The organism is Sphingobacterium sp. IITKGP-BTPF85 (assembly GCF_001006065.1).
GTDB lineage: Bacteria > Bacteroidota > Bacteroidia > Sphingobacteriales > Sphingobacteriaceae > Sphingobacterium > Sphingobacterium anhuiense.
On record NZ_ASZT02000002.1, the window covers coordinates 1 to 57,671 of the forward strand.

Below are 57,671 nucleotides of genomic sequence, written 5' to 3' on the forward strand. Positions count from 1 at the left end.
AAGTTCTGCAAGTTGTGCAAATTGTGTTTTCTGAACTTCTGTTAAGTTTGGAAAATACTGATATATGATGTCTACTGTAGGATTCAAAGTGAAAGTTTTAAAATATGAATATTATTTCCAGCTAAGTGATTTCTTTTTACGGTTGAATAGTCCGTTGATGCAAATATAGAAATAGTAGATGATGTCTAATAATGGTAACCACCAAATGAGGTCAGAAACTGCTAATTTCTTATATATTGCCCTAAAAACAATGAGCTGTGCAAGTAGGCGAATTAGATATGCAGCTACAGGTACGTACCAGTAATTAGGGAAAATAATCGCAGTCAGGATAATCGTAAAATAGAATAAAAATGAAGTGATCAATTGCAGACCCAACATACGCTGATGTCTTTTTTTGTAGATAACCGAAGCGCCCGAATGCCGTGCTTTTTGTTTGTAATAGCTTTTCCAGGTTGTTTTAGGTTCTGAGTAAACGATAGCATCCTCATGAATGGATATGGCTACATTTTTCTTCGTAGCGTTTCATTTACAAAAAGATCGTCATCACCAGATTTAATGTGCATGTGTGATGCAAATCCCTTTTTACTGAAAAATAACGTTTTTGTGTAGGCCATGTTTCTGCCTACAGCCATGTAAGCATCTTTTTTATCGCATACGATAAATAACTCATTGCTGTATGCGTTGTCTCGAACCGGATAAGTTTATTGAGAAAACCTTTATATTTAAAATAAGGGGAGTACCCGATGACAATCTCTGTATCCGGTTGGTTAAGTGCTCCAGCTATTTCTTTTAACCAATTGCTTGAATTTGGATTGCAATCAGCATCTGTGAAAACCAGTTTTTCGTAAATAGCAGATTTAATTCCTAGGGTAACGGCGAATTTTTTTCCATGCTTAAGCCGTATATGTTCCTTAATATCGACAATTCTTAAGTTATCATATTGAGATTGATATTCTTTTAAAATCCATTTTGTCTCGTCAGTAGAGTAATCATTAACAACAATCACTTCAAATTGGGGATAATCCTGCTCTAAAATTGATGCTAAAAACTGCTTTAGATTTTTTTGTTCGTTATGTGCACAGATGATGACAGAAATAGGATCAAATTGATCTTGTTCCTGATAAGAATGCACTTTATGACGACTCAGTTTTCCGTATACAATTATAATATAGTACAACTGGATGAGCAGTAATAAACCGATGATGCCAAAGGCGATATAAGGGTAATAGAAGGCGTATTGCTGTACGATGTTCATAGGTTGCAAAGATAGTATGTTCCAAGGATATTTGCTTTAATAATGTTTTTTGTGCTGTAAATGTTAAAATCTTGTAAAAGGTCAATCTTTGCATTGCTTTTTATAGTATTTTTGCAAAGATTTTAAAAAAAGCATGTTGGGGAATTTGCTTCTGAAACAGTAAAAATCATCAAATTAGAATCCCCAAAAAATAAAAGATTAATGAAATTCACTCTTCAAGTACAAGATAAATTTTCTAAAGCGCGTGCAGGTGTTGTTGAGACAGCTCACGGAAAAATTCAAACTCCTATTTTTATGCCGGTTGGAACAGCTGGTACGGTCAAAGGTGTGCATCAGCACGAATTGAGAAATGATATCAAAGCTCAAATTATTTTGGGAAATACTTATCATTTATATCTAAGACCGGGACTGGATGTTTTGAATAAGGCAGGTGGTCTTCACAAATTTAACGGTTGGGACCGTCCAATTTTAACAGATTCTGGAGGTTACCAAGTTTATTCATTGTCAGACAATCGTAAGATACGAGAAGAAGGTGTGACGTTCCGGTCACATATTGATGGTTCAAAGCATCTATTTACTCCTGAAAATGTGATGGATACACAACGAGTAATCGGTGCGGATATTATCATGGCTTTTGATGAGTGTACTCCTTATCCATGTGACTATGGGTATGCCCGTCGTTCGATTGAAATGACTCACCGTTGGCTGAAAAGATGTTGTGATCGTTTTGACAGTACAGAACCATTATATGGATATGACCAGACATTGTTCCCCATTGTTCAAGGATCAGTATATAAAGACTTACGTGAAAGATCTGCTGAGAAAATTGCGTCTTTCAATCGTGAAGGAAATGCAATCGGTGGTTTATCCGTAGGAGAGCCTGCTGAGGAAATGTATGCGATGACGGAAGTTGTCTGTAATATTCTTCCAGAAGATAAACCACGTTACCTAATGGGGGTAGGTACACCAATCAATCTACTTGAAAACATCGCTTTGGGTATAGATATGTTTGATTGTGTAATGCCAACGCGTAATGCACGTAACGGTATGATTTTTACACGTCACGGAACGATCAATATCAAGAATGAAAAATGGAAAGACGATTTTTCTCCAATTGATCCAGATAGTGATCTTTACTCAGATCAAGTATATACAAAAGCATATTTACGCCATTTAATCCGTTCGCAAGACTTTTAGGTGCACAGATTGCTTCTTTACATAACTTACACTTCTATTTATGGCTGGTAAATGAGGCACGTGAGAAAATTGTAGATGGTACATTCTACGATTGGAAAAATAAAATGGTCAAAGTATTAGGTCAACGTTTGTAATTTTTTTGCATCTTAGTAGTATTATGTTTTCTATTATCGATCGTTACATTATTAAAAAGTACTTGAGCACATTTGTGTTCACGATGGCTATTTTTACAGTCGTCATGGTCATTTTTGATATTTCTGAGCGATTGGATGATTTCTTGAAATATAATGCTCCTATGGACAAAATTATATTTGAATATTACGCAGGATTTATCCCGTTTTATTTAAATTTCCTTTGTCCTCTGATCAATTTTATCGCTGTTATCTTCTTTACTTCGAAGATGGCCGATCAAACGGAGATCGTACCCATATTAAGTGCCGGCTATAGTTTTAACCGGCTTTTAAGACCCTATATTTTTTCTGCAACGCTTATATTTGCAGTTTCTTTTGTCTTTAACCTTTATATTATTCCGAAAACGAATAAAATGAAGATCGGTTTTGAAAATGTGTATGTAAAACCTTTGAAAGATAATACGAAAGTGTCCACGCATATGCAGATTGATAAAAACAGTTATGTATACATAGACAACTTTGATAACAACTCCAAGATTGGATATAAGTTTGTACTGGAAAAATTTAAGGGTGATACCTTATTGGAAAAAATGATCGCTGAGCGTATCACATGGGATTCTGTAACGACTAAGTGGAAAATACATGATTATACAAACCGGATTATTAATGGTCTTCATGAACGAATGGACAAGGGTACCGTAAAAGATACCACTTTGGATATGAAGCCGAGTGATTTTGAACTGTATGATAATATTTTTACAGCCATGGATACGAAAGAGCTGGATGAGCGTATTCATAAAGAGGAAATTAGGGGTACAGGGATGATGACAGATCTTAAATTGGAGAAATATAAACGTTATGTCTATCCTTTTTCGGCATTTGTGCTTACTTTGATGGGCGTTGCCTTATCCTCTAAGAAGGTCAGAGGAGGTATTGGTCTTAGTTTGGGTATAGGAATTGGGTTGAGTTTTACCTATATCGTATTCATTCAATTTGCCACCATGTTCTCATTAAAAGGAGGGCTTCCTCCTTTGGTTGCAGTGTTAATTCCCAATATTACATTTTTAATTATTGCAATCTATTTGGCTATTAAAGCGCCAAAATAAACAAGTCGACAATGTCAAAAATTAAAATTAATCAGAATGTCCTAATTCTGCATTTAACAATCCTGATATGGGGTTTTACCGGAATTTTAGGTAATCTGATTTCGATATCTGCCATTCATCTTGTTTGGTACAGGGTTATAATTGCGGCAATTTCTCTCTGGATTTATCTTGTCGTTAGCAAACAGCAGATTCTGGTAACAAGAAAGAATTTCATTTCTTTCATAATGGTCGGAGGGGTCGTAGGGCTTCACTGGGTACTCTTTTTTTATGCAATTAAGGTATCTACAGTATCAGTAGCTTTGGTAACATTATCTTCTTTGACATTGTATACTTCTATTTTGGAACCCCTGATCAATAAGAAAAAGATCGCTCTAATGGATATGTTAGTTGGTGTAGTGATAATAATGGGTATCTATATGATATTTCAATTCGAATCCAATTATATCGAAGGTATTCTTGCGGGATTAGCCTGTGCATTCTGTGCAAGTATTTTCTCTATTGCAAATGCCAGAATGGTTAAAAAATCGAGTGCTACCTTGATCACATTTTATGAAATGCTGGGCGCTTTTTTCTGGGTGTCAGTTTTTATGTTATTCAGTGGAGATTTCAATGAAAAATGGCTCTGAATCAATCGGATTTAATCTATTTATTGATTTTAGGTGTACTGTGTACTGCCGTTGCATATGTGTTGGGTGTTGCTGTGATGAAAGAATTGAGTGCTTTTACAGTTGCTTTGACTACGAATCTGGAACCTGTTTATGGCATTTTATTGGCCATGCTAATCTTCGGTCAAAAAGAGACGATGAGTTTAGGTTTTTATGGTGGTGCTGCCATTGTTTTAGGTGCAGTCTTCTTTTATCCTTACTTAAAAACAAAAATCGAGAAACGGAAACAGGACTTGGTTATTAGAAAAATCTATTAATTATCTATTTTAGCTTTATATGATAAAAAAGCGTGCTTAAATCTGATTTTTAAGCACGCTTTTTTTTTAGACCTTAGCTCGTGCTAGAAATCAAATGTTCCGATGGTCACATTTTGCTCTTTAGGTTTATCTAAGTATAACGTGATGATCTTGCGTTCCTGCTTTCCTGAGCTATAGTAGGTAAAGATTTCTGCCATAACCGCTGTTGGGCCTGCTAAGGTTAAGGAGTTATCATTATAAAAATCTACTTCGACTTTATATTTTCCTTTGACTGCTCTTTTTAATAGAAATTGTTCAGGGCCATATCCTCCGGTAAAATCATTACTTAAACGTCCTCCCATTGCAGTGCTATTATTGCTGTAAAAGCATTTTTCTCCATGTGGATCTGTGACCCAAAGATCTATATCTGTATTGTTTGAATTCCAATTGATCACCATACGAATATCAACAGGAAGATCTGCAATTAGTTTTTTGCTGATGTTATTGCTATTGACATGAGTCTGGTTTAATTTTAATAAATTATTTAACTCCATCACAATAATTTCTTCTATACCATCGTCGCGATCGGCTGCTTCAGGGGAATAACTTTGCGTTAGGATACTATATAATTGATCAAAAGCTTTTTGATATTGTTTATTATCTAATAATGCTAAAGCATAATCGCGGTGGCTTTGCGGATCCATAGGACGCCAGTCTAAGATTTTCTTATTGATGTAAAGTTCATATTGATATTGTTCCCATTGTTTAAGTGTGTAAGCTATTGTCTTAAATAAATCTGCATTTTCAATTTGAAGATCTGCAAGTGAGCTCAACACTAATAATGCTTTTTCTTTTGTGCCTTTTCGATAGAAAAAATTAGCAACGTCAAAATAGAAGCTCGGAGTACCCAAATATGCTTGGCGAAGTTCGAGATATGTTTGATAGGGATTCGCTGATTCTTCTAAGACCTGCAGATACATATTGTCATTTTTAATGTCAGGAATGGTGATTTTTGCACCAGCAGTTGTTCTGTCACTCACATCAGTGCCGGAATAATGCTGTTGATCAGAAACTGGGTCTTCTAAATCGCTTAATGCTATTTCCTCCAGATTTGAATATTGATCATCTGCTATAAACATCTGTCTGCTTTCTGATGATACCATTTTTGATGTTGCAGCTTGTGCATTATTGATTGGATGAACTTCGGGCTCTACAAATGACTCTTCTACGATCCTGTTAGGCTGTGGATAGGTTTTCTTTGCTTTGAAGTCGGTCTGCCACCATTTTTTTAATTCTTGGACAGCGGTTTCAGCCTGTGCCAATAAATCATGCATACGTTCCTCCCGAAGAACGCTTTGTTCTTTAATCAATTTATGATAAGCTGGAAGCAATTCTGTTGGAGGCAGGATGGCATATCGTACATAATCTTCCACGGTTTCCAATACAATTAAACTTGTGTTACGGGTAACAATACCAAATTGCTTACCAAGTTCTTCAATACGTTCTTTATTTTCCGTGTAATCAACATCTAATGTTGCAATCTTTTTCTGAGCCCAGATTTTATGAATATCCAACTCATTTTCTTGATAATTGATGTCAATTTTGACTTCTTGAGTTGCACGATTCCCGTAGCCAAAGAGTAAGGTAATCTGTTTTAAATCGTTGTTTTTTCCGAGACCTGAAATCGCGATATGATCCTGTACTTCTGTATGGATCGCTGGATATATTTCTGAGAAATCAGCATGTTCTTTGATCCCTAAAAATTTTAAATTTTCTGAACTTAATTTCTTGATACCGTCAATAGGTGATGTGTTCAATAGATTGAGCGTTTTTGCACCAGTTTTTTTGCTAATGGCCTGGAGTGTGCTGTAATCTGCAATAGCAGAAGAAGAGATACAATATGTTGGTTTGTTGATGGTTACTTGATTTGACCCAAATGTGGATAACCCTTCGGTAAAGAAAAGATATTCCTCCGCTTGCAGCACTTGATCATTTAATTTTGAATAGTCTGTTCCGCCATCATAAGTTAAATGCAAGAGATAATTTTTTAGAGCAGTCCAATTTCCCTGTTCTATGTGAAATGTTCCCGCTTTTACATAGCTGATATTCAGTAAGCCCAGTTCTACAGTTAAATTCTTTTTTTGTTGTATGATGAGATCCAGAAGTGCTAATTCTTTTTGAATGTCTTTATCTTTAGCGCTTAAAGAATTGTCCCAAATGATCCCAATTTTGTTAGTCCAGGTTTTTGCTTTGGAAGGAGCATCGATAAATATATTGCTAAGGAAATAGAAAGATTGATCTTGATTAACCTGTGTCAAAATTTTGTTCTCATTTGGTCGCTTAGGTAGTCCAATTACTAATGATTTCTCAGGTATAAAATTGTTTTTAGCTATAGTCGCTTGATAAATGTGATTTTTTTCTGAAAATATGAGTGATCCATCTGGTTTGCTGATCAATGTCGGTACTTGGTCTGTTTGGTAGATATTTATCTGAAGTTTAAACCGCTCGATCGCTTGTTTATAGGCTAAAGGTAAATGGTATTGAAAACCAGTCGAAGCATGGAATTGTAAATTCTCTTCATAAGTTATGCTAATGGTTCGTTGACCTTGTGCAGGTATAGGATATATTCTGGTCTTAAAATTATTGCCTTCTACACGCTCTAATAATCCAGGATCTACACGACGAGATTCAATACTTTCGAAGACTTCAGTCCCTTTGCTCTTATCAACTGCAACAGCTTGACGTAGTTTTCCATTAATATCAAGGGCGTATCCTGTTACCGAAACACCTTCAGGCATGGGGAATGTCAGTATGCCCTCCAAGTCTCTGTTTTCATTATTACGGAAGATCATTGTCATCGTTGTTTTCGCGATGTTACCGAAAATATTAACTTGAATATCGAGCTCCTGTAGATTAACTTTTGCCTGATCTTTTGGATCATTCGATATTTTTAAGCTGGGAATAGGTCTATTTGGATTATTCTGTGATTTAATATTCTCTCCCTGAAGTAGGAGACATAAAATCAATGCTATTATGAGGATCTTATTCATATTTTTTGAATTAGCTTGCTGTGTTCATTTAAGATGATGCATCTTAGTAACGAATTCCATAATTAACCGCAGGATTAAAAAACTTCATGTAGGTTGAAAATCTTAGTCCCGGTTAAAATGAATAAAAGCTTTTTGAGATCAGCGAGGGGCCATATGCTACTCATTTTTGAGATGAAATAACCGGATGAGTCAGTGACAGGAAGTGCTATAAAAGAATAAACCCCGTAAATATATTTACGGGGCTCATTCTTTTCTATTTAGGATTGGTATTAAGCATATTGATGAATAGCTTCTTTGCTTTCAAGCTCCGAATGCCCCATTAGGAATTCGTCTACTTTTCTAGCACACTCACGGCCTTCTGATATCGCCCATACAACTAATGATTGTCCTTTCCTACAATCTCCAGCTGTAAAGATCTTATCTACCGAAGTCTGGTAAGCTTTATCTGTCGCTACTATATTTCCTCGGCTATCGACTTGAACACCCAGTTTTTCTGGCAATTGTTGCTCTGTATGTTGATAACCGACAGCTAAAAGAACAAGATCTGCGGGAATTTCTTTAGGCTCTGATTGACCTAATTTTGTTCTTCTACCGAAATCATCTACTTCGTATTCGACCTCTATGATCTGAACAGCTTTGACATTTCCATGGTCATCACTGATGAAGCTTTTGTTTCGGTCGCCCAAAGTCGGTCACAACCTTCTTCTTGTGATGATGAAGTGTTGAAGGTGATTTTATCTGATGGCCACGGATTATTCTTTAATCGTTCCTTTGCAGGGATTGGTTTACGTGCGATCTGGGTAATGCTCTGTGCCAGTTGTCGATTGGAAGTACCGATACAATCCGATCCAGTATCACCGTCACCGACTACGACTACATGTTTTCCTTGGGCGATGATGTGCTCTTCCGTGTATTCAATACCACTCACTTTTTTATTCTGTTGTTTCAGAAAGTCCATCGCGAAATGAACACCCTTTAATTCTTTTCCAGGAATATCCAAATGCCAAGGAACAGTTGAGCCTGTTGCTAAAATAACAGCATCAAAAGAAAGTAACTCATGGTGGGAGATGTTTTTGCCAACCTCAGCGTTTACGTTAAATTTAATACCTGATTCCTGCATCACCGAAATCCGGCGGTCAATAATTTTCTTGTCTAATTTAAAATCTGGAATACCATAACGGAGTAAGCCTCCCAGTTGATCATCACGTTCAAAAACGACAACGTCATGACCAGCTTTATTTAATTGTGCGGCTGCAGCTAAACCCGCAGGTCCTGATCCAACAATAGCAACTCTTTTATCTGTTTTAATATAGCTTTTGTTAGGTTTTACATAACCTTTATTGAAAGCAATTTCAATAATATGTTTTTCAATTTCTTCAATGGTAATAGGAGAACTGTGTATACCCAATACACAGGCCGATTCACATGGAGCCGGACAAATTCTTCCTGTAAATTCGGGAAAGTTATTTGTTGAGGTCAATATGTTGTATGCATCTTCCCATTTTCCATCGTAAACGGCATCATTAAACTCAGGTATTACATTGCCCAAAGGACATCCTGAGTGACAAAATGGAATACCGCAGTCCATACAACGTGCGGCCTGTGTATTCAGTTGACTATCTGTGTAACCCTTGTTGAATTCCTGAAAATTCTGTATTCTGTAAGCTACCGGTTCTTTTTGCGGAAGCTCACGATCGTATTCTTTAAATCCTGTTATTTTTCCCATGATTTTTCCTCCTGATTATGCTTCAACTAATTTTGTACGTAATACCTGTTTGTATTCTTTTGGAAATACTTTGATAAAGCTGTTTTTCTCAGCAGTCCAGTTTTCGAGGATATGTTGTGCAATTTTGCTGTTTGTGAGTAAAATATGTCTTTTTAGCAATGCAATAATTGCGGTTTCATCTTCTTGTTCCAATGGATCAAGATCAACCATTTCAGTATTACAATTGTCTCTAAATGTTCCTTGCTTATCATAGATCCAGGCGATACCACCGCTCATACCAGCGCCGAAATTTCTTCCAGTAGCTCCTAAGATAAGTGCACGTCCCCCGGTCATGTATTCACAACCATGGTCGCCAAGACCTTCTACTACTGCCGTAGCACCTGAATTACGAACAGCAAATCGTTCGCCGGCTTGTCCATTAATAAAGAGATGTCCCGATGTAGCACCAAATAGAGCAACATTACCGATGATGATATTTTCATGCGGTATCAATTTACTTTCTGCTTTCGGATAGATCGCTAATTGTGCACCAGATAATCCTTTACCAACATAATCATTTGCTTCACCTTCTAATTCAAATGATAGTCCTTTTGTTGAGAATGTACCAAAACTCTGTCCCGCAGAACCTTCAAATTTGTAATTGATGGTATTATCAGGTAAGCCTTCGGATCCGTATAGTTTAGAAATCTCATTCGACAATAGCGTACCGATGGTACGATCCGTATTTTTAACCGTGAAAGTTCCAAAAACTGGAGTTTTGCTTTCTAAGGCATGTTTCGCTTGTTTCAATAATCCCCAGTCTAAGATCATGCCCATGCCGTGATCTTGTTCTTCAGTATTGTAAAGAGACTGATTAGGATCGTTGGGCTCAACATATAATATGCCTGAGAAATCAATTTTGGAAGCTTTCCAATGATCTATGTTCTCACGTTTTTTAAGGAACTGTGCTTTTCCTACCATTTCATTGATGGTACGGAAACCCAATTCTGCCATGGTCTCTCTGATTTCTTCGGCCATGAAGCGGAATAGGTTAACAATGTCCTCAGGTTTACCGGTGAATAATTTTCTTAATTCTGGATCTTGTGTGGCTACACCTACTGGACAAGTATTCAAGTGACACTTACGCATCATGATACAGCCACCAGCAATAAGTGCAGCAGTTGATACGCCCCATTCTTCAGCACCTAATAAGGTTGCTACAACGATGTCCCGTCCAGTTTTTACCTGTCCATCTGCTTGTAGTACGATACGGCTTCTAAGTTTGTTTTTCACCAAAGTTTGGTGTGCTTCTGCTAATCCCAATTCCCAAGGTAAACCTGCGTGCTTTGTCGAACTGATCGGAGAAGCTCCTGTTCCTCCGTCAAATCCTGCTATCAGAATAACGTCGGCATGTGCTTTTGCAACACCCGCCGCAATAGTTCCAACACCCGCTTTTGAAACGAGTTTGACATTGATACGTGCAGCACGGTTTGCATTTTTTAGATCAAAGATCAATTGTGCTAAATCTTCAATCGAATAGATGTCATGATGTGGCGGCGGGGAAATTAACCCTACACCTGGCGTTGAATGTCTTGTTTTAGCAATCCATTCATTAACCTTAGGTCCAGGAAGCTGACCGCCCTCTCCAGGTTTTGCACCTTGTGCCATCTTGATCTGTATTTCGTCTGCCTGTGTCAGATAGTTAGATGTTACACCAAATCGTGCTGATGCCACTTGTTTGATTGCAGAACGCATGGAATCGCCATTCGGTAGGGGCTGATAACGGAGCTCATCTTCACCACCTTCTCCAGTATTTGATTTTGCACCGATGCGGTTCATCGCAATTGCCAGTGTGCTGTGTGCTTCATGTGAAATAGAACCAAATGACATCGCACCTGTGGCAAAGCGTTTTAAAATATCACTAGCTGGTTCTACTTCTTCTAAAGGAATTGCTGTTCTATGTTTAGCAAAATCTAATAAACCACGCAGGGTGAACATCTGTTCTTTTTGGTTGTTTATTTTTTCCGCATATCTTTTATAAGTAGCATAGTCGTCATTGCGACAAGCCTGTTGCAGAAGATGTACAGTATCAGGGTTCCAAAGGTGTCCTTCACCTCTTCGTTTCCATTGGTAGAGACCACCTTCAGGAAGTAACGTCTGTGGAGTACGGCTTTCTTTGAAATTCACCCAATGTTTTGTCAGTACTTCCTGTGCAATATCATCAAGGTTTAAGCCGCCGATACGGGATACAGCACCGCAAAAATATTTGTCTACAACAGTTTTATCTAAACCTAATACTTCAAAGATTTGTGCACCATGATACGACTGCAGGGTCGATATTCCCATTTTTGAAAATATCTTTAATAATCCTGCATTTACTGCCTTTACGTAGTTTTTGGAAAGTTCAGGCCATGTTAATTCGGTTTCGATTTTACTTTGTTCTTTCATCGTACGAATACTCGCAAGCGCCATGTAAGGATTGATTGCGGTGGCTCCGAATGCTAGTAAACATGCAAAATGATGAACTTCCCAAGCATCTCCAGCTTCTACAACAAGACCAACAGCACCGCGGTTTCCTGTTTTAATTAAATGGTGATGTACTGCAGATACAGCTAATATAGATGGAATAGGTGCATGTTGCGAATCTATCGCACGATCTGAAAGTATTAATACTTCGAATCCATCACGTACAGCATCATCTGCATAACGACAAAGACGTTCTAATCCAGCTTCCAGGGAACCATTTTGACCATCTGCTCGGAAGTAAGATTGTAAAGTTTTTGCCTGAAATACACCCGTGTCTATTGACCGTAGCTTTTCTAATTCTTTCGAGGTCAATATCGGATGTTCAAGCGTAACGCAGTGACAGAATTTTTTATCTTCAATGAGTATGTTGCCTGCATTTCCAATGAATGTTGCTAGACTCATAACCAAACGCTCTCTTATTGGATCAATAGGAGGGTTTGTCACTTGAGCAAAAAACTGCTTGAAGTAACTGGATAAGTGTTGCGGTTGATCGGAAAGTATAGCTAATGGTACATCAGATCCCATGGAACCTGTTGGCTCATACCCGGTCAATGCCATTGGTGTTAGAATTGTTTCTAAGTCTTCTCTCGAATATCCGAAAGTCTGCTGATACTTAAATACCGATTCTTTAGACAGGTAGGTATAGGTAACTCGAGGCTCAGCCAATTCTGTTAATTTTATTTTATAACTGTCTAACCAATCGCCATAAGGCTGTTGACGTATTAAGTCACCTTTTACCTCTTCGTCAGATAAAATTTTACCTTGTTCCATATCGACCAAGAAAATTTTACCAGCTTGTTGTCTTCCCTTTTTGATGATTGTTGATTCATCAATTGGAAGTGCTCCTGCCTCTGAAGCAACGATAACACGATGATCTGAAGTGATGGCATAGCGTAACGGACGCAGTCCGTTTCGATCTAAGGTTGCACCAATGGACTTGCCATCAGTAAAACAAAGAGCAGCTGGACCATCCCAAGGCTCCATTAATGTGGCGTGGTATTCGTAAAATGCCCGTTTTAATGGATCCATTTGTGTATTGCCATCCAAGCTTCAGGTACCAGCATCAGCATCACATGGGAAAGACTACGGCCACTGTGTAATAAAAGTTCTGCAACATTGTCTAGACATGCAGAATCAGATTGACCACGGTCTACAACAGGTAGTAAGATCTCCATCTCTTCTTCTGTAAAATAAGGAGACGAAAGCGCACGCATGCCTGCGTAAAACCAGTTCAGATTTCCTGTTAATGTGTTGATCTCACCATTATGCGCTAACATACGGAAAGGCTGTGCTAAAGACCAGGAAGGGAAAGTATTGGTTGAAAAGCGAGAGTGTACTAATCCAAATGCAGAAACAACTCTTGGATCGCGAAGGTCTTTAAAATAAGTGCCAACTTGGTAAGTTGTCAACTGACCTTTATAAATAATTGTTTTGCAAGATAAGGAAGCGAAGTAAAGCGGTAGTGGGTATTCTTGATATTGTTTGATTTTTTGGATAATCAAACGTCTGAGGACAAATAATTTGCGTTCAAATTCTTCAGTGTTATGTACGGTCTCGGGTCTGTCGATAAAGAATTGAACTATTTCGGGTTCAGCGCTTAATGCTGTCGGGCCTATACCTGCTCTACTTACTGGTACATCCCGAAATCCAAGGAATTTCATATCCCTTTCAGTAGCCGCTTCTTGTATAACTGTTCTGCAAATTTTGTTCATTTCAGGTTCTTTGGGTAGGAAAACCATTCCTGCTCCATAATATCCTGGTTCTTTAAGTTGTATACCCAGGTTAATACATTCTTCCCAAAGAAACTCATGTGGTAATTGGATCATAATACCTGCGCCATCTCCACTCTCTGGATCACAGCCACAAGCACCACGATGCTCCATATTTTCTAACATGGTCAAGGCATCTTTTACCTGTGCATGTGATTTTATTCCTTTAATATGCGCTACAAAACCAACCCCACAGGCGTCATGCTCAAAACTCGGGTCGTATAGCCCTTGCTGATTTGTGTTACTTTCAATCATCTTCCTATTCAATTATTACTTTGCTAATATATGAATAAAAACATTAAAATATTATAGATTTTATAAATTATTTTAAATAAGCTTATGTTATTTGTAAATAAAAAGTCTTTTATTGCTGATATTGTATTTTGGAAGAGCTTTGTGATTTGTTTTTTGAATGAGCATGTTACGTGTTGTAATAAATGATTTGTATTATCTTAATGATTGGTGACGCAGTTTTAAAGCGGGTTCATCAAGATTATCTGCCTTTTACTTGATTAAAGTATGCTTCACTCTTTATTCGCACTTTGTTCGGGAAGCCTTCGGTAAAGCTCTACCTTTTGTCTTCTGTTTGTCTACTGTTTGTCTTCCGTTTGTCTACTGTTTGTCTTCCGTTTGTCTACTGTTTCAGTATAGGCGAGGTATAGGATGGGTATAGGATCGGTATAAGCAAGCCGAATCCTTTTCGAACCTTTTGCGAACGAAGGGCGAAATGAACTCTTACTTTATTCAATTGTGAATGACTGCCGTTTGACTTAAGTTCGAGTTTGCTAGGGGAGAGATAGGAGGCAGGTCCCACAGTTGTTCGTGTTTTATTCGGTAGGTGTTCGCCACCCTGCCGAATACCTGTCGAATAATAGTCGAAGGGTACTCGAACCAGACTCGAAGAGTTGTCCTGCCAGTGCCCTAGCAATGTCGGAGTAAGGCGAAAGAACGTATGCACTTGTATGGACTTTTACGGACTTCCATGGACTTTCACGGACTTTCCTTTGCGCATTGTATTCCGATCTCAATAAGAAGTCGATCGGAGACAGGTCCTTAAAAAATAATAGATTTCAGTATATAACTAATTCTGGAACGGATAAGCTTTGCGCTATATTTTAGATATTCTTTATCTATCTTAGCTTTTGTTATTTTCGCTGTGAGGTAGGAAATACATAATAGTTTAAACCATGAAAATCACTGAAATAGAAATTTATAGATTAAGCATTCCTATGGAGCCTTTTGTCATTGCAACAGGCACTATGGATTTTGCACAGAACACCTTTATTCGGATTCTTACGGATACCGAAATCGTTGGGGTTGGTGAATGTTCTGCCTTTCCTATGATTGTAGGGGAAACCCAGGACACCTGTTTAGTGATAGCGCGTGACTTTGCGAAGTTATGGAAAGGTAAAGATCCTTTAAATATAGAGGAGCGTCTCGCAGAGCTAAATATGTATATAGCCGGCAATACAACAATAAAATCTGCATTTGACATGGCTTTATATGATATTGCATCAAAAAATGCAGGAGTTCCGTTATATCAATTTTTAAAAGGTATTCCACGAGAGATCGTAACCGATATCACTTTAGGTATCGCCAGTCCGGAAGAAATGGCAGCTAAGGTAAAAGAGTTGTACCGTGCAGGGGCTGTGATGTTGAAAGTGAAATTGGGCAAGGATCCTAAAACGGATATCGCAAGGATTCGGGAAATCCGTAAAGCGGTCGGCTTTGATATGCCGATTCGTATTGATGCAAATCAAGGATGGACATACGAAGGTGCTGTAGAAGCTTTGCAGGGACTGGAACCTTTTAAGATTCAGTTTTGTGAACAGCCTATGCGTACTTATTTAGATCATTTGCTTCCTGAACTTCGTACCGAAACAACGGTTCTGATCATGGCAGATGAATCTGTTTATAGCCATCATGATGCGGAGCGCTTGTGTCGTGCAGATGCCTGTGACTATATTAATATTAAATTTTCAAAATCAGGAGGCATTCATGAGGCATTAAAAATTGCCGCAATAGCTGCTGAATTTAATATTCCCTGTATGATAGGGGGGATGCTTGAAAGTCGATTGCTTTAGCCGCGAAAGTTCATTTTGCTTATGCTGCGCCGAATGTGAAGTTTTATGATTTGGATACTTGTATGGTCGGCCATCTAGAGGATCCTGTTGTCGGTGGTATTCAATATAAAGGATATCATATTCATCTTTCGGATCTTCCGGGTATTGGTGCTGATATTAACCAGGAATTTTTGGATTCCTGTGAGCGATGGGTAATTTAAGATTGCAAATATTTAACATTTGTTAAAAAATGCTTGAATAGCATGCTGTTTGGCAGACCTCCAAGCTTAAAATAAATAATATTCAGTACCTTTGCTACACTTATTATTTTATTAAAAGTAACAAAATATTATGAGTACACAAAAAGGTCCTATTTCTCAGTTTATTGAGGAAAATTACCTTCACTTCAATGCTGCGGCATTGGTGGATGCAGCTAAAGGTTATGAGGCTCATCTATTAGAAGGTGGTAAAATGTTAATTTCTTTAGGTGGTGCAATGAGTACTGCTGAATTGGGAATTTCTTTGGCTGAAATGATTCGTCAAGATAAAGTACATATCATCTCATGTACAGGTGCTAACCTGGAGGAGGATGTTATGAATTTAGTAGCACACTCACATTACAAGCGTGTTCCTAACTATCGTGACTTGACTCCAGAGCAAGAAAGAGAATTATTAGATCAACATTATAATCGTGTTACAGATACTTGTATTCCTGAAGAGGAAGCATTCCGTCGTTTACAGAAACATCTGGAAGATGTATGGCATGCAGCTGAAGCAAAAGGTGAGCGTTATTTACCACACGAATTTTTATACCAGGTGGTTAATTCTGGAGTGTTGGAACAATATTACGAAATTGATCCTAAAAACTCTTGGATTGTTGCTGCTGCAGAGAAAAACTTGCCTATTGTTTGTCCAGGATGGGAAGATTCAACGACAGGTAACATCTTTACTTCTAATGTAATCAAAGGTAAATTAAATGTTCATACAGTGAAATCTGGTATCGAATATATGATTTACTTAACAGAGTGGTACCGTGCTAACTCTTCTGGTAAGGGTGTTGGTTTCTTCCAAATCGGTGGTGGTATCTCTGGTGATTTCCCTATTTGTGTTGTTCCGATGATGTACCAAGATTTAGAGTGGGAAGATGTTCCTTTCTGGTCTTACTTCTGTCAGATCTCTGATTCAACAACATCTTACGGTTCTTACTCTGGTGCTGTTCCAAATGAAAAAATCACTTGGGGTAAATTAGATATCGATACACCTAAATTCGTAGTTGAGTCTGATGCAACTATTGTTGCTCCTTTGATTTTCTCTTATATTTTGGGTAAATAATAAGAATATGTCGAATTTACTGACTACAGACCCCATTGCTTTACAGGCATTCATGTCCGAGACTATATTCGCGACGGCCGATGCTGTAGAAGCTTTTTCGGGTCAGTCTGAATCGGTATCTTCACCTTTAAATCCTCAACAGGTTACTGCTCATCAGGAATCTGTTGAGGAATTTATATATCAAGGCTCTAAAGCAAAAGGAATTCTGTTTATCTTAAGATATCCCGCTTATCCTTACTTTTCTCCGGAAGCAGAGGAGGCATTTGTAAAGACAATTGGGGCGCTTAAGCTAACAGTTGCTGATGTTGCGGTTGTTAATTTGGCCAATGCACACAATCCAAATGACTTTAAGCGAATCATGTCATTTTTCACTCCTAAAAAGATTGTTCTTCTAGGCGTTGAACCTTTATCATTAAAGTTGCCTGAGATTGCGCATAACTCCTATATGCACGGTCGTATTGCGACAGTCTTCAATACATACAGTTTTGAAGAGATGTTTGCAGACATGGTTAAGAAAAAAGCTTTTTGGACTGAGTTTAAGTCATTAATTCAACATCAGAGCTAGTCTTTAGCTCGGATAATTAGCTGTTTTTTCTATTATATTTAATACATTTGAATAAAATCTTATTCGGATGATTGAACTTATTTTTGCGACTAATAATGCACATAAATTGGAAGAGGTGCAGGCTATTGTAGGAAAGAAATTCCTACTTAAATCTTTGGCTGATATTGATTGCATGAAGATATTCCTGAAACAGGTGTTACTTTTCATGAGAATGCAAAACAGAAGACAGATTATTTAGTCAATAAATATGGATTAAATTGTTTCGGAGATGATTCTGGGTTGGAAATTGATGCATTAAATGGTGAACCAGGTGTGTATTCGGCCCGTTATTCTGGTAGCGTGATATGGAAAAAAATATTAATTTGGTTCTAGAGAAGTTAGCAGGTATCGCTAATCGTACCGCTCGATTTAAAACAGTGATTTCACTTAACCTAAACGGTCAGCAACATTTTTTTGAAGGTAGTATTGAAGGCCACATTATTGATGAATGTAAAGGTGCGGATGGATTTGGTTATGACCCTATTTTTATACCAAATGGCTATAGTAAAACATTTGCGGAAATGACTGCAGACGAGAAAAATAGTATCAGCCACCGGGCAGTCGCTGTTCATAAATTAGCCGCGTTTTTGAGTAATTAGAAATGAATATAAAACGAATATTTTTTAAGAATAAGAATTTTAAGTTTGGATATTATGTGAAAGCGAGTTTCCGGGAATATTCATTTTTGCCTTTGTTTCGATCCAAAAGAGTAGCAATGATCAACAATCTTTCTTCTTATGACCAGGCTATTGTTGATCGTCTGGCTTATTACAATAAGCTAGATGAAATTCAAACAGTGGGAGAGGGTGCTTGCTACTTAAAGGATATGAAGAGACCTAAAAAAGGTTCGGTTTATTATTTTGATCTGAAAGAATATTTACGATATTTTGACGGTGATCTCCGAATAGATATGATTCCAGGTGATGTTGTTGATATTCCCCAAACACCTGCAATTGTGAAAAGCAGACCTATTGGAGGAAATAACTGCAATTCAGTATTGCTAAATATGGATAAAGTCAGGCATTTTAATTTTATCAAAGATGAGATTGCTTTTCGAGATAAAAAAAATATGTTGCTGGGACGCGCTACAGTTCAACAGGAGCACAGAAGCCGTTTTTTTCAGATCTATTTTGATCATCCTCTGTGCGATTTAGGAGATGTCTCTAAAAAGAATCAACATAAAGGCTGGTATAAACCTGCGATTTCAATTACAGAACATCTACATTATAAATTTATACTGGCCTTAGAAGGAAATGATGTGGCGACCAATTTGAAATGGGTGATGTCATCAAATTCTATTGCCGTAATGCCAATTCCAAAGTTTGAAACATGGTTTATGGAAGGGTTATTGATCCCTGATTATCATTATATACATATCCAAGATGATTATTCGGATTTAGAAGTGAAATTAAATTATTATATCGAAAATCCGGAAAAGGCAGAAGAAATCATTAAAAATGCACATCAGTTTGTTAAGCGGTTTGAAAATCAGATGGTAGAAGATCTGGTTTCTGTCCTGGTATTAGAAAAGTTTTTTATAAAAACTGGTCAAAGAGCAGTATTATAGCAGTGAGTGTTGCTTTTCAATTTAGCCAGCTGTAAATCGATGTTACTTTAATCAAGCGAACCCTAGAATAGTCTATTTTATTTTTTTTCAAAGTAGATTATAATAGAGCTAAAAATTTAGGAGAAAAACTATGTTAATCGATATTCAGCATCTTCATACATCTTCGCTCGGAGATGATTTTCAATCAGCTTTATATCAGATTTTTATGCTCGAAAATCCGGCGAAATTTTCGGTTGATTTTTCAAATTATTCCAGCGCGGCTTATAGTTTGGTTTTTTTATCTCCTTATCAACATTTCCAGTGGCAGGGGCTAACACCGACTTCCATTATTAAATTGGAGTTCCATGGTGATTTTTACTGCATTGAATATCATAAAAAGGAAGTTGCTTGCAATGGTTTATTATTTAACAATATCTACTTAACACCATTTGTGACCATTTCTCCGATTTTATTTACTGAAATAAAAACAATTTTTAATAAAATTGAAGTGGAGAAGGGTGGAGGAAGTCCATTTTCTGAATCTGTATTAAAATCTTATCTACAACTTGTTTTGGCCCTTTGTAGTAAGGAAAAATCTCTTCAGCTTGTTCATACCGATGTTTATCAGAACGAATTGACAGTTAGTCTAAAATTTCAAGAACTATTGGAGTCTGCTTTTCTTTTCGAGAGATCGGTGCAATTTTATGCACATGAACTTGCTCTTGGAGTAGATTCATTCAGCAAAAAGGTTAAAAAAGAATTGGGAAAATCTCCTTCCCAATTGATCCAGGATCGTGTTGTTCTTGAAGCAAAAAAATGTTGCATCTGACATATTTATCTGTCAAAGAAATAGCGGCAAAGCTTCAATTTGAAGATGAGTTTTACTTTAGCCGGTATTTTAAGAAGAATGTTGGTATTTCTCCTTCAGGTTTTCGAGAGCGTGTAGGGATCTCCATTGTGGCTAAATAATCTATTGAATTTACCGATTTGTCCATGTCATAGCTGATTTATTAAATGGAAATTTGTAGCTATATCAAATATAGACAACTATGTACAGATTTATTTCTTTTCTAGCGGGACTACAAAATCAATTTATTAATTTTTTACGTTTTGCAGTCTTTCTTGTGATGGCATGGATAGGTGGTTTAAAGGCATTTCAGTACGAAGCTGATGGTATTGTTCCTTTTGTAGCCAATAGTCCTGTTATGTCTTTTTTTACAGCAAGAAGGCACCAGAGTATCAGCAGTATAAAAATCCTGAAGGTAAAACTGTTCAAAAAAATGTGGATTGGCATAATGAAAATAGGACATATCTATTTTCTTATGGCTTGGGAGCAGTTATTGTCGGAATTGGATTTTTTGTTTTATTGGGTATATGGTTTCCGAAAATAGGATTGCTTAGTGGTGTTTTGACATTTGGGATGTCCCTCGTGACTTTATCATTCTTGATTACCACGCCAGAAACATTTGTGCCAAATTTAGGTGGTGATTTTCCGACACCTCACTATGGATTTCCCTACCTTTCCGCAGCAGGGCGTTTGGTTATAAAAGATATTATTATGTTGGCAGCAGGTCTTGTGATCGCTGCAGATAGTGCTAAGCGCTTGTTGGTTTCCGAAAGACATTAACTTATTTGAAGATCATCAACAATGCGGTATTATTGACAGGCCGCATTGTTGATGATCTTTTAATTAAATCTTACTTTTTGATCGATTCTCTATTTGGAGAAACTGCTTTAATAAGAGTGCTATCTTGTACGGCCTGCAATTTTTCTCCTGGAGCCTTACTTTCCATTTTCTGAATTTCCCGCTTAGGCGCAGTTTGCTTTTTAACTTCTTCCTGAGGCTTTTCCTCCGGTTCGCTTTCTATATTCTTAATTGTTTTCTCTTTAGGTTTTCCCTCTTTGTTTTCAGCCTCGGGAACTTTAATCTCGTCTTTTGCAACAGATCGTTTTCTATTGAGTAAATCTTCTTTTGACTTCGGTCTATCTTCCGGCCTCCAGATAAACCCCGGTAGAAATTCTTTTTCTTGCGTTAACTGGGCAATTGGGTAGACTTTACCATCAACTTTTCTAATGGAAACATACTCTTTCAATTTATTGTTTTCCATATAAATTTTAATGCGGCTGCTGCGATCATGGAATAATTCTGTTGCTACATTGGTTTCTTCATTGACGACATAAATGATGTTTTCGGCATTACCATCAACAAACATCCGCTCTAAACTGTTTTTATCAAAGAATCCTGTTATTTTACGGCCTTTTAACTGATTGTATTTAGCGGAGTCCAAAGTTGCATTTACCATAAAAGCATTACCTACAATTAACGTATTGTCCAGTTTCTGATTAACAAATTGCAGAAAAATCGTATCACCGGATATTTGAGATTTCTCTGCCCAGATCATTGGTTTTCCCATTAGCCTGAACATAGAATCTGCCATACCATAGTAAACAGAATCTGCTACAGCTTGAAAATCGGATTTAAACATGCGCACATTATGGTATGCTTTGACAATACGGGTTTTTGCTGTGTCGGGTGGAGCTGCAGGTTTTTCATGATTGTTTTTCGCAGCTTTAAGAGCTTTATTAAAGATCTGATCACTATAATCTGCTTTTGGGACGACTGCATTTTTTCGCAAAATACTGTCAGCCTTACTATTTTTCTCTAATTCAAAACGATTTAAATCTTTTACAACAGGTTTTGCTGTTGTTTTTTCAGTATTTGGACTTGCTTTTTTAGGCTCCTGTTTGGTTTTTTCTTTTAAGACAGCTTGCTTGTCTTTAATTTTCTTTTGAGGTGCATCGTTATTGATTTCCTTTTTTCCTAAGGTATCACCTTTCAGCTGCAAAGAATCTAAACCTGCTGTAAAATCGGTATCCGTACTATCATTATCGTCTCCATAATCTTCATCTACCTCTACATCGAGCTCACCACCGTCACGGCTTAGTTTGAAATTTTTGGGTATGTAGGTGCTTCGGAGAATCATTTTTGAGAACAGGGTATCTGCAGTCATAAATATAGAATCCATCTGTACAGAGTCCTTAGATACTACTACAGGATCTAATTTGACTAGTTTATTCTCTCCCTTGTTATCATCTTTTGAGACAACTTCTTCTTTAACCTTTTTATCTTCTTTTTCTTTCTTCTTTACCTCTTTTTTGTTGGACGGATTGGTTTTTGTATTTCCAGTATTTGTTGAATCACTTTGCGTACTATCTTTTTTGACAACAGAGATGATCAAAGGCTTGTCGGTCATTGTGATGGATTCATCAGACTGTCGATATAATCCTTTGTCCCCATAGGCATAAAACTTATCAGTCGTGTCGACAAATACAACATTCCGGATCGCTTCTCCTTCTCCGGTTCGTCGGTCATAATGCAACGTATCTCCTTTTAGCATTTTACTGCCTTCGGTATATAGATTTTTCTTTGTGAAGTTTGCTACGCCGGTATTGGTATTATAATCTCCTTTTTCTGTATATAGATTTTCCCCTTTATTCCCTTTGATATTGGTAGGGGTATAGAAGTAAGTCATACTGCTAGGCGAATTATACTTCATTGAATCCGTGTATATTTTGACATTTGGTGTACGTACCACGACTTTTTTATTGAAAAAGGCATCTTGTGTATTTTCGAAATAAGTCGCATTGGTACTCGTAATGGTATCTGTACCACTAGTGATACGGCCGCCACCATAATAGTTTCCAACACTGCTTCTCATGTTATACTGCAAATGATTGGTCGTAAGTATGGAAGACCGACTGACCATACGGACGTTTTGCGTTAGCGTTGCATTTTGTGAAGCCGCATCGTAGTGAAGTTTATCCGCGAATATTTGAGTCCCGGTAGGCTGTGTAATGATCACATTGCTGTAGCTTCAAAAAACTGGCGCCCTATGTCGTCTTTATGTAAATAACCGCTATCTGCAGAGAGGGTAGATCCTTTATGTTCATAAACCGGTCTGTAAAACATTGCATTGCCTGTTTTTGAATTGAGAACACTGTAAGAAGACGACAATAAACGGAGTTCATCTTGCTGTTGTGCAGATGCTAGCATGAGGCCCAGGGCCATAAATATAAAGGACAAAAAGTATTGTTTCACAGAGACAAAAATATGTATTTTAATTGAACTTGTTGATTAATGGTAATTTTTCATTTAAACAAATATATGCTCAAAAAATATACATTATCTTTGATATATGAATTTGCTGGAAAGATTAACATTTTTTATCAAAGATAACAGCCTTTTTGAGGCTGATGATAAGATCTTGTTGACAGTGAGCGGTGGACGCGATTCGATGCTTTTGACTTTTTTATTGGCAAAGGCCGGTTATCAGATAGCTATTGCTCATTGTAATTTTAAATTACGTGGTGCAGAATCTGATCTGGATGAGTGCTTGGTTCGGGATTTCGCTGAAGCGCATGGTATCCCTTTTTATGTAAGGCATTTCGACACAGAGCAGATAGCTTCCGAAAGAGGAATTTCTATACAGATGGCTGCGCGCGAACTGCGGTATTCCTGGTTTGAAGAATTAAGAGAAGCGTTAAGTTTTGACAAAATAGCTGTTGCACAGCATTTGAATGATCATATTGAAACGGTGTTGTTAAATCTATCCCGTGGAACAGGCCTTCAAGGCCTACAGGGCATTCAGGCAAAACGCGACCGCCTGATTCGTCCATTACTGTTTCTTAAAGCAGAGGAAGTATTGCATTATGTCCAGGAATATCAGATTCCATACCGTGATGATCAATCCAACTTTTCGACGAAATATGCGCGTAATAAAGTACGTATAGACATCATTCCGCAATTTAAAAAAATGCAACCTGATTTTGAACGTATTTTTGAACAGAACATTGCTCACTTCAAGGAAAGCTATGCTTTGTTGCAACAATTCATAACACCCCTTCGTAATGACCTTTTTATAAAGGAACAAGAAGCTTGGATTATTGAAAAGGAAAAGCTTCGGAAGCATATAACGGATCTTCCCCTGTTGTATGAATTATTTTCTCCATTTTGTTTTAGTAAAAGTGTGCTGACCGATCTCCAATCATGTTTTGATAAGGAATCCGGTCGATTGTTTCAATCTGAGGGATACGATCTGTTACTTGATCGCGATTTTTTGATTATTCGTGAAAAAGAGTATAAGCAGGAAGATGAAACCATTATTACTTCAGAAACTAAATCTGTATCTTGGAGAAATTATAGCTTTTGTTGTGATTATAGTCATGATGTTTCTATCGTTCGGGATAAGCAGATTGCAAAAATAGATGCTAATCTTCTGATTTTTCCTTTGACGCTAAGAGCTTGGAAAACGGGTGATTATTTCTATCCTTTGGGAATGACAGGGCGTAAAAAATTGAGTGATCTTTTTAATAATTATAAGGTGAATGTTTTTGAAAAGGGAAATGTTCCCATTTTAATAAACGGTAACGGCGATATCATCTGGGTAGCAAATTATCAACTTGATAATCGATATAAAATAAGTGGAAATACAAATAAAGTGTTTATTTTAAGCTGTAAATAACATGATAAAAGAAGGACTTCTATATACTGAAAATCAATATTTGGGACGGGACCGTGTTTGGATAAGTGTACGTCTGGTTCTGGCCTTGTTTTGTTTTACAGCTGTTTATCTCAACATAGATCAATTACTTTCCAGTCAATTGTTTTTTTAGTCGGAATAGCGATCATTATTACCTCTGTAGTCATGATGTATCTATTGCTGTATCGTATCGAAGTTTTTGAAGGAAAGGTGATGTTGAGTGGCTTATGGACTACGCGCTTAGTTAAAATTGAATTGAGTTCAATTGTTAAGGTGGAAAAAAACCATTTAGTAAGTTTTTCTTCAATAATCCTATTTATAATCTACATATTAATGGTAAGATTAAGTTTTATGCAGGTGGGAAAGATGCGGTATGGTTAACAGATAAAGATGGTCTGGTATACGTAATTGGTACGCAACGTCAAGAGGAATTATTTCGTGCAATTGAGACAGCAAAGTCCAAAACGAACCCTTAAAAATTGTTAAATCGAATATACTGACATTTTTAAGACAACTGTTTTGAACGAGATTCTTTATTTTTGATTAAAATGACAACGAATATAAAGTTATGGCAGGATTATTAAAATTTTTATTGATTGCATTCGCTGTATGGTATTTAGTTAAATTCTTAATTCGATTAATATTACCATTTGCAATGCGTAAGGCTGCAGAAAAGCTTATGAAAAAAGCGCAGCAACAAGGTGGCTCTACCTATACCAATGGTGGTGGCTCGTTCCATTATGAAACATTTGGTCAAAATAATAACAGTTCGCAATCAGCTCCAAAAACAGATGGTCGTATATCGGTAGATTATGTTCCACCTAAACAAGAGTCAAAAAGAAAAGTGGCTGACAATGCTGGTGAATTTGTGGATTTTGAAGAAATAAAATAGATGAGTTGCTACGCTAAATAGCGTATCTTTGTGCTATGTGGTTGCGTCAGCTTTCAGTTTTAAATTTTAAAAATTATTCAGAGTCTTCTTTAGAATTCCTACCGGAGGTAAATGCTTTTGCGGGGGATAATGGTGTTGGTAAAACCAATCTTTTGGATGCTATACATTATCTTTCCCTATGTAAAAGTTATTTTAATCCCATCGACTCCCAACATATTAAACAGGGCCAAGACTGGTTTATGTTGCAGGGTTCATTCGAAAAAAACGAATTTCAAGATGTTATTTCCTGTAGCATCAAACGTAATCAAAAGAAACAATTTAAGAAAAATAAAAAGGATTATCCTAGATTGGCTGATCATATCGGTCAGTTTCCTTTGGTAATGATTTCTCCTAATGATACCCTGATTATTACTGATGGCAGTGAAGAGCGCCGTAAGTTTATCGATAATGTCATCTCGCAGACAGATAATAAATATCTGGATACGCTTATTATTTACAATAAAATCATTGCCCAGCGTAATATGCTACTAAAGCTGGCCAAACAAAGTGGGGTATTGGATCTTGGTCTTGTTGAAGTGCTAAACATGCAACTCGATGAAGTTGGTACTGTCATTTATAATAAACGTATTGCTTTTATGGCTGAATTTCAGCCGGAATTTGATCGGCATTACTTATACCTGACTGAAAATGCAGAGACTGTCCAGCTTGTCTATGAATCTCCTTTGATGGAAGATTCATTTTTGAACATTTTGGAAAAGAACCTGGAACGCGACAGGGCACTGGAGAGAACCACAGTGGGTATACATAAAGATGATCTAATTTTCACCATCCACGGCGGTATGCCCTTGAAAAAATTTGGTTCTCAGGGTCAGCAAAAATCATTTTTAATTGCACTAAAATTAGCACAGTATTCCTTTTTTCAACAAAAGAAAGGCTTTAAACCACTATTGCTTTTGGATGATATTTTTGACAAATTGGATGATAAACGTACGCACAAACTGATGCAGATGGTATCTGATGATGAATTTGGTCAAATTTTTCTAACAGATACAGATGCAAAAAGAATTAAGCGAATTTTTGATGCGATTGCCAGTCCAGTGCGTATCTTTGACATAGCAGGAGGTGAAGTTTATGTATAATAAGAAGTATAAGGGCGGATTGGAATATATTCGTTCAAGTGATGATATCACAATAAAAGAGGCGATCGACCGTCTTTTGGATGCTTACAAATTGAAACGTAAATTTGAAGAAACTTCTATTTTGGCAGTATGGCCAACGTTGATCGGTAAAGCTATTGCCAATCGGACAAAACAGATCTATATTAAAGACAAAAAGCTCTTTGTAAAGGTCGAGTCTGCTGTAATTAAAAATGAACTTGTTTTAATGCGCAGGCAGATATTGGGACGAGTCAATGAGCATGTTGGTCACGTCATAGTTGAAGAACTTGTCGTTTTATAATTTAATTCTCAAATCTTCAGTATTAGGAGATGAATACATTTTTTCAAGATCAAATTGCGAAGCTTTTTGATGTTTCCCCCAATAATCTGACCGCCATATTATCTTCTTTTGTCGAAGAGGATCTTTTAAAAGGAACATATTTTTTAGAGCACGGTAAACGCTGTGATCGATTAAGTTTTATTCAGTCGGGGATTGTCCGCGTGTTTAAAGAAAATGCTTCAGGCGAGGTTACGCAATGGATAGGGCAGGAGGGGTACTTCGTTACTGACTTATCTTCGTTTCTTTTTGATGAGCCTGCCAGATGGAGTATTCAGGTCTTAGAGGATACGAAGTTACTTTCCATTTCTAAACAGGATTATCTTTTATTTGAACAGCAGATCCCTGATTGGAACCGGTTGGAAAAAAGATTTATAGCCAAATGTTTTTTACAATTGGAAGAGCGCATATATAACTTTATAGCGCATACGGCAGAAGAACGCTATCATTTATATTTTGAACAGCATAAAGCGCTGTTTAACCGAGTGCCGCTTCAATACATTGCGTCTGTACTGGGTATGTCTCCAGAAACATTGAGCCGAATAAGAGCAAAAATTAATTCTTGATAAAAGTCAAGTGTATGGTTATTTGAATATACTAGTTTTGGTATATGAAAGCACATATCGAACAGACAATTACTATTAATACATCAATCGAATCAGTTTGGAATGTATTAGCTGATTTTAATAGTTACTCTATCTGGAGCCCTACAATTAAGCATTTTTTTTCTATTCCAAGCGTTGGAGAAAGATCGAAGGTTAGATTGGAACAGCCTGATGGACCAAGTATGACCATGAATCCGATGTTTTTAGTTATCAATCCTCAGAAGGAGCTTCGTTGGAAAGGCAGTCTTTTTATTCCAGGTTTGTTCGATGGCGAACATTATTTTATACTCGAAAAAAAATCCGATCATGAAACAGTTGTGACTCAAGGTGAATACTTTTCAGGAGTGTTGGTTTATTTTTTTCGAAAAATGATTTATGGTGTAACCTCCAATGGTTTTAAGTCTTTTAATGAAGCTTTAAAGAAACAGGTGGAGAATAGGAATATCTTATAGATATTCCTCTAAGTTTCCTTTGCCAGCTCTGATAACTTCAAATTCGCCCTCTGTAAGGTCAACTACTGTAGAAGCAACATTATCACCATAACCACCATCAATTACTAAATCGACTAGATTTTCATATTTTTCATGGATCAATTCTGGATCTGTTGAATACTCTAGAATGTCATCTTCATCTCGAATGGAGGCTGTAACAATGGGATTACCAAGCACACGTACGATTTCGCGTACGATATTATTATCAGGAACACGGATACCCACTGTTTTCTTTTTGGAACTTAATAATTTTGGAACTTGACTGCTGGCATTAAAGATAAATGTAAATGGACCTGGAAGGGCTTTTTTTAATACTCTAAAAACGGTTGTATCAAATGGTTTGGTATACAAAGATATATCTGTCAAGTCATAGCAAATAAAGGATAGATTGGCTTTATCTGCCTTTAATCCTCTAATTTCACAAACTTTTTCTATTGCTTTCTGATTTGTAATGTCGCATCCTATACCATAAACCGTATCGGTGGGGTAGATGATGACTCCACCTTTTTTTAGAACGTCAACAACTTGCTGTATTGACTTTTCATTGGGGTTATTATCGTAAATTCGGACTAACATAACGTTGAGATATAGTGCTAAATTACAAATTATTTATAGATAAAAGAAAAACGGTCAAAACTGGATATGTTTTGACCGCTTGCTATCGTATTGCTATCGATTAAAATTCTGCGTTGTTCGGTGTACGAGGGAACGGAATAACATCTCTAATATTGGTCATTCCTGTTACAAATAATACCAAACGCTCGAATCCTAGTCCAAAACCGGAATGCGGAGCTGAGCCATAACGACGTGTATCTAAGAACCATTCCATTTCTTCCGCAGGGATGTTGACTTCAGCCATACGTGATAATAACTTATCTAAATTTTCTTCACGTTGTGATCCGCCCACCATTTCACCGATTCCCGGGAAAAGAATATCCATCGCGCGTACTGTTTTGTGTCCATTAGCATCTACATCATTTTGCTTCATATAAAATGATTTGATCTCCGCTGGATAATCAATCAGGATCACCGGTTTTTTATAATGTTTCTCTACTAAATAACGTTCGTGCTCGGACTGTAAATCAGCTCCCCATTCATCAATTAAGTATTTAAATTGTTTCTTTTGATTTGGTTTACTGCGCTTCAATATGTCGATCGCTTCTGTATAGGTTACGCGTTCGAAATCATTATTCAGTACAAACGTTAATTTATCTATTAGATTTAATTCTGCTCTTTCTGCCGCAGGTTTATTTTTCTCCTCTTCTAATAAACGTGTTTTTAAAAATTCAATTTCTTCAGGACAGGTATCCAGCGCATACTTGATGACATACTTCAACAAATCTTCCGCTAAATCCATGTTATCTTCCAACTCATAAAATGCCATTTCTGGTTCAATCATCCAGAATTCTGCTAAGTGACGAGTTGTATTAGAATTTTCAGCTCGGAAAGTTGGACCAAAGGTATAGATATTCCCAAGGGCCATAGCTGCTAATTCACCTTCTAATTGTCCTGATACGGTTAGATTAGTAGATTTACCAAAAAAGTCTTCTTTAAAATCAATATCACCATTTTCTGTACGTGGAATATTGTTAAGATCTAATGAAGTTACACGGAACATTTCACCAGCACCCTCTGCATCAGAACCAGTAATAATTGGCGTATGCATGTACACAAAATCTTTGTCATTGAAGAATTTGTGAACAGCAAATGCTAAGGCATTACGTACTTTAAAGACAGCATTGAATGTCGTTGTACGGAAACGTAAGTGAGCGATTTCACGTAAAAATTCTAAGCTGTGTTTTTTAGGTTGCAAAGGATATTTTTCAGCATCTGAATCACCTAAGATCGTCAACTCATTTACTTTGATCTCAACTTTTTGACCTTTACCTTGTGATTCAATTAAATTTCCTTTTATGCGTAATGCAGCACCTGTTGTGATCCTTTTTAATAAAGCATCGGGTGTGTTTTCAAAATCAACTACTGCTTGGATGTTGTGAATGGAAGATCCATCATTGATTGCTATAAATTGATTGTTTCGGAAAGTTTTAACCCATCCTTTAACAATAACTTCATGCCCAAATTCAGTGGCATTTAATAATTCTTTTATACGTGTATGTTCCATTTTTATTGTGGCATTTCAAATCAGGTCTAAATAATAGATCAGGATCTTATTTTTTTGTATGAAACTCAAAAATAGGGTATAATTTATAAAAATCCTTTATTTATTTAGAAATATTCGGTATTTGTTTTAATTAAAAAAGCCTCTGAGATTTTCAGAGGCTTTTGATATTGTTTTAAAGGGAAGATTATCCTTTTAATACTTTAGTTACTAATTCAGCAGCTTCTTGTAATTGAATTGCAGAATAAACTTGTAAGCCTGAATCATCAATTAATTTTTTCGCTTCAGCAGCATTTGTACCTTGAAGACGTACGATAATTGGCACAGGAATATTTCCGATTTCATTATAAGCATCGATTACACCTTGCGCAACACGGTCACAACGAACGATACCACCGAAGATGTTAATTAAGATTGCTTTTACATTTGGATCTGATAAAATGATATTGAAACCAGCTTTTACCGTTTCAGCATTTGCAGTACCACCTACATCTAGGAAGTTAGCAGGCTCACCACCAGCAATTTTGATGATATCCATAGTTGCCATTGCAAGACCAGCACCATTTACCATACAACCTACGTTACCGTCAAGTTTTACATAGTTTAAGTTAGATTTACCAGCTTCAACTTCTGTAGGATCTTCTTCCGTTACATCACGTAATGCTGCATAATCCGGGTGACGGTATAATGCGTTCTCATCTAAGTCTACTTCGCATCTACAGCTAAGATTTTATCATCAGATGTTTTTAATACAGGATTGATTTCGAACATAGAAGAATCTGTTGAATCGTATGCTTTATATAAAGCAGCAACGAATTTCACCATTTCTTTATGTGCACCACCAGTTAAGCCTAAGTTGAAAGCAATTTTACGTGCTTGGAAACCTTGTAAACCAACTTAGGGTCGATTTCTTCTTTGAAGATTAAGTTTGGAGTTTTCTCTGCTACTTCTTCAATATCCATTCCACCTTCTGTAGAATACATAATGATATTACGACCTTTAGCACGGTCTAATAACACAGATACATAAAATTCTTTAGTTTCACTTTCACCAGGATAGTAAACATCTTGAGCAACTAATACTTTATTTACTTTTTTACCTTCAGCGCCAGTTTGAGGAGTTACTAATTGCATACCGATGATATCTGTAGCACGTTGTGATACTTCTTCTAGGTTTTTAGCTAATTTAACGCCACCACCTTTACCGCGACCACCAGCATGAATTTGAGCCTTGATTACAACCCAGTCAGAATTGTATTCTTCTTTCAATTTTTTAGCAGCTTCTACAGCTTGCTCTGGAGTTTCAGCAACAATACCTTCTTGTACTCTTACGCCAAAACTTTTAAGTATTTCTTTTCCTTGATATTCGTGAATGTTCATTGCAAAAATGTTTGTGTTGTAAAAGTATTATTTTTTAAGTGAATGGTCAAGTTCTGAAGCATAAATTTAGCTTAAATTGACTTTTATTATATACTACTTGGCGGATATGGAGTTAAAAGGTCTTGATTTATTCAAAGGTTTTGTTCATAAAAAATATTTAACTTTGTCATATGATGTTACAAGCCAAAAGTATTTTCAAATCATACGGTCCTTTACCTATATTAAAAGGGGTGGATATAGAAGTTGCAAAGGGTGAAATTGTGAGTATTGTTGGAGCTTCTGGAGCTGGAAAAAGTACGCTTCTTCACATTTTAGGGACCTTGGATTTAGCAGATAAGGGAGAACTGTATATCAATGGAACCAACATCAGTGCACTGAATGCAAAAAACTGAGTGCCTTTCGCAATGAACATATCGGGTTTGTTTTTCAGTTCCATCACCTACTCCCAGAATTTACGGCTTTGGAAAATGTGTGTATCCCAGCATTTATTAAAGGTGTGGGGCGCAAAGATGCAGAAGTTCGTGCGATGGAGATATTGGATTTATTAGGTGTAGCACATCGGGCTAGCCATAAGCCGACTCAAATGTCTGGTGGAGAACAACAACGTGTATCTGTTGCTCGTGCCTTAATTAATAACCCTTTTATTATTTTGGCAGATGAACCTTCAGGAAATCTAGATTCTGAAAATGCTACAGCATTACATCAGTTGTTTTTTGACCTAAGGGATAAATTTGAACAAACTTTTGTAATCGTTACTCATAATGAAGAGCTGGCACGTATTTCGGACCGTACTATTCATATGCGTGATGGAATTGTGATCGTATAGTATGTATACAGTCATTATAAGTCACTTAGAATACATAAACCGCGATAAATGTATTGCTCATAATAACTTTATCGCTTAAAAAAACACTTTATTCTGATGAAAAAAAGAATACTAATAACCTTTGGAACTAGAGGGCTTGGGCAACGTATTGCAAAGCTATTAGGGGATGAATTTGAAATCTTTTTTGCGAGTTCTGAGGAGATTCCATCACTGTTATTAAATTCAGGCAAGTATTTTAAATTGCCTGCGGGGTTAATGCCAACCTATGCTCACGAAGTATTAAAAATAAGTTTAGATCATCAGATTGACTATGTCCTGCCATTGGGAGGTTATGAATTTGAACCTCTAGCCGTGGCCAAAATTTTATTTGAAGAATATGATATTAAGGTAATTGTTCCAGCTCAGGACGTTTTGCTAGATTACTATGTGATTGAAAATCCACCAAAAGAATTATCACTTGCTTTATTAGTTGATGGTAAGTCATTGATTGATGATTTTACAACTGAACATCCTGGATTGGATGGTTTGTTTGTGGTATCGGATTCAGGTGATGATTTTGCCTTATGTGCTGTTTCAAAAGATTAATTGTTTTATGTTAAGATATCAAGATTTCCCAAAGGATAAAAAGGTATTTATTTTTGAACTGGATGACGTTATTTATCCAAAACGGGACTATTTATTACAGGTCTATTATCTTTTCGCTAATTTTCTTGAATTTACAGAGACCTTTCCTCCTCAGGCTGATTTGGTTACATTTTTTAAGAATCATCTAGATAATCAAGGAGAAGATATGATCTTTGAACATGCTGCCGAAGTTTTTCATTTTGATTTAAAGTATAAAGAGCATTTCGAAAGATTATTTGTTAATGCTGTTTTACCCGTTAAATTATTGATGAAAGATGGTATTCCAGAATTATTAACAGCTATTGTTAATGCAGATAAACAGATCTGTATTTTGACGAAAGGGAATCCGCTTATGCAGTTGAATAAAATAAAACATATGGAGTGGGGGCCTTTGGCATCTAAATTAAAGGTTTATTTTGTTGATGAGTTAAAATTCCGCAATTTAGATCCTCTCGATTATATAGCTAATGAGCTACAAATAGCTAAAAATGATTTTATATATCAAGATTGTTAGTTTTTCGATTTAGCCATTGATTATCAGTTGTTTAAATTTGTTTAATTAATTGCTTTTTTCTAAAATTAAACTCTAATTCTAAAAAATATGCTAAAAAATGTTATATTTATCAGAATGTAAATTTAGTGAGATTCGACTATGAGTATACAAGGAGATAAACCAACAACAATTAAGGAAATAGCGAAGAAGCTGAAAATTTCACCCTCTACTGTATCTCGAGCGTTGAATGACCATCCAAGTATTGGATTAGTGACGACCATGCGTGTGAAAAAAGTTGCTGAGGAATTGAATTATGAGCCTAACCAAACGGCGATATTTTTTAAGCAACGCAAAACTTTTACAATCGGTGTTTTATTACCAAGTCTATCTGAACCATTTTTCTCTTCTGCAATTAGTGAAATTGAAAATGTTTCCAACGACCGTAAGTATACCGTGATCATGGGGCAATCTTTGGACGATGCCGAAAGAGAAGAGAGAATTTTGAAAACCTTTAAAAGCCATCGTGTTGATGGTGTTTTAATGTCAGTAGGTAAAAATACCACAAATCTTGAGTTTCTTGAAAAGCTAGAAAATTCTGGAACACCAATTGTATTCTTTGACTGTGTACCCGATATTCCTAAAATTAATAAAGTTGAAAGTGATCTAGCAACAGGTATGAACGAAGCTATTGATGCTTTCGTTGCTCGGGGTCATGCTAAAATAGCACTTATTAATGGTCCACAATTGCTTCCTGCAAGTGAAGAACGCAAAAATTCCTTTCTATCCGCTTTGAAACGTAATGGCTTGGACTATGATGAAAAGTATATTGTGAATACGGATTTAACGACTGAGGGAAATGAGGCTGCTATGGAGAAACTATATGCCTTACCTGAAAGGCCTACAGCAGTTGTGTCTTTTAATGACTTTGTGACTTTAGATGTTATGAAGGCTGCCCGAAACAGAGGTCTGGTTCTTAATCATGATATTCACTTTATTAGTTATGCGAATTATCCTCTCTGGAAATATATGGAAAACCCTCCAATGGGATGTATCGAACAATTTCCAGGTAACCAAGCTAAGAAAGCAGCTGAGATTTTATTTGAAAAAATAAATAATCCTGATCTTGCTCCACAACAGATTGTATTTAAGTCGAGATTGATTATGTAATCATTCTTTTAACATAAAATAGAAAGGGCTTATCATTATGATAAGCCCTTTCTATTTTATGTTGTCCGTTTTACCGTTATAAGTGTATCACTTCATCGTAAGCATCGGCACAAGCTTCCATAATAGCTTCACTCATAGTTGGGTGAGGATGGATCGCTTTAATCATTTCATGACCAGTTGTTTCTAATTTTCTTGCTACAACAATTTCAGCAATCAATTCCGTAACATTTGCACCGATCATATGAGCTCCTAAGAATTCACCGTATTTTGCATCAAAGATAACTTTTACAAAACCATCTTTTGCTCCAGAAGCAGATGCTTTACCTGAAGCAGAAAAAGGAAATTTACCTACTTTAACTTCGTAACCAGCTTCTTTTGCCGCTTTCTCAGTATAACCTACTGAAGCAATTTCAGGAGAACAATAGGTACATCCAGGGATGTTGTTATAGTCAATTGGTTCTACATGAAGACCTTTAATCGCTTCTATACATAAAATTCCTTCTGCTGAAGCAACGTGTGCAAGAGCTTGTCCTTTTACGATATCACCGATAGCATAAACGCCGTCGATATTTGTTTTATAATAATCGTCAACCACAACACGGCCACGGTCTGTTTTTACACCAACTTCTTCAAGACCTAGGTTTTCGATATTTGGCATGATACCTACTGCTGATAATACAACTTCAGCCTCGATAACTTCCATGCCTTTAGCAGACTTGATATTTACTTTACTTAAAGTACCTGAAGTATCAACAGATTGTACTTCAGATGAAGTTAAAATGTTAATGCCTTGTTTCTTTAAGCTTTTTTCTAATTGTTTTGATATTTCTTCATCTTCAACAGGAACGATTCTGTCCATGAATTCTACTACTGTTACTTTCGTACCAATTGCATTGTAGAAATATGCAAATTCGATTCCAATAGCTCCAGATCCAACAATCACAAGTGATTTTGGTTGTTTTGGTAATACTAATGCTTGTCTGTAACCGATGATCTTTTACCGTCTTGTGGTAAATTTGGTAATTCACGTGATCTTGCACCAGTAGCTAAAATAGTATGTTTCGCGGTGTATTCTTTTGATGAACCATCTGCAGCTTTAACATCGATCTTACCACCGGTTTTAATTTTTGCAGTACCATTAATGACGTCAATCTTATTCTTTTTCATTAAGAATTGAATACCCTTGCTCATTCCATCTGCTACGCCACGACTTCTTTTTACAATAGCATCAAAGTCAGGCTCACCACCTTGTACATTAATACCATATTCAGCAGCATGATTTAAATATTCAAAAACTTGTGCACTTTTTAATAGAGCTTTCGTCGGGATACAGCCCCAATTTAGACAAATACCTCCTAAAGATTCGCGCTCGATGATAGCAGTTTTGAAACCTAATTGTGAGGCTCTAATGGCAGCAACATATCCACCAGGACCACTACCAATTACAATGATGTCGTAATTCATAAAATAATTATTGTGTAGTTGAATGCTCAATCTATTTCTGAATTTCTTGAGATTCAGAATAGCAAAGCTTATTCAAAAGTACGCATTCTGAATGTTATAAAATTGAGCGACATTATATTGGCAGATTTTAATAAGCGCACGTCATTTTAAAGATTAATATGTCAAAGGAAGGTCAAAGCATTCAGAAAAAATATCCATCTCACTAAATAATTCTATTTTTGGGATTACTTATTTTTAAATCAAGTTTTTATGCTCCGTATTTTTAGACAAATAGCACTTTGGGAAGCTGTTTCAACCATTTGTTTGTTTTTCTTTGCTATGCCGATGAAATATTTTTTTGAAACGCCCGAAGCGGTGAGAATTGCAGGTCGATTCATGGCTTTTTTGTCGTCATATTTGTCATTATGTTGATCATGTGCACAGTAGAATATAAATGGAACTGGAAACGACCATTGACTTATTTTGTCTTATCTCTAATTCCTATTATAGGTTTCTGGGTAGAATTGGATGTGAAGAAGATTATTAATGGTCAAAAGAAATAGAAAATAAAAAAGGATGATTTATTCATCCTTTTTTATTTTATCAATACCGACATAGGCATAAGTAATTTCGGTGCGTCCGTGCGGTGTTGGTGTGCCTTCTTTATTAAGGTTGACAAAAACTAATTTGTCGATGGATAGAATTGTTTTTCTCGTAATTTTGTTGCGAACCTCACATCGCATCGTGATAGAGGTTGTACCAAAATTAGTTGCTTCTATCCCTAATTCTATAATATCACCTTGTTGAGCCGAACTGACGAAATTGATTTCAGAAATATACTTCGTTACTACATGTGAATTGGCCAATTGCACAATTGCATAGATAACTGCTTCTTCATCAATCCATCTCAATAGGGTCCCCCCAAATAGTGAACCGTTAGGGTTTAAGTCTTCTGGTTTTACCCATTTTCTTGTATAGAAATTCATGTTTTATTTTGGGCTTGGTTTGTTGAAAAAGAAAGGGGAAAATTTTATTTTCCCCTTTTTAGTATTTTAAGCGTGAATTGCTCTATTCGAAGTTGCGGCTAACGCAGCTTCTTTTATTGCTTCCGTATATGTCGGGTGTGCATGGCAAATGCGACCGATATCTTCTGCTGATGCGCGATATTCCATCGCTACGACTGCTTCTGCAATCATATCAGCAGCTCTTGGTCCGATCATATGTACACCAATAACTTCATCAGTTTCAGCATCAGCTAATATTTTTACAAAACCATCCGTATCCATCGAAGCTTTGGCACGACCAGAAGCTTTGAATGAGAATGACCCCGTTTTGTATTTAACACCAGCTTCTTTTAATTGCTCTTCTGTTTTACCTACAGAGGCAACCTCAGGCCAAGTGTAAACAACACCAGGAATTAAATTATAATCGATATGTGGTTTTTGACCAACAATGCTTTCTGCTACGAAGATACCTTCATCTTCTGCTTTGTGCGCTAGCATAGCACCTTTGACAACGTCTCCAATTGCGTATACACCTGGAACGATTGTTTCTAAATGATCGTTTACTGTGATTTTTTTACCTCTTTCTTCAACAGTGATACCGATATTTTCTAAACCTAAATTATCCGTATAAGCAGTACGTCCTACAGCTACGATACAGTAATCACCTTCTAATGAGATGATTTCACCTTTAGGGTTTTCAGCTGTCACAGTTACAGTTTTACCTTTTGAAGTTGCTCCTGTAACTTTGTGGCCAGTATAGAACTCCATACCAACTGATTTTTTCAAAACGCGTTGTAATTCTTTACCTAAACCACCATCCATAGTTCCGATGATTGATTTTGCAAATTCTACAACAGATACTTTAGAACCAAGACGAGCGTAAACAGAACCCAACTCAAGACCAATAACACCACCACCGATTACGATTAAGTGTTTAGGAATTTCTGTTAAATTTAAAGCTTCTGTCGAAGTAATAATTCTTTTTTTATCTACTGGTAAGAATGGTAAATAAGTAGGTTTCGAACCTGTAGCAATAATTACATTTTTACCTGTAATTTGCTCAGAAGTACCATCATCTTTTGTGATTTTAATGGTGTTCTTATCTACAAATGAACCAATTCCTTGGAAACTTTCAACTTTGTTCTTTTTGAACAGGTATGTGATACCTGCAGTATTTTGATTGATAACATCGTCTTTACGAGCAATCATCTTTTTAATATCAACTTTTAAATTGCTTAAGCTAATACCATGTGCTTCGAAAGAATGTGCAGCATTGTGGTAATGCTCAGATGAATCTAATAAAGCCTTTGAAGGAATACAACCTACATTTAAACAAGTTCCTCCAAAAGTGTTATACTTCTCAATTACAGCAGTTTTTAACCCTAATTGTGCACAACGGATTGCTGCTACATATCCGCCTGGTCCACTTCCAATTACTATTACGTCGTATTGCATCTATTACGTTTTAAATGTTTGAGCAAATTTAGTCATAATTAACATTATAGGAAATCTATTTTGTTAAAAACGTGTATAAATTTGAAATAGAAGTCTCGTTATAATGTCATAAAAAAAGGCATCCCTATTTAAGGAATGCCTCATTGAAATATTTCTGAATGATTATTCTGCAACAATCTTTCCTTGCATTACACCGTAATGTCCTGGAAAGCTACAGATGAAATCATAAGTTCCTTTTTCTAAAGTGAAGGTGATTTTATCTGTTTCACCTGGACCTAATAATTTTGTATGTGCAATTACAGAAGAAAGTGCTGATTTAGGTACATATTCATCTGCTTGAGCACCAGCTGCTTCAGCGCCAAATGTCGCTAGGTCAGTTCCTGGTTTTAAAATGACAACATTATGCCCCATAGATTCTTTAGGCATAGTACCAGCATTCTTAAAATTTAACTCAACGCTCTCTCCAGCTTTTACGCGGAATAGGTTTTTATCATATTTCATTGCATCATTACCTTCTAAAGCTAATGTATTAGAAAGCTCTACATTCTCAATTCCAGGGATTTTTTCTGTTTCTGTTTCAGCAACCTCTGGAGTTGTTTGTTCAGTTGTTGAACTGGTTTCTTTTTTCGTTGAATCGCCACCGCAAGAAGCAAAGGCTACTGCTAAGGCAATAACTGGTAAAACAAATAATTTTTTCATTATGTTAATTATATTTTTACTAAAAATAAGGAAAATATTGCTTTTAATTGTATTTTTTGCGTAACATTTTTTCTATCATTTCATGTAGGTGGTTTGGATCGAAAGGTTTTCCAATCACATTGTTCGCTCCAGCATCAAGAGCTTCCTGTTGTTCTGCCTCAAGCACAGATGCGGATATCGATATGATAAGAATATTCGAAATTGCTGGATTATCATGCTGTCTGATTCTACGGATAGTCTCAAAACCGCTCATAATAGGCATATGTGAATCCATGAAAATAATGTCAAAATCTTCACTTTCTACCTTTTCAAGCGCGGCTTTACCATTATTAGCAGTTTTAATTTCACAGTTCCAAGTTCTGAGGATATTAGCAAGCATGAAACTATTCAATTCATTGTCTTCTGCCACTAGAATTTTTAAATTATCGAAACTTTTGAGTTCTGAGTATAGTATTTTTTCAGGTTTAGACTTTGTGACTGCATTTGTTCTGTCAAACCAACAGTCAAATGTAAATTCACTCCCTTTTCCATAAGTACTAACAGCAGTAACTTTTCCTCCTAACAATATGGAGAGTTTTTTCACAATTGCTAAACCAAGACCTGTTCCTCCAAATTTTTTCGTGATTCCATCCTCACCCTGTTCGAATGCAAAAAAGATTTTCTCCAAAGAATGTTCCGGTATACCTATTCCAGTGTCGGTAACTTGAAATTGTAGGTGAAGTTTTGAAACATTGCTATCAATTAAATTGATATTTAAAGTGATACTGCCTTCTGCAGTAAATTTGAAACTATTTGATATGAAATTGGTGAGAATTTGTTTTAATCGCAATGGATCTGCTAAGAAAAAACTATCTATTTTTTCATCGATATAAATAGAAAAATTTAGACCTTGATGAATCGCTTTATGTACAAATAGATTTTTGAGGTCGTCTGTTATATCATGTACGGAGGTGGGTTCAATTTCTAGTTTCATCATTCCGGAATCAAATTTGGAAAGATCTAAAATATCATTTACGATATTAAGTAAATTGAGCGATGCACTATTTAACTTATTGACCCAATCTTGTTGTTCAAGTGAAAGCGGTGAGTTTTTTAACATTTGAGCGATTCCCATCACACCATTGATTGGTGTTCTAATTTCATGACTCATATTTGCTAGAAAAGTTTCTTTGGATTTTCGGGCTAATTCTGCCTCTTCCTTTGCTCGTATAAGTTCTTCTTTGGAGTTCTCTAAAGCCTGATTTTTTTCTTTAATCTCGTTTTGAGTTTGCACCTGCTGAATAAAGGATTTTACTTTAGCAATGGTGATTTCAGGACTTAGGGGTTTATAAAGGTAGTCGACAGCCCCACTGTTCAATCCTTGAATGAGATATTTTTCCTCTTTAGATATAGCCGTAACCATGATGGCAATAATGTGGCTGGTTTTCGGATTATGCTTGATAAGCTCCACAAATTCGAACCCATTAATGTCTGGCATTTGTACATCAACCAATGCAATATCAATGTTTTGTTTATAGCAGATGCGAAGTGCTTCATTAGGATCTTGGCTACTGATAATATTGATACCTACAATATCATTTAATAATGCTGTAAGGCTAATGAGATTTTCAATTTTATCATCAACTATTAATAAGTTTATATTCTTCATTATACTAGTCCATTTAAATGATCAATGTACTTTACAATTTCTTCTGTTGTATAAATATGATGTTGAGCATGTAAATCGATAGCTGCTTGAGGCATTGTAGGAACTTCTGCAGAATCTGGATGTTGTACTATACATATTCCGCCCCTATTTTTAATTGCTAATAAGCCTTTTGCACCATCTTGATTCGCTCCCGAAAACAAAATTGCGATACAGTTCTCTTTATAAACTTCGGATGCTGATTCAAATGTGACATCAATCGAAGGCCTTGAAAATTGGACGGGTTCTGAATTATCTAATGCAAGTTTGAAATCAGGTTCTATCAATAAATGGTAACCAGGGGGCGCAAAATAAACCTTTCCTCCTTGAATCTGTTCTTTATCTTCAGCCGATTTAATTTGTAGGGCATAGTTTTTTTTTAAAACTTGCTCAAAATTAGATTCAAATTTTGGGTTACGATGAACGATTACAAGTATTGGAATCTGAAAGTTCTTCGGTATTGATTTTAATAGATTTAAAATCACACCAAAACCTCCGGCAGATCCTCCCAACAGTAATATTTTATTGCCCTTATTCATATACGGCTAATTTTTTTAATGCGTGTTCGTTTTAGTGTTATTATTAAGCTCGTTTATAGCGTTAATGAAATCTTTGTTATGTACTGGATCTCGCCCGCTTACGAAATAGCTTATTCCATATGATATTTCTTACGCTATTTTTTGATAGATATTGTTTTTTTTATCAATTAACTTGAATCGGTTTGCGTGCTTATAGTTGATTAGGGATTCTTTTGATCCTAAGCATAGAAATCCTAATTTGCACAAAGAATCATAAAAAAGATCAAGTACTTTTTCTTGTAATTTAAGATCAAAGTAGATTAATACATTTCTACATGTAATTAATTGAAATTCATTAAAAACACCATCAGAAATTAAATTGTGAATAGAAAATAGTATATTTTTTTTAGATCATTCTGAATGGTGGCTGCATCATACATCGCGGTATAATACTCGGATAAAGAATGTTCAGTTTTTGTTTTGATATAATTTTCGGAATACTCCTTAAGCTTTGTTAAGGTGTAAATACCTTTTTTTGCTTTTTCTATAACCTGCGAATTAATATCAGTACCATATATAAACGATCTGTTGAGTAAATTAGCTTCTTTTAGTAAAATAGCTAGGGAATAAACTTCTTCGCCTGTAGAACAGCCGGCACTCCATATTTTTATATGTGGATAAGTTTCCAGATAGGGGAATAGTTTTGTGGTTACAGATGAATAAAAGTCGGGGTCCCGAAACATTTCTGTAACATTTACCGTCATTTCTGGGATGAAATAATGTATAAAACCTTCCTGATTGATCAGATTTGATTTAAGACCAACGACATCCAGTTTATTAATGTCCATGATGCGGGTAACTCGTCTTTTTAAAGATGCTTTTGAATATCCAGAGATATCTAATCCATGGAAATTTTTTATGATTTCTATAACGTCGTCTAATTCGGAATAGTCTAACATATCTAATTCTATTTAACTAACCCAAACACGGATCAATGAAATTAATTTGTCAATATCAATAGGCTTACTGACATAGTCATTGGCACCCGCTTCGATAGCTTTTTCTTTATCACCTTTCATCGCTTTTGCTGTTATGGCAATGATGGGTAACTCCTGATACTTTTTATTTTTACGGATATTGGCAATGGCTTCATATCCATCCATAACGGGCATCATAATATCCATTAATACCAGATCAATGTTATTTTCTAAATTGAGAATATCAAGCGCTTCCTGACCATTATTGGCAATTTCAACATGAATATTTAAACTTTCAAATGCACTTGTCAATGCAAAGATATTTCGCATATCATCATCTGCTAGTAAAATTGTTTTGTTTTCTAATGTTTTTTCAAGTTGAAAATCATTTGCTTTATCAATTATCCTCGATTTATTTTCTGTTTTCTGGTCAATTTTATTCAGGAAAAGACGTACTTCGTCTACTAATCTGTCGTTTGATTGGCAGATTTTAAAACCATAGCTTGTGAGTGTTTTAAAATTCTAGTAGTCTGTTCAGAGGTCAATTCCATCGCCGTGTTGATGATGATAGGAGTTTCATTGTATGTCTCTAAGGATTTTATTTCGTCTAGTAATTCTAACCCTGATTTATCTGGAAGATTTAAATCTAAAATAATACAATCGTAATTATTCGCTTTATTCTTCAATAATTCAAGTGCTTTATTGGCGTCATAGGCTTGATCTACTGTTAGTTTTTCATCTTTTAGACCATGTTTGATAAAATCGCTTTGTACTTTTTGGTCTTCAATAAGTAAAACTCTTTTCATAACATTCGAAAGCATGGATTGAATTTTTTCAAATGTCTTTTGAAGGGTTTTTTCAGAAACTGGCTTAGCCATAAATCCGATAGCTCCGGCATTGATTGGTTCATTATCCAAATACGTCCCTGCAGACATCATATGTACTGGTATTGAGGAGGTCTCCCGATTTGATTTTAAAACTTTTAGTACATTCCAACCATCAATTTTAGGAAGCATAATATCCAAAATAATCGCCTTTGGTCTTAGTGCCATTGCCTTTTCTAATCCTTCTTCTCCGTCATGGGCAAGTATGACACGGTAATGATATGCTTCGGCATAATCCTTTAATATTTCTGCAAAAATCAAATCATCTTCAATAATCAACAAGGTATTCAGGTCATCCGGGTTTTGAATTATATCTTTATTTTCTGGTAACAGTATTGAATCATCGGTTTCAGTGGACGGGATTATTTTTTCAGTATGTTCCTCATTAGATTTAAGCGTTTGAATGGTACCTGGCGCAGTGCGTAGTGGCAATGTAAACATAAAGGTACTTCCGACTCCGATTTCACTCGATAATGTGATTCGACCACCTAGTAATTTTGCAGTTTCTCTACATATTGATAATCCTAAACCAGTTCCACCATACTTGCGGCTTGTAGAACCATCTTCTTGTCTAAAAGCTTCGAATATGAGTTTTTGTTTATCAGCAGCAATGCCAATTCCAGAATCGATAACTTTAAAAGTAAGTTCATCACCCTTAGTTATACCAATATCAAGTGTTACATTTCCATTAGGATTGGTGAATTTGAAAGCATTTGATAGTAAGTTTTTCAAGATCTGCTGGATCCGATATTCATCCGAATAAAAATGAGTAGGCACATCTGGAGAAAGAGCTATCTTGAAATTGATTCCTTTGTCTTCCGCAGTATTCTTGAAGAAATTTAAGATATAATCGATGAGATCTTTGTTGTCAATGTTCTCCTGTGCCAGTTCCACTTTGCCCGATTCTATCTTAGCAAGATCAAGTAAGTCATTGATTAAATGAAGTAAATCAGTGCCGGCATTATGGATCACACTGGCATATTTGATTTGTTCACCAGTTAGATTGTCTAGTTTATTATCTTGTAATAATTTTGCTAATATTAAAATACTATTTAAAGGCGTACGCAGTTCATGGCTCATGTTTGCCATGAATTCTGATTTGTAATTAGAGGCTGACTCAACCTCTTTGATTTTTAAAGCAATGTTATCTTTTGCTTTTTCTAATTCATTATTCTGCTCCTGTAGTAACTTAGCTTTTTCATCCAGTTCATTATTTGTTTGTACGAGCTCCTCTTGCTGTACTCTCAATTCCTCTTCGGATGCTTCTAGCAAATTCGTTTTATAACTTAATTCCTCATTCGTTGTTCTCAGTTCCTCCTGTTGCGCTTCTAATTCTTCCGTTTGTTGCTGTAATTCTTCATAGAGTTCCGCCATCTTTGAATGCGCTTGCGCAACTTTCAAACTAACAGCTAATATTTTGCTAACGCGGTGTAAATATTCAATATTTTCATTTTCATTCTTTTTGTCTTTTGGACATACTAATTCAATTATACCAATAGATTGTTCTTCATATACGATCGGAATAAGATAGAGATTCGTTTCAAATTGATCAATTAACGAAGACGCAATCTGATATTTGTTTGCATTTACATCGCGAATGATCGTTAATTTTTGATTATTAATCACATCACTGAGTATCCCATCTCCTTCTGAAATAAAAGTTTTAATAGGGACATCTAATGGGATTCCTTTATTTGCTAATAGGGAAAAAAGGGTGCTATTTTCTTTTTTGACATATACTGTACCAGCAAGAGAGGAAGTCGTTTTACAGATATTATCGAGTCCTATCGTTGCAATTTGTTTTTCATTAAAATCGCCTCGAAGGTTGTGGTCTAAAGTGTTGATGTTATTTAAAATAGAGTTGTCTTGTTCAACTTTAGAGGTTAATTTTAAAAGGGCTGTATTGGACTTCTTTTCATCAATTATACTCTTTTTTAATGTTTTAAAAACATTAAGAACAATGATGAATATATAGATCATGATCGCTAGACCCACAAAAACTAAAAAGTAAGTTAAATACCTGATATTTTCTAATCTATCTGTTGATTTTTTAATTAATTCTTTTCTTTTATCGATTAAGTCTTTGGAGATTATAGAAATCTGATTTTGAATATCAGCTCGTTTATTGTTTACATTTAGCGCTTTAAATTTGTTTTCCTTACTTAACGAGATGGCTCGCTCGAAGTCATAGAAATCTAAAATGGTATTTTTTAAATTATTTAGCTTGTTAGCATCAAATGTATAGTAGCTGTCCTTTTTGCTTAAGTTTTTTATAGTTTCAAGAACCACAGTTATTTCACCAGCATAGGGTGCAAATACACTTGCATTTTTTTCTGTATAAAACTTAAGTTTTGCATCATTTACTCGGGCAACACTATTCTTGATATTATCGATGAGATCAAACTTTGCTTCTGCTTTTTGTATAAGGTCTTGTTCATGAGCCGTACTTTTATCCAATTGGATGAAAAATAATAACGATGCCGAAAGTATGATTAGAAATGAAAATATAATTCCAATGATGAGTTGTTGTTGAAAACGTAGCTTTTTCATCTTGATATAAGAGTAATATTTTTTGATAACACGTTAAAATAATACGCTAATTGACATTAGAGTAATAGCATAATAATTTTCTGATTTCTTTTGATTCCTTTTTTATCATTCAAATGCGTCAAAGAAAGCTGTTCTTTAGCGTGTTTCAATAATTTTTAAGGGAAAAGTGGCAAATTAGAAATCAATGCTAGTTCTAAGTAAAAGTAGTAAAAAAATGAGGAAGTACTCGTAGTTTTTGAGGTTAATATTTGGAAGTTGAGTTTGGTTGGATTTTACTTTATTTACACTTTTTAAATTGTTTTGGCTCATGTTTGATCATTATTTGATATCTTTAAGACAATTACTATTTAATTAATCTAATCAAATGGATCCAAATTTTTCTTTCGCTTTAATGATTATAGGCTGTATTGTAGCCTTGTTTCTATTGCTTTATTTATTACCTGTAAATCTTTGGTTTACCGCACAGCTTTCTAATGTTAAAATTAGTTTATTGAACTTGGTTTTGATGCGATTACGTAAAGTGCCACCTTCTTTGGTCACTAACGCAATGATAATCTCAACAAAAGCAGGACTAAACATCACATCTAATGAAATTGAAACCCATTATTTGGCGGGGGGAAATGTTAATAGAGTAATTAAAGCTTTAATATCCGCCGATAAGGCAAATATTCCTTTGAGTTTCAAGCTTGCTACAGCTATTGATTTGGCAGGTCGTGATGTATTTGATGCTGTGCAGTTATCAGTAAATCCTCAAGTTATTAATACACCTCCAGTGGCAGCTGTTGCTAAAGATGGAATTCAATTAATAGCGAAAGCACGAGTTACTGTTCGCGCCAATATCAATCAATTAGTTGGTGGTGCCGGCGAAGAAACTATCTTAGCGCGTGTCGGTGAAGGTATCGTAACAACGATAGGCTCGTCGGAAAGTCATAAGCAGGTCTTAGAAAATCCAGATCGAATCTCTAAAACTGTTCTTTCAAAAGGACTTGATAGCGGTACGGCATTTGAAATATTATCTATTGATATTGCAGATATAGATATCGGTGAAAACGTAGGAGCAAAATTGCAGACAGATCAAGCTGAAGCTGATTTGAAAGTTGCTAATGCAAGAGCAGAAGAGCGTAGAGCAATGGCTGTTGCAAGTGAACAAGAGATGCGTGCCAAGGCACAGGAAGCAAGAGCGAAAGTTATTGAGGCCGAAGCACAGTTGCCATTAGCTATGGCGGAAGCTTTTAGAAATGGAAATTTGGGTGTAATGGATTATTATAAGATGCAAAATATACAGGCAGATACAGACATGCGAACTTCTATTTCCAAACCTGGACATGATACCAGAGGACAGCAGAAAGATTAAAAGCTGATGTAACAGATTTTTTATACGAATCAACAACCGATTGCAGTTAAAATGCAATCGGTTGTTTTTTTTAAATATTTTGGACTGTTCTATATTCCTATTCCTATCATTATATTTAGTGCTATAATTAATTATTATAAACATGAAATCAATAAAAAAGTTATTATTTCTCTACCTTTCTTTGAATCTGACGCTAGCTTACGCACAGTCTTTGACATCGGGAAAAGAGAATTTTGTCCCTATTGGAGGTAATAGTTGGGAGTATCCGAATAGCAATCATAGAGAATCTATTGTAAAGAATGGAAAGATTGAAAATTGGAAAGACAATAAACGGACAGTAAAAACATTTGTTCGCTTTGGTAAAACTGGTCAGGTAAATCTTTCCGTTCAGGTACTTGAAGCCAATGCTGGTGGGAAATTCACTTTTACATTCGCTGGTAAAAGCGTTGATGTAACAATAGAACCGAATCAAAAAGGACTGATCAATGTTGCTGATTTTAGTATTGCGGATACCGGATATCACGCAATTGAATTAAAAGCAAAAACTACAGCTTCATTGTATCCGACAATAGGTGGTTACGTTTTGAAAGGAACAGCTTCCGATGGTCAAATGAACTATGTTAAAGATAATGAAGATAATTTCTTCTACTGGGGTAGACGAGGGCCGTCGACCCACATGGGATATCAACAACCGAAAGATAAGAATATAGAATATTATTATAACGAAGTTACTGTTCCAAAGGGTAGTGATGTGGAAGGATCTTATTTTATGTCCAATGGTTTTAATGTAGGATATTTTGGTATGCAGGTAAATAGCAGTACAGAACGTCGTGTCTTATTCTCCGTATGGAGTCCTTTTACAACAGATGATCCTAAAGAAATTCCTGATGACCATAAGATAATTTTGAAAACAAAAGGTCAAACTGTTCATACCGGCGAATTCGGAAACGAAGGCTCTGGTGGACAAAGCTATTTGAAATTTAATTGGAAAGCCGGAAGTACTTATAAATTCTTATTGCGAGGTAGACCTATTGCAAATAATTATACTGCTTATACTGCTTGGTTTTATGCGCCTGAAGTAGGTAAATGGCAAATTATAGCCGAATTTGAACGTCCTCAGACGAATCAATATTTAACAGGCTTTCATTCTTTCTTAGAAAATTTTAACCCTGATCAAGGTATTTATCAACGGGAGGTACAGTTTTCAAATCAATGGGTAGCCGATGACAAAGGGGACTGGTATGAATGTACTGAAGGTAGATTTACCATTGATAATACTGGCCGTAAAGGTTATCGTATGGACTATGCCGGCGGCGTAAATGAGAAAGGGTTTTATTTAAAGAATTTTGGGTTCTTTAATAAGTATGTTCCGTTTGGTAGTAAATTTATTAGAAAAGCAACAGGAGTGAAGCCTAATATTGATTTCAAATCACTTCCAAGATAATAACGTTTCTTTAAGGAATTATAGCTGTAAATAGTTTATTTGCAGCTATTTTTTTGTCTTGCTAGTTGTTTAAAAAACAAAACCCTGGTGATGGGCACCAGGGTTTGTTACTAACCAATTATAAACCTAAATTATGAAAAGACATTTTTAATAATCACTGTTTTTAAGTAGTGATTTGATACAGCAAAATTAATGATAAACATTTGATAATATGTTATGTGAATGTCATTTCAAATATTTCTTGATGTCATTCATCATTATTCCCCTGCACATAGATAACCTTAATTATCTCCTACAAAGATACATCAAAAAACCTATTTATTCCAAATGTTTTTGAATTAAAGTTGTCTCCACAATATGTGTTGTGACATTAATATGATTTTTTGTCTATTTGTAATAATAAGTTGTCTTAATAGCTGTAAATTTTGTATTATTTTGTATTGTATTTCGAATTATATATTACTTATTTTTGAAAGAAAACAGCTATGATTTTTGATAATCTTAAAAAAGTGAAAGCTTTTGTATTGGACGTGGATGGTGTGTTGACTGATGGACGTGTGCTGGTCAATGAGGCTGGTGAACAGTTGCGCACCTTTAATATTAAGGATGGTTATATCATGCAGTTAGCTGTTAAGCGGGGTTATCCAATCATCATTATTACAGGTGGAAATTCTACTGGTGTTGTTAAAAGACTAAAGGGGTTAGGTGTTCAAGAAATTCATTCAGGATCTCCGATAAGATTGGAAAGCTGAATGAAGTCCTGGCTTCACTGAGCCTGAATTTTGAAGATATCCTTTATATGGGAGATGATATGCCAGACTTGACTGTATGAAACTGGCTGGTCTAGCCACATGTCCTGCTGATGCTATTGAGGAAATTAAAGGAATTTGCCATTATATTTCTCCAAAAATTGGTGGTGATGGGGCTGTACGAGATGTCATGGAAAAAGTATTAAAAATTCAGGGTAAATGGCAAATGGATACAACAGTCAAAAGTATATAAGTAATGATAAATTTAGAGAATAGACAAATAATACTGGCTCTCAATCGCCGCGAAGAAGCCAATTGTTAAGTGAATTGGGTTTGAAGTTTGAAGTGGTGGTCCGCGAGACGGATGAAGTTGTCGATGAACTTCTAAAACCTATAGCGGTAGTGAAGGCCATTGCGACAAAAAAAGCTGAGGCTTTTCTTAATGATTTTGAAGGGGCTGTAATCATTACTGCAGATACTATTGTTGTTACCTCTGATCAAAAAATATTAGGAAAACCCAAAAGTAAAGCGGAAGCTTTTCACGTGTTAAAGATGTTATCTGGTGATATCCACGAAGTAATTACTGCAGTTTGTATTCTGGAAGATGAAAAATTAATTACTTTTTCGGAATCCACTGAAGTAGAATTTTATCCGCTTAGTGATGATGAAATTAATTTTTATATTGAAAAATATGAGCCATTTGATAAAGCGGGCTCTTATGGAATACAAGAGTGGATAGGTCGTATCGGGATCAAAAGTATCAAGGGAGAATATACAAATGTGGTAGGATTGCCAACAGCTCGACTCTATCAGGAACTAAAGAAACTAAAATAAAAAAGGGAACCGCTAACTTGGTTCCCTTTTTATTTTAGTTGATATGAAATCTTACACCGGTGTAGAACATTCTTCCCGTTAATGGTCCCCATAATAGAGACGTGTCAAAGTAAGATCCAAATGGATCATCTGCTCCTAAAATTGGATTATGTTGGAAATAATTTGTTAAGTTTTCACCACCGACATAAATTGTGAAGTTTTTATTTTTTCCAAAATCTTTACTTACCTGCGCATTCATCGTTACATAAGCATTTGATTTTGTTGCTACCTGATATGCAACTGGGTTTTCTATTGTTGAAGGTATTCTTTTATCTCCTACAATATTTAAGGTATAGTCAAAGCTCCATCCTGATGAAGGTAATGTATAAGCTAGATTAGTAAAACCTCTGTGCTTAGCCAATAGCGGTTTACTTTTTCTACCACTTTCAAAGTCAGTTTGAACATCGAGTAAACGATATGCAAGTCTTGTTTCTAAACGAGGAAGAGGATTGAAACGTAATTCTGCCTGAAGACTATTTGAATATGATTTACCTGTTAAGTTATAAAAAGATATTTCTCTAGGGTTTTCATAGTCAACTACGACCTGATTTTCAAAACTGTTTCTAAATAACTCAACCGATGCAGTTGCCTCTCTGTTGAACAATCTGAAACTTTGATCAATTGTAAAGCCAGTATTCCAAGAAACTTCAGGATCTAATCCGTAAGCATTTTTAAAATTGTCTGGAGATTTGATAATTAATGTACGGCTACTTGCTAGTGCAGACATATTTTCGGCAATAATGTTAGCCGTTCTTTGCCCTCTACCAGCACTTAAACGCATTGTATTACCTGTAAAAGGTGCATAGCGTAAATTTAAACGAGGTGTAGTAAACCAACCGTACAATGAGTTATAATCTTGTCTTAAACCTACGACGGCATCAAATTTTCATTTGGACTGAAAGTATATTCTACAAAAGCACCGGAAACAGTTTCTTTTCTCTTAAAATTCTGAACATCCAGATATAACTCATCATAGTTATCATAATTTACCGAAGCTCCCACACGGTATTTGTGAGCTACAGTTCCGAGAACATCTTGAAATATCAAATTGGCATATCCATTCTGTTGTTCACCATTATAATTTTTTAGACCAAAATAACTTTTTTGATTATAGTTTGAACCTGCAAGTTGTAGACCTATACTGCGGTGTCTGTTTTCTGGAAATACATAGCCGATTTTAGCAAAACCTTCGATTCTTTCAATATCAAAACCTAGACCATATCTATTGGTAGTTCCTTTATCTGTTTTTTTGTTAAAATCTGTTTGACCACCTGTACGGTCATCATTTAAATATTTAATTCCAAACTGTGCCATGAAGCCTTTTCCGTTTTCGTAGTTCCAACGGTTTACTCCGGAAAAGAGGTTTCCAACAGGGATATCACGAAAACCGTTATCACTGAAATTCATTGTTTTATTATACATGAAATTATCATGTAACAGGACAGCGGTAGACCAATTGTTGTTTATTTTTTGAGCTAAATTTAAGTTTACATCTGTTCTTCCCATGTTGTTTGCATAGGCATTGAAATAAAGTCTGTCCGAATTTTGAGGTTTTTTAAGTTCAACATTAATTTGTCCAGCCATGTTTTCATATCCATTTGCAACAGAACCAATGCCTTTTGCAATTTGAATAGATTCGATCCAGCTTCCAGATATCGAATTTAAACCTAGTGGGCTGCTAAGCCTCTAGGGCCAGGTAAGTTCTCTACAGTAAGCTGTGTATATATACCGCTTAATCCTAGCATTTGAATCTGTTTAGAACCTGTTACAGCATCATTACTTACGACATCAACAGAAGCATTTGTTTCGAAACTTTCACTTAAATCACAACATGCAGCTTTAAATAGTTCTTTAGTTGTTAATACCTCTACACGTGCAGGATTCATTCGATTGATGAAGTTTGATCTTCTGCTTCCTGTTACTACCACCTCAGATAAGACATTGCTTTTTGCGTTTATCATCAATACTTCATGCAAGTCTTTTATAGTAATCGTATCCGATTGCATACCTGCAAAACTCACAACGATCTTCTTAAAATTTCCATGATGCTGTAATTTGAAAACACCATTTTCATTTGTTCTTGCATTTTTGCTTTTATCTTCTAACCAATGGATATTAACACCTGTGATTGGATTGAGGTCTCCTTTTTCATTTTCTTCAACAACTACGCCCGTTAAAATGTGGTTGTGATCATGATGATCATCTTTCTTTGCTTTTACATCCGTAATTTTACCGTTTTCCATTCTCGGATATAAACAACATTCATGTAATTGTTCATATACATGATCATCGGCACGTACATTGTCTACATCGTGTCCAACGGCAGCAATGCTCTTTTTTATTTCTTCTAAAGGTGCTTTTTGATGATTATGTTTTACTACCAGCTCTTTTGTGTTCACATCCCAGATTGCTGATGTAACACCATTAATAGTTGCCGCAGTTTCGATTCTTTTTTTACATAAAGCACAGTTTCCTGCTACATGCATAGTGGTTGTGCTATCAACAGAAACGGTTGTTGTAGCACTACTATTGTTTGTGGTAGCACTAACTGTTAATGGCGAAGCTTGAACTTTTTCTAATCTAGGATATAAGCAGCATTCATGTAATTCGGCATATGCTTTATCGTTTCCTCGTACATTCTCAACATCATGTCCAACAGCCGCAATGCTTTTTTTAATCGTTTCTAATGTTGATTTTTTAGCACTATATGTTAAGGACAGCTTCTGGGTATCTTCACTCCACACGGCGTTCGACACACCCGGAAGATTGGCTGCTTTTTCAATACGTTTTTTACACATACCGCAGTTTCCAGCGACATGTAATGTGACCGTACTGTCTTGTTTAGCAATATAAGAAGTGGCTTTCAGCGAAGTATTTGCAAGAAAAATAAATAGGGGTATAAGTGCGTATTTTAATATTTGTTTCATGATTTTTTTAAAATTTTGAAATAGTAGTATACTTCAGCTTTTATCGCTAAAGTGTGACCTTGGTTGTCTTTAAAAGACCTATTAAAAAATTTAATAATCAGATTCTGAAGTTACAGTTTATCAAATAAGGAGAAATATCAGTTGCCGATATCGGTTTATTTGACGCGAAAACACATTTGGAATTGGCAATGTTTTCAAAGTAGTTTTGATTTATAATAATCCAGTTTAATACCAGAATGGCTGGACTGATAACCGGATAAACCTTTGCACTATCCGATGAAAAATGATTGTCGTCGACGTTTTTTAAATCGACAGAAACATTTTTACATTTATTATCTTCAGTTGATTTATGCTCTTCCGAAACAGGAGTTTTATGGCAGGCATCATTTTTTTTGCATAATGCACATTCTGCATGTGAGGCCTCGTCTTTATTGAGGGAGATGGATTGCGTTTCTCCATGACAAAAATGAAAGTACACAGTTGCACTAGTCGCCGTAAGGGAATAGTGAAAAATCAAGATAAGTATGATCAACTGTTTCATTTCGACAAAGCTAATAAACAACTTGCTCTCTTAAGCATTCTTGTTGTCATATTATTGCTACAATTTTTGTTCAGTTAGTAGAAGTTTATAAAAATAGTCCTTGATGGAGCAAGGACTATTTTTTGTTTTAACCTTTTATTGATTTAATAAAATTAGGAATTTCATCTAAGTAATTGTCCTTCGTTAGTAGTTTCATAAATGCTGTACCTATAATAGCTCCTGTGGCAAACGATGTAGCTTGTTCAAAAGATTGTTTATTTGAAATGCCAAATCCGATTGCAATTGGATTTTCAAGCTGCATATCTTTTATTCGCTGAAAGTAAGCTGTTGTTGTGTCTCCTACATTCAGTTCTGTCCCTGTAGTTGCATTAGAGGAGAGCAAGTAGATAAAGCTATTGGAAAGTTTATCAATCTTTCTAATACGTTCTTCTGAAGTCTGTGGGGTCACTATAAAAATATTGGCAACGTCATTCTTTTCAAATGTATCTTTATAAAGTTCTTCATATTCATACATCGGTAAGTCCGGTACAATTATTCCGTCAATACCCACCTTTTTGCAGTCAGCACAAAAGCGTTCCACACCATATTGTAATAAAGGGTTTACATAACCCATTAAAAACACGGGAATGGTCACATGCTTACGTAACTCTTTCAATTGTTCAAAAAGAATTTCTACTGTCATGCCATTCTTTAAAGCAACCTCGGAGCTATGTTGAATAGTGGGGCCATCGGCAACAGGATCTGAATAAGGGAAACCGATTTCTAAAAAATCAGCACCTGATTCCTCCAGCTTTTTGGCAATAGTTACTGTGCTATCAAGTGTTGGGTAACCAGCAGTATAATATATCGATAAGAGACCTTGATCCCCTGTTTTTTTTATTTTTCTCATCGTTTAAAAGCCAAAATATTTCATGTAATTGTCCAGATCCTTATCTCCGCGTCCTGACAGACAGATGACCACAGTATCATCTGGTTTTAAATCCATTTTTTCTAGGTATGCTAAAGCATGAGCACTTTCAATAGCAGGAATAATTCCTTCCAGTCTTGTGAGCAACAATCCTGCTTCCATTGCCTCTTTATCCGTCACGCTCACATAATTGCCGCGTCCGGATTTAAATAACCAGGCGTGCTGTGGACCAATTCCAGGATAGTCTAATCCCGCAGATATGGAGTATGGTTCTATAACCTGTCCATCTGGAGTCTGCATCAGCAATGATCGGCTCCCATGTAATACACCTTCTTTTCCAAGTGCCGTTGTTGCGGCAGACTCGCCAGAATCAACACCCAATCCAGCAGCTTCTACAGCAATCAGCTTTACTGATTCTTCATCTACAAAGTGATAAAACATACCTGCAGCATTCGATCCTCCACCTACACATGCTATTGCATAGTCAGGATTGGATTTGCCTGTTTTTTCTAAGAGCTGTTTTTTTGTTTCTTCAGATATGATAGACTGAAAACGAGCAACCATATCTGGGTAGGGGTGAGGCCCTACTACAGAACCAATGATATAATGTGTGTCAACGGGATTGTTTATCCAATCTCGTAAAGCTTCGTTAGTAGCATCTTTTAAAGTTTTGCTTCCCGATTGTGCTGGTACTACTTGTGCTCCCATCATCTTCATTCTGGCAACATTTGGTGCTTGGCGCTCAATATCGATGGCGCCCATGTAGACCACACATTCTAATCCTTTTAATGCACATACAGTAGCAGTAGCAACACCGTGTTGCCCAGCTCCCGTTTCAGCTATGATCCTTTTCTTTCCTAGTCGCTGTGCAAGTAAGATTTGACCAATTGTATTGTTTATTTTATGAGCACCTGTATGATTTAGATCTTCTCTTTTTAAATATATATTACTCCCATATTTCTCGGATAGACGGCCTGCATAGTATAAAGGTGATGGTCTACCGACATAATCTCTTAGAAGTTGATTAAACTCTTCCTGAAAACTGGGTTCTTGAATAATATCTAAATATTTTTGACGTAGTTCTTCTACATTAGGGTATAGCATTTCTGGAATGTAAGCACCTCCAAATTGACCATAATATCCTTTTTCATTAACCTGGTACTTGCTCATAATTCATGTTTTTCAATGTCTGTTCTAATAATTCTACATTTTTTATTCCTGACTTAAATTCAAATTTTGAATTTAAATCGAGACCGTATAAACGAGGATCGGAAATCTGGCTTGCCTCTCTTATATTTTCAGCACTTAAACCACCACTTAAAAAATAGGGTTTCTCTAATGGGTAGTTCCTCAATAAATCCCAGTCAAAGTGTATTCCCGAACCACCATGGTTACTAGTCTTAGTGTCAAATAAAAAATAATCAGCAACCGATTCGTATGCGTTGAGAGATTGCCAATCAAAGTTTTCGTCAATGCCAAAAGATTTGATGACAAGAATATCTTTAGATTTTAACCTAAGACAAAAATCAGGATCCTCATGACCATGTAACTGAATTCCGGCTAATCCGTAATCACTGATTTGTAGAATTTCCTGCTCGCTGGCATTTACAAAAACACCTATTTTTTTTATTCCTGGGATTGCCTTTATAAAATGGGCATCCAAAGCACTGACATATCGTTTTGATTTTTCATAGAAAATCAAACCCATATAATCGATCGGTAATTTAATGAGATCTAACATATTATCCAGATCTTTCATGCCACAAACTTTAATTTTTAAGCTCATGTTATTTATTTATAAGTTTTTTGAAACTATTGAATGCTTTTCCGCTTTTAAGTGATTCTTCTGCTTCGGCCAAACAAGCTGCAAATGTTTTTTGCGGATCAAATGTATTGATAGCAAAGGCAGCATTTGTAAGTACTACGTTATTTTGAATGTCATTGCCATCATTGCTAATAATTTTCAAAAATGTGTCTGCCGCTTCATTGATTGTTTCCCCACTAGCTAAAGAAGCTGGTGCAACAATATCAAAGCCAAGTTCAGGAATACTGTAGTATTTTTCTCCAGCATTGGTTATAACTTTGAAATCACCTGTAAGTGATATCTCATCGTATCCATCCAGTGCATGTATAATCGAATATTGTTTTACTGAATCTTGATAGAGGTATCCATACAATCTTGCAAGCTCTAGACTAAAAACACCTACGGATTGAAATTTTGGATTCGCAGGATTTGTCAAAGGGCCTAGCATGTTAAAGAATGTTTTAACGGCCAACGCTTTTCGAATAGGTGCTACCGTCTTCATCGCAGGATGAAATAAAGGGGCATGTAAGAAGCAAATGTTAGCCTCATCCAGTTGTCTGTTTAGCTCGCCTTTATCGTTTGTAAATTGATAGCCCAAATATTCCATAACATTGGAAGAACCACAGCCCGATGAGACGCCGATATTACCATGTTTAGCGACATGATAACCTGCTCCAGCTACAACAAAAGATGCTAATGTAGAAATGTTGAAAGTGTTTTTTCCATCTCCACCTGTACCACATAAATCGATTAAATCATAACCGCTGAAGTCAAGCTGAAGACATAGATCGTACATCGCATCTCTAAATCCACCAAGTTCTTCCACACGGATACTTCGCATGCCGTAAGCTGTCATGAATGCAGCGATCTGATGGCTATCATATTTGCCCTCTGTGATATTGATGAGGATATCATAAGCCTCTTTTCTGCTGAATGATTTATATTCAAATAAATGCGCTAATATTTTTTTCATGGTATTATTAAAATAAAAAAAGGCTTACCTAAAAAGGCAAGCCTACTATTTTGATGTATAGATAAATCTA

The 57,671-nt window shown here is 36.0% G+C and carries 55 protein-coding genes and 6 pseudogenes; 31 read left to right on the forward strand and 30 right to left on the reverse strand.

The features are described from left to right. Positions 1–111 precede the first annotated feature (111 nt). Positions 112–378, reverse strand: a complete 267-nt coding sequence (locus tag L950_RS31340; RefSeq protein WP_231576731.1) for a hypothetical protein — start codon at positions 376–378, stop codon at positions 112–114. 244 nt (positions 379–622) lie between these two features. Beyond that, positions 623–1,255, reverse strand: a complete 633-nt coding sequence (locus L950_RS31345) for a glycosyltransferase (RefSeq protein WP_231576732.1) — start codon at positions 1,253–1,255, stop codon at positions 623–625. 201 nt (positions 1,256–1,456) lie between these two features. Between L950_RS31345 and tgt the strand changes: the two are divergent. The 4 genes and pseudogenes from tgt (at position 1,457) to L950_RS36095 (ending at position 4,611) form a co-directional block, all read left to right on the forward strand. After that, positions 1,457–2,586 (forward strand): annotated as a pseudogene (gene tgt, locus L950_RS00325) (tRNA guanosine(34) transglycosylase Tgt). Between the two features lie 23 nt (positions 2,587–2,609). Then, a complete protein-coding gene (locus L950_RS00330; RefSeq protein WP_021188783.1) occupies positions 2,610–3,689 on the forward strand; it encodes an LptF/LptG family permease in 1,080 nt (359 codons plus the stop codon). A gap of 11 nt (positions 3,690–3,700) precedes the next feature. Next, on the forward strand, positions 3,701–4,315 hold the full coding sequence (locus tag L950_RS00335) for a DMT family transporter (protein WP_316930474.1): 615 nt from the start codon (positions 3,701–3,703) through the stop codon (positions 4,313–4,315). Beyond that, the gene (locus tag L950_RS36095; protein ID WP_316930475.1) at positions 4,306–4,611 is read left to right on the forward strand and encodes a DMT family transporter; all 306 of its coding nucleotides are present in this window, start codon (positions 4,306–4,308) and stop codon (positions 4,609–4,611) included. The genes L950_RS00335 and L950_RS36095 overlap by 10 nt, the downstream gene beginning before the upstream one ends. Positions 4,612–4,694: 83 nt before the next feature. On the opposite strand, the gene L950_RS00340 is transcribed toward L950_RS36095, so the two are convergent. The 4 genes and pseudogenes from L950_RS00340 to gltB all read right to left on the reverse strand — a co-directional run bounded on the left by L950_RS00340 (position 4,695) and on the right by gltB (position 13,895). After that, positions 4,695–7,640, reverse strand: coding sequence for a VIT domain-containing protein (locus L950_RS00340; RefSeq protein ID WP_021188784.1), 2,946 nt, complete (start codon positions 7,638–7,640; stop codon positions 4,695–4,697). 269 nt (positions 7,641–7,909) lie between these two features. Continuing rightward, a complete protein-coding gene (locus L950_RS36100; protein WP_316930476.1) occupies positions 7,910–8,326 on the reverse strand; it encodes an FAD-dependent oxidoreductase in 417 nt (138 codons plus the stop codon). Beyond that, positions 8,260–9,366: a glutamate synthase subunit beta gene (locus L950_RS00345; RefSeq protein ID WP_316930477.1), complete on the reverse strand. Its 1,107-nt coding sequence runs from the start codon at positions 9,364–9,366 to the stop codon at positions 8,260–8,262. Before L950_RS00345 ends, L950_RS36100 begins: the two co-directional genes overlap by 67 nt. A 15-nt stretch (positions 9,367–9,381) precedes the next feature. After that, positions 9,382–13,895, reverse strand: a pseudogene (gltB, locus tag L950_RS00350) (glutamate synthase large subunit). A 932-nt stretch (positions 13,896–14,827) separates the two neighbouring features. Here gltB and L950_RS00355 point away from each other — a divergent pair. The 11 genes and pseudogenes from L950_RS00355 (at position 14,828) to L950_RS00385 (ending at position 20,812) form a co-directional block, all read left to right on the forward strand. After that, on the forward strand, positions 14,828–15,724 hold the full coding sequence (locus tag L950_RS00355) for a mandelate racemase/muconate lactonizing enzyme family protein (RefSeq protein WP_316930478.1): 897 nt from the start codon (positions 14,828–14,830) through the stop codon (positions 15,722–15,724). A 35-nt stretch (positions 15,725–15,759) separates the two neighbouring features. Beyond that, complete coding sequence (locus L950_RS36105) at positions 15,760–15,924, forward strand: hypothetical protein (RefSeq protein ID WP_316930479.1); 165 nt, start codon at positions 15,760–15,762, stop codon at positions 15,922–15,924. A gap of 130 nt (positions 15,925–16,054) precedes the next feature. Next, positions 16,055–17,035 carry a deoxyhypusine synthase family protein gene (locus tag L950_RS00360; protein WP_021188785.1) on the forward strand — a complete coding sequence of 327 codons (981 nt, stop codon included), beginning with the start codon at positions 16,055–16,057 and terminating at the stop codon, positions 17,033–17,035. Between the two features lie 7 nt (positions 17,036–17,042). Further along, the gene (locus L950_RS00365; protein ID WP_021188786.1) at positions 17,043–17,600 is read left to right on the forward strand and encodes a hypothetical protein; all 558 of its coding nucleotides are present in this window, start codon (positions 17,043–17,045) and stop codon (positions 17,598–17,600) included. Positions 17,601–17,667: 67 nt separating this feature from the next. Next, complete coding sequence (locus L950_RS36945; protein ID WP_410528073.1) at positions 17,668–17,838, forward strand: hypothetical protein; 171 nt, start codon at positions 17,668–17,670, stop codon at positions 17,836–17,838. After that, on the forward strand, positions 17,769–17,972 hold the full coding sequence (locus L950_RS36950) for a non-canonical purine NTP pyrophosphatase (RefSeq protein WP_410528066.1): 204 nt from the start codon (positions 17,769–17,771) through the stop codon (positions 17,970–17,972). The genes L950_RS36945 and L950_RS36950 overlap by 70 nt, the downstream gene beginning before the upstream one ends. Then, positions 17,963–18,238 carry a non-canonical purine NTP pyrophosphatase gene (locus L950_RS36955; RefSeq protein ID WP_410528067.1) on the forward strand — a complete coding sequence of 92 codons (276 nt, stop codon included), beginning with the start codon at positions 17,963–17,965 and terminating at the stop codon, positions 18,236–18,238. The genes L950_RS36950 and L950_RS36955 overlap by 10 nt, the downstream gene beginning before the upstream one ends. 2 nt (positions 18,239–18,240) lie before the next feature. Further along, positions 18,241–19,206 (forward strand): glycosyl transferase family 90, encoded by a 966-nt coding sequence (locus tag L950_RS00375; protein WP_021188788.1) that lies wholly within the window; start codon positions 18,241–18,243, stop codon positions 19,204–19,206. A gap of 130 nt (positions 19,207–19,336) precedes the next feature. Continuing rightward, complete coding sequence (locus L950_RS00380) at positions 19,337–20,014, forward strand: AraC family transcriptional regulator (protein WP_197086154.1); 678 nt, start codon at positions 19,337–19,339, stop codon at positions 20,012–20,014. Then, positions 20,002–20,154, forward strand: coding sequence for a helix-turn-helix domain-containing protein (locus L950_RS29155; RefSeq protein WP_197086155.1), 153 nt, complete (start codon positions 20,002–20,004; stop codon positions 20,152–20,154). The genes L950_RS00380 and L950_RS29155 overlap by 13 nt, the downstream gene beginning before the upstream one ends. Before the next feature lie 158 nt (positions 20,155–20,312). Beyond that, a pseudogene (locus tag L950_RS00385) lies at positions 20,313–20,812 on the forward strand (DUF417 family protein). 70 nt (positions 20,813–20,882) lie between these two features. On the opposite strand, the gene L950_RS00390 reads toward L950_RS00385, so the two are convergent. Beyond that, positions 20,883–23,048 (reverse strand): OstA-like protein, encoded by a 2,166-nt coding sequence (locus L950_RS00390; protein ID WP_021188789.1) that lies wholly within the window; start codon positions 23,046–23,048, stop codon positions 20,883–20,885. After that, positions 23,045–23,269, reverse strand: coding sequence for a hypothetical protein (locus tag L950_RS31350; protein WP_231576733.1), 225 nt, complete (start codon positions 23,267–23,269; stop codon positions 23,045–23,047). Before L950_RS31350 ends, L950_RS00390 begins: the two co-directional genes overlap by 4 nt. Before the next feature lie 112 nt (positions 23,270–23,381). Between L950_RS31350 and tilS the strand changes: the two genes are divergently transcribed. The 6 genes from tilS to L950_RS00420 all read left to right on the forward strand — a co-directional run bounded on the left by tilS (position 23,382) and on the right by L950_RS00420 (position 28,168). After that, positions 23,382–24,707: a tRNA lysidine(34) synthetase TilS gene (gene tilS, locus L950_RS00395; RefSeq protein ID WP_021188791.1), complete on the forward strand. Its 1,326-nt coding sequence runs from the start codon at positions 23,382–23,384 to the stop codon at positions 24,705–24,707. Between the two features lie 586 nt (positions 24,708–25,293). Next, complete coding sequence (locus L950_RS00400; protein WP_021188792.1) at positions 25,294–25,617, forward strand: DUF4834 family protein; 324 nt, start codon at positions 25,294–25,296, stop codon at positions 25,615–25,617. A gap of 35 nt (positions 25,618–25,652) precedes the next feature. Further along, a complete protein-coding gene (recF, locus tag L950_RS00405) occupies positions 25,653–26,756 on the forward strand; it encodes a DNA replication/repair protein RecF (RefSeq protein ID WP_021188793.1) in 1,104 nt (367 codons plus the stop codon). Next, complete coding sequence (locus L950_RS00410) at positions 26,749–27,075, forward strand: DUF721 domain-containing protein (RefSeq protein ID WP_021188794.1); 327 nt, start codon at positions 26,749–26,751, stop codon at positions 27,073–27,075. The genes recF and L950_RS00410 overlap by 8 nt, the downstream gene beginning before the upstream one ends. A gap of 29 nt (positions 27,076–27,104) precedes the next feature. Beyond that, positions 27,105–27,677: a Crp/Fnr family transcriptional regulator gene (locus tag L950_RS00415; protein WP_021188795.1), complete on the forward strand. Its 573-nt coding sequence runs from the start codon at positions 27,105–27,107 to the stop codon at positions 27,675–27,677. 44 nt (positions 27,678–27,721) lie between these two features. Continuing rightward, positions 27,722–28,168, forward strand: coding sequence for an SRPBCC domain-containing protein (locus tag L950_RS00420; RefSeq protein WP_021188796.1), 447 nt, complete (start codon positions 27,722–27,724; stop codon positions 28,166–28,168). On the opposite strand, the gene L950_RS00425 is transcribed toward L950_RS00420, so the two are convergent. The 3 genes and pseudogenes from L950_RS00425 to sucC all read right to left on the reverse strand — a co-directional run bounded on the left by L950_RS00425 (position 28,163) and on the right by sucC (position 31,705). Then, entirely contained in the window at positions 28,163–28,783 is a 621-nt protein-coding gene (locus L950_RS00425; protein ID WP_021188797.1) for an L-threonylcarbamoyladenylate synthase, read from the reverse strand. The genes L950_RS00420 and L950_RS00425 overlap by 6 nt on opposite strands. A gap of 100 nt (positions 28,784–28,883) precedes the next feature. After that, positions 28,884–30,329, reverse strand: coding sequence for an asparagine--tRNA ligase (asnS, locus tag L950_RS00430; RefSeq protein ID WP_021188798.1), 1,446 nt, complete (start codon positions 30,327–30,329; stop codon positions 28,884–28,886). A gap of 184 nt (positions 30,330–30,513) precedes the next feature. Then, a pseudogene (gene sucC / locus L950_RS00435) lies at positions 30,514–31,705 on the reverse strand (ADP-forming succinate--CoA ligase subunit beta). A 173-nt stretch (positions 31,706–31,878) separates the two neighbouring features. On the opposite strand from sucC, the pseudogene L950_RS00440 reads away from it, so the two are divergent. The 4 genes and pseudogenes from L950_RS00440 to L950_RS00455 all read left to right on the forward strand — a co-directional run bounded on the left by L950_RS00440 (position 31,879) and on the right by L950_RS00455 (position 34,815). After that, positions 31,879–32,531, forward strand: a pseudogene (locus L950_RS00440) (ABC transporter ATP-binding protein). A 96-nt stretch (positions 32,532–32,627) separates the two neighbouring features. Beyond that, the gene (locus L950_RS00445; RefSeq protein WP_021188799.1) at positions 32,628–33,116 is read left to right on the forward strand and encodes a hypothetical protein; all 489 of its coding nucleotides are present in this window, start codon (positions 32,628–32,630) and stop codon (positions 33,114–33,116) included. Positions 33,117–33,123: 7 nt separating this feature from the next. Continuing rightward, positions 33,124–33,669 (forward strand): hypothetical protein, encoded by a 546-nt coding sequence (locus L950_RS00450; protein ID WP_031287604.1) that lies wholly within the window; start codon positions 33,124–33,126, stop codon positions 33,667–33,669. 138 nt (positions 33,670–33,807) lie between these two features. Further along, positions 33,808–34,815, forward strand: a complete 1,008-nt coding sequence (locus L950_RS00455) for a LacI family DNA-binding transcriptional regulator (protein WP_021188801.1) — start codon at positions 33,808–33,810, stop codon at positions 34,813–34,815. A gap of 76 nt (positions 34,816–34,891) precedes the next feature. Here the strand turns inward: L950_RS00455 and L950_RS34760 are convergent, their stop codons facing one another. Both L950_RS34760 and L950_RS34765 read right to left on the reverse strand, forming a co-directional pair. Then, positions 34,892–35,758, reverse strand: coding sequence for an FAD-dependent oxidoreductase (locus tag L950_RS34760; protein WP_262506928.1), 867 nt, complete (start codon positions 35,756–35,758; stop codon positions 34,892–34,894). 26 nt (positions 35,759–35,784) lie between these two features. Then, positions 35,785–36,279 carry an FAD-dependent oxidoreductase gene (locus L950_RS34765; protein ID WP_262506929.1) on the reverse strand — a complete coding sequence of 165 codons (495 nt, stop codon included), beginning with the start codon at positions 36,277–36,279 and terminating at the stop codon, positions 35,785–35,787. Positions 36,280–36,597: 318 nt separating this feature from the next. Between L950_RS34765 and L950_RS31360 the strand changes: the two are divergent. After that, a pseudogene (locus L950_RS31360) lies at positions 36,598–36,821 on the forward strand (DUF3817 domain-containing protein). Between the two features lie 18 nt (positions 36,822–36,839). On the opposite strand, the gene L950_RS00470 reads toward L950_RS31360, so the two are convergent. The 9 genes from L950_RS00470 to L950_RS00500 all read right to left on the reverse strand — a co-directional run bounded on the left by L950_RS00470 (position 36,840) and on the right by L950_RS00500 (position 46,029). Then, a complete protein-coding gene (locus L950_RS00470) occupies positions 36,840–37,244 on the reverse strand; it encodes an acyl-CoA thioesterase (RefSeq protein ID WP_021188803.1) in 405 nt (134 codons plus the stop codon). A gap of 66 nt (positions 37,245–37,310) precedes the next feature. Beyond that, on the reverse strand, positions 37,311–38,717 hold the full coding sequence (gene lpdA / locus L950_RS00475; protein ID WP_021188804.1) for a dihydrolipoyl dehydrogenase: 1,407 nt from the start codon (positions 38,715–38,717) through the stop codon (positions 37,311–37,313). Between the two features lie 162 nt (positions 38,718–38,879). Next, entirely contained in the window at positions 38,880–39,416 is a 537-nt protein-coding gene (locus tag L950_RS00480) for a plastocyanin/azurin family copper-binding protein (protein WP_021188805.1), read from the reverse strand. A 43-nt stretch (positions 39,417–39,459) separates the two neighbouring features. Next, positions 39,460–41,064, reverse strand: coding sequence for a response regulator (locus L950_RS00485; protein WP_021188806.1), 1,605 nt, complete (start codon positions 41,062–41,064; stop codon positions 39,460–39,462). After that, complete coding sequence (locus L950_RS00490) at positions 41,064–41,639, reverse strand: chemotaxis protein CheB (RefSeq protein WP_021188807.1); 576 nt, start codon at positions 41,637–41,639, stop codon at positions 41,064–41,066. The genes L950_RS00485 and L950_RS00490 overlap by 1 nt, the downstream gene beginning before the upstream one ends. A gap of 129 nt (positions 41,640–41,768) precedes the next feature. Next, the gene (locus L950_RS36110; protein ID WP_316930485.1) at positions 41,769–42,017 is read right to left on the reverse strand and encodes a CheR family methyltransferase; all 249 of its coding nucleotides are present in this window, start codon (positions 42,015–42,017) and stop codon (positions 41,769–41,771) included. Continuing rightward, the gene (locus tag L950_RS00495) at positions 41,993–42,577 is read right to left on the reverse strand and encodes a CheR family methyltransferase (protein ID WP_316930480.1); all 585 of its coding nucleotides are present in this window, start codon (positions 42,575–42,577) and stop codon (positions 41,993–41,995) included. Before L950_RS00495 ends, L950_RS36110 begins: the two co-directional genes overlap by 25 nt. Positions 42,578–42,589: 12 nt before the next feature. Continuing rightward, on the reverse strand, positions 42,590–42,925 hold the full coding sequence (locus L950_RS31365; protein WP_021188808.1) for a response regulator: 336 nt from the start codon (positions 42,923–42,925) through the stop codon (positions 42,590–42,592). A 134-nt stretch (positions 42,926–43,059) separates the two neighbouring features. Next, a complete protein-coding gene (locus tag L950_RS00500) occupies positions 43,060–46,029 on the reverse strand; it encodes a response regulator (protein WP_021188809.1) in 2,970 nt (989 codons plus the stop codon). A gap of 364 nt (positions 46,030–46,393) precedes the next feature. Between L950_RS00500 and floA the strand changes: the two genes are divergently transcribed. The 5 genes from floA to L950_RS00520 all read left to right on the forward strand — a co-directional run bounded on the left by floA (position 46,394) and on the right by L950_RS00520 (position 50,410). Continuing rightward, positions 46,394–47,383, forward strand: coding sequence for a flotillin-like protein FloA (gene floA, locus L950_RS00505; protein WP_021188810.1), 990 nt, complete (start codon positions 46,394–46,396; stop codon positions 47,381–47,383). A gap of 142 nt (positions 47,384–47,525) precedes the next feature. Then, positions 47,526–48,827 carry a DUF3472 domain-containing protein gene (locus L950_RS00510; RefSeq protein ID WP_021188811.1) on the forward strand — a complete coding sequence of 434 codons (1,302 nt, stop codon included), beginning with the start codon at positions 47,526–47,528 and terminating at the stop codon, positions 48,825–48,827. Positions 48,828–49,312: 485 nt separating this feature from the next. Next, the gene (locus L950_RS36115) at positions 49,313–49,579 is read left to right on the forward strand and encodes a hypothetical protein (RefSeq protein ID WP_316930481.1); all 267 of its coding nucleotides are present in this window, start codon (positions 49,313–49,315) and stop codon (positions 49,577–49,579) included. A gap of 76 nt (positions 49,580–49,655) precedes the next feature. Further along, positions 49,656–49,829, forward strand: coding sequence for a hypothetical protein (locus L950_RS36120; protein ID WP_316930482.1), 174 nt, complete (start codon positions 49,656–49,658; stop codon positions 49,827–49,829). 62 nt (positions 49,830–49,891) lie between these two features. Continuing rightward, complete coding sequence (locus tag L950_RS00520; RefSeq protein ID WP_046791951.1) at positions 49,892–50,410, forward strand: Maf family nucleotide pyrophosphatase; 519 nt, start codon at positions 49,892–49,894, stop codon at positions 50,408–50,410. Positions 50,411–50,444: 34 nt separating this feature from the next. Here L950_RS00520 and L950_RS31370 read toward each other — a convergent pair whose 3' ends face one another. The 8 genes from L950_RS31370 to trpD form a co-directional block, all read right to left on the reverse strand. Further along, positions 50,445–51,293 (reverse strand): TonB-dependent receptor plug domain-containing protein, encoded by an 849-nt coding sequence (locus tag L950_RS31370; RefSeq protein WP_021188813.1) that lies wholly within the window; start codon positions 51,291–51,293, stop codon positions 50,445–50,447. Positions 51,294–51,316: 23 nt separating this feature from the next. Beyond that, the gene (locus L950_RS31375) at positions 51,317–52,033 is read right to left on the reverse strand and encodes a hypothetical protein (protein ID WP_021188814.1); all 717 of its coding nucleotides are present in this window, start codon (positions 52,031–52,033) and stop codon (positions 51,317–51,319) included. A gap of 83 nt (positions 52,034–52,116) precedes the next feature. Continuing rightward, positions 52,117–53,376: a cation transporter gene (locus L950_RS31380; protein ID WP_021188815.1), complete on the reverse strand. Its 1,260-nt coding sequence runs from the start codon at positions 53,374–53,376 to the stop codon at positions 52,117–52,119. A gap of 97 nt (positions 53,377–53,473) precedes the next feature. Beyond that, positions 53,474–53,917: a hypothetical protein gene (locus tag L950_RS00530; RefSeq protein ID WP_021188816.1), complete on the reverse strand. Its 444-nt coding sequence runs from the start codon at positions 53,915–53,917 to the stop codon at positions 53,474–53,476. 127 nt (positions 53,918–54,044) lie between these two features. Next, positions 54,045–54,806 (reverse strand): tryptophan synthase subunit alpha, encoded by a 762-nt coding sequence (gene trpA, locus L950_RS00535; RefSeq protein ID WP_021188817.1) that lies wholly within the window; start codon positions 54,804–54,806, stop codon positions 54,045–54,047. A 3-nt stretch (positions 54,807–54,809) separates the two neighbouring features. Next, entirely contained in the window at positions 54,810–55,994 is a 1,185-nt protein-coding gene (gene trpB / locus L950_RS00540; RefSeq protein ID WP_021188818.1) for a tryptophan synthase subunit beta, read from the reverse strand. Then, the gene (locus tag L950_RS00545) at positions 55,975–56,610 is read right to left on the reverse strand and encodes a phosphoribosylanthranilate isomerase (RefSeq protein WP_031287606.1); all 636 of its coding nucleotides are present in this window, start codon (positions 56,608–56,610) and stop codon (positions 55,975–55,977) included. The genes trpB and L950_RS00545 overlap by 20 nt, the downstream gene beginning before the upstream one ends. A gap of 1 nt (position 56,611) precedes the next feature. After that, on the reverse strand, positions 56,612–57,601 hold the full coding sequence (trpD, locus tag L950_RS00550; protein ID WP_021188820.1) for an anthranilate phosphoribosyltransferase: 990 nt from the start codon (positions 57,599–57,601) through the stop codon (positions 56,612–56,614). Positions 57,602–57,671 lie beyond the last annotated feature (70 nt).

Excerpts from the sequence above, each read along its gene's own strand:
- L950_RS00455 (WP_021188801.1), top strand. The coding sequence starts at position 33,808 with ATGAGTATACAAGGAGATAAACCAACAACAATTAAGGAAATAGCGAAG.
- L950_RS00415 (WP_021188795.1), top strand. The coding sequence starts at position 27,105 with ATGAATACATTTTTTCAAGATCAAATTGCGAAGCTTTTTGATGTTTCC.
- L950_RS00345 (WP_316930477.1), bottom strand. The coding sequence starts at position 9,366 with ATGGGAAAAATAACAGGATTTAAAGAATACGATCGTGAGCTTCCGCAA.
- L950_RS00380 (WP_197086154.1), top strand. The coding sequence starts at position 19,337 with ATGTTAATCGATATTCAGCATCTTCATACATCTTCGCTCGGAGATGAT.
- L950_RS00545 (WP_031287606.1), bottom strand. The coding sequence starts at position 56,610 with ATGAGCTTAAAAATTAAAGTTTGTGGCATGAAAGATCTGGATAATATG.
- L950_RS36945 (WP_410528073.1), top strand. The coding sequence starts at position 17,668 with ATGATTGAACTTATTTTTGCGACTAATAATGCACATAAATTGGAAGAG.
- L950_RS00510 (WP_021188811.1), top strand. The coding sequence starts at position 47,526 with ATGAAATCAATAAAAAAGTTATTATTTCTCTACCTTTCTTTGAATCTG.
- L950_RS00485 (WP_021188806.1), bottom strand. The coding sequence starts at position 41,064 with ATGAAGAATATAAACTTATTAATAGTTGATGATAAAATTGAAAATCTC.
- L950_RS00480 (WP_021188805.1), bottom strand. The coding sequence starts at position 39,416 with ATGAAAAAATTATTTGTTTTACCAGTTATTGCCTTAGCAGTAGCCTTT.
- L950_RS31340 (WP_231576731.1), bottom strand. The coding sequence starts at position 378 with ATGTTGGGTCTGCAATTGATCACTTCATTTTTATTCTATTTTACGATT.
- L950_RS00365 (WP_021188786.1), top strand. The coding sequence starts at position 17,043 with ATGTCGAATTTACTGACTACAGACCCCATTGCTTTACAGGCATTCATG.
- L950_RS31365 (WP_021188808.1), bottom strand. The coding sequence starts at position 42,925 with ATGCGAAATATCTTTGCATTGACAAGTGCATTTGAAAGTTTAAATATT.
- L950_RS00470 (WP_021188803.1), bottom strand. The coding sequence starts at position 37,244 with ATGAATTTCTATACAAGAAAATGGGTAAAACCAGAAGACTTAAACCCT.
- L950_RS00355 (WP_316930478.1), top strand. The coding sequence starts at position 14,828 with ATGAAAATCACTGAAATAGAAATTTATAGATTAAGCATTCCTATGGAG.
- L950_RS00425 (WP_021188797.1), bottom strand. The coding sequence starts at position 28,783 with ATGTTAGTCCGAATTTACGATAATAACCCCAATGAAAAGTCAATACAG.
- L950_RS00375 (WP_021188788.1), top strand. The coding sequence starts at position 18,241 with ATGAATATAAAACGAATATTTTTTAAGAATAAGAATTTTAAGTTTGGA.
- trpB (WP_021188818.1), bottom strand. The coding sequence starts at position 55,994 with ATGAGCAAGTACCAGGTTAATGAAAAAGGATATTATGGTCAATTTGGA.
- recF (WP_021188793.1), top strand. The coding sequence starts at position 25,653 with ATGTGGTTGCGTCAGCTTTCAGTTTTAAATTTTAAAAATTATTCAGAG.
- L950_RS31375 (WP_021188814.1), bottom strand. The coding sequence starts at position 52,033 with ATGGCTGGACAAATTAATGTTGAACTTAAAAAACCTCAAAATTCGGAC.
- L950_RS00495 (WP_316930480.1), bottom strand. The coding sequence starts at position 42,577 with ATGTTAGACTATTCCGAATTAGACGACGTTATAGAAATCATAAAAAAT.
- L950_RS36120 (WP_316930482.1), top strand. The coding sequence starts at position 49,656 with ATGAAACTGGCTGGTCTAGCCACATGTCCTGCTGATGCTATTGAGGAA.
- L950_RS36115 (WP_316930481.1), top strand. The coding sequence starts at position 49,313 with ATGATTTTTGATAATCTTAAAAAAGTGAAAGCTTTTGTATTGGACGTG.
- L950_RS00360 (WP_021188785.1), top strand. The coding sequence starts at position 16,055 with ATGAGTACACAAAAAGGTCCTATTTCTCAGTTTATTGAGGAAAATTAC.
- L950_RS31345 (WP_231576732.1), bottom strand. The coding sequence starts at position 1,255 with ATGAACATCGTACAGCAATACGCCTTCTATTACCCTTATATCGCCTTT.
- L950_RS00420 (WP_021188796.1), top strand. The coding sequence starts at position 27,722 with ATGAAAGCACATATCGAACAGACAATTACTATTAATACATCAATCGAA.
- L950_RS00335 (WP_316930474.1), top strand. The coding sequence starts at position 3,701 with ATGTCAAAAATTAAAATTAATCAGAATGTCCTAATTCTGCATTTAACA.
- asnS (WP_021188798.1), bottom strand. The coding sequence starts at position 30,329 with ATGGAACATACACGTATAAAAGAATTATTAAATGCCACTGAATTTGGG.
- tilS (WP_021188791.1), top strand. The coding sequence starts at position 23,382 with ATGAATTTGCTGGAAAGATTAACATTTTTTATCAAAGATAACAGCCTT.
- L950_RS31380 (WP_021188815.1), bottom strand. The coding sequence starts at position 53,376 with ATGAAACAAATATTAAAATACGCACTTATACCCCTATTTATTTTTCTT.
- trpD (WP_021188820.1), bottom strand. The coding sequence starts at position 57,601 with ATGAAAAAAATATTAGCGCATTTATTTGAATATAAATCATTCAGCAGA.
- trpA (WP_021188817.1), bottom strand. The coding sequence starts at position 54,806 with ATGAGAAAAATAAAAAAAACAGGGGATCAAGGTCTCTTATCGATATAT.
- L950_RS00500 (WP_021188809.1), bottom strand. The coding sequence starts at position 46,029 with ATGAAAAAGCTACGTTTTCAACAACAACTCATCATTGGAATTATATTT.
- lpdA (WP_021188804.1), bottom strand. The coding sequence starts at position 38,717 with ATGCAATACGACGTAATAGTAATTGGAAGTGGACCAGGCGGATATGTA.
- floA (WP_021188810.1), top strand. The coding sequence starts at position 46,394 with ATGGATCCAAATTTTTCTTTCGCTTTAATGATTATAGGCTGTATTGTA.
- L950_RS00530 (WP_021188816.1), bottom strand. The coding sequence starts at position 53,917 with ATGAAACAGTTGATCATACTTATCTTGATTTTTCACTATTCCCTTACG.
- L950_RS00340 (WP_021188784.1), bottom strand. The coding sequence starts at position 7,640 with ATGAATAAGATCCTCATAATAGCATTGATTTTATGTCTCCTACTTCAG.
- L950_RS00330 (WP_021188783.1), top strand. The coding sequence starts at position 2,610 with ATGTTTTCTATTATCGATCGTTACATTATTAAAAAGTACTTGAGCACA.
- L950_RS00410 (WP_021188794.1), top strand. The coding sequence starts at position 26,749 with ATGTATAATAAGAAGTATAAGGGCGGATTGGAATATATTCGTTCAAGT.
- L950_RS00445 (WP_021188799.1), top strand. The coding sequence starts at position 32,628 with ATGAAAAAAAGAATACTAATAACCTTTGGAACTAGAGGGCTTGGGCAA.
- L950_RS00490 (WP_021188807.1), bottom strand. The coding sequence starts at position 41,639 with ATGAATAAGGGCAATAAAATATTACTGTTGGGAGGATCTGCCGGAGGT.
- L950_RS34765 (WP_262506929.1), bottom strand. The coding sequence starts at position 36,279 with ATGAATTACGACATCATTGTAATTGGTAGTGGTCCTGGTGGATATGTT.
- L950_RS36095 (WP_316930475.1), top strand. The coding sequence starts at position 4,306 with ATGGCTCTGAATCAATCGGATTTAATCTATTTATTGATTTTAGGTGTA.
- L950_RS29155 (WP_197086155.1), top strand. The coding sequence starts at position 20,002 with ATGTTGCATCTGACATATTTATCTGTCAAAGAAATAGCGGCAAAGCTT.
- L950_RS00400 (WP_021188792.1), top strand. The coding sequence starts at position 25,294 with ATGGCAGGATTATTAAAATTTTTATTGATTGCATTCGCTGTATGGTAT.
- L950_RS00450 (WP_031287604.1), top strand. The coding sequence starts at position 33,124 with ATGTTAAGATATCAAGATTTCCCAAAGGATAAAAAGGTATTTATTTTT.